This is a genomic window from Pseudomonas shiyinii, from assembly GCF_056725765.1.
In genome coordinates this window covers 4,348,997-4,405,359 of the sequence record NZ_CM161522.1, presented here as the reverse complement: position 1 = coordinate 4,405,359, position 56,363 = coordinate 4,348,997, and the positions used below count along the sequence as shown (strand labels likewise).

The window sequence follows — 56,363 nt, the reverse complement described above, 5'->3', positions numbered from 1 at the left end:
TACTCCGGTACATCGCGGGGAAAGGGCAGGGCAGCGTTGACTAGCAGGTCGCGTGCCAATCGATTCTAACCTGATGAATTGGCCGCCTGTAAAGCGTTTCTGCAAATGAAAAAAGCACCGATCAAGGTGCTTTTCTCTGTGTTGCAGTGTCGACGCTATCGCGGGGCAAGCCCGCTCCTACAAGGAACGGTGATCGCCTGTAGGAGCAGGCTTGCCCCGCGAAAGGGCCTCAACCCTGCTTGACCTCACGCATCGGCTTGCCTTTGACCGGCGCGCCGTTGGCCACGTAGTACTTGGCGGTGCTGCGCGGCAGCGGCTTGCGGCCACGGATCTTGTCCGAGATCTTCTCGGCGATCATGATCGTGGTGGCGTTGAGGTTGCCGGTGATGATGATCGGCATGATCGAGGCATCGACCACACGCAGGCCCTGCATGCCATGCACACGGCCTTCGCCATCGACCACCGCCATATCGTCGGTGCCCATCTTGCACGAGCAGGACGGGTGGAAGGCGGTTTCGGCGTGCTCACGGATGAACTTGTCCAGTTCCTCGTCGGTCTGCACGTGGGCGCCTGGGCTGATCTCGCGACCGCGGTAGGGGTCCAGCGCCGGCTGGGCCATGATTTCGCGGGTCAGGCGGATGCCGTCGCGGAATTCCTGCCAGTCCTGCTCGGTGGCCATGTAGTTGAACAGGATGCTTGGGTGCTGGCGCGGGTCCTTGGACTTGAGCTTGATGCGGCCACGGCTTGGCGAGCGCATGGAACCCATGTGAGCCTGGAAGCCGTGTTCCTTCACGCCGTTGGAGCCGTTGTAGTTGATGGCGACCGGCAGGAAGTGGTACTGGATGTTCGGCCACTCGAACTCAGGGCGGGTGCGGATGAAGCCACCGGCCTCGAACTGGTTGCTGGCGCCGATACCGGTACCGTTGAACAGCCACTCGGCACCGATGGCCGGCTGGTTCCACCACAGCAGCGAGGGATACAGCGAGACCGGCTGGGTGCAGGCGTACTGCATGTACAGCTCCAGGTGGTCCTGCAGGTTCTCGCCGACACCCGGGAGGTCGTGTACGACCGGGATATCCAGGCTTTCCAACAGCTCGCGCGGGCCGACGCCGGAGCGTTGCAGCAGCTGTGGCGAGGCGATGGCACCGGAGCTGACGATCACTTCCTTGCGGGCGCGGGCTTCCATGCGCTCTTCGCTGTCGCCGACCAGGTAAGTCACGCCGATGGCGCGCTTGCCGTCGAACAGGACGCGGTCGGTCAGGGCATGGGTGACGATGGTCAGGTTCGGGCGCTTCTTGGCCTGGTCCAGGTAGCCGCGGGCGGTGCTGGCGCGACGGCCTTTCGGCGTCACGGTGCGGTCCATCGGGCCGAAGCCTTCCTGCTGATAGCCGTTGAGGTCTTCGGTGCGCGGGTAACCGGCCTGCACGCCAGCTTCGACCATGGCGTGGAACAGCGGGTTGTTGCCGGCCTTGGGCGTGGTCACGCTGACCGGGCCGTCGCCGCCGTGGTAGTCGTTCGGGCCGATGTCACGGGTTTCGGCCTTGCGGAAGTACGGCAGGCAGTCCAGGTAGGTCCAGTCTTCCAGGCCTGGCAGTTTCGCCCAGCCGTCGAAGTCCATGGCGTTACCGCGGATGTAGCACATACCGTTGATCAGCGAAGAACCACCCAGGCCCTTGCCACGGCCGCATTCCATGCGACGGCCGCCCATGTGCGGCTCCGGGTCGGTCTCGTAGGCCCAGTTGTAGCGGCGGCCCTGCAGCGGGAAGGCCAGGGCGGCCGGCATCTGGGTGCGGAAGTCGAAGCGGTAGTCCGGGCCGCCGGCTTCGAGCAGCAGGACGGTGACGCCAGCGTCTTCGGTCAGGCGGGTCGCCAGGGTGTTACCGGCGGAACCGGCGCCGACGATGATGTAGTCGAATTCTTGGGACATTGAAGTACCCTCGTGTTAGCGGTGATCAGGGAGCGGAAACGCCCGTGCACGGCGGCACGGGCGTGGCTAGACAGGGTTTAGAAAACCGAGTTGTAGCCGCCCAGCTCGACCTGGACCGACTTGATGCGGGTGTACTGGGCCAGCGAGCTGACGCCGTTTTCACGGCCGACGCCCGACTGCTTGTAGCCACCGACCGGCATTTCGGCCGGGGACTCGCCCCAGGCGTTGATCCAGCAGATACCGGCTTCGAGCTTGTGGATGATGCGGTGGGCACGGCTGATGTCGTTGGTGCACACACCGGCGGCCAGGCCGTACTCGGTGTCGTTGGCGCGGCGGATGGCTTCTTCTTCGGTTTCGTAGGTCAGGATGCTCATGACCGGGCCGAAGATCTCTTCCTTGACGATGGTCATGTCGTCGGTGCAGTCGGTGAAGACGGTCGGCGCAACGAAGGCACCCTTGGCGAAATCACCGTCCATCAGACGCTCGCCACCGCACAGTACGCGTGCACCTTCTTCCTTGCCCTTGGCGATGTAGCCCAGGACGCTTTCCATGTGCGGGAAGCTGACCAGCGGGCCGAAGTTGGTGTTCTCGTCTTCCGGGTTGCCAACGCGGATGCGGGCAACGCGCTCGGCGATCTTGGCTTCGAAGGCGGCCTTCATCGACGCCGGTACGAACACGCGGGTGCCGTTGGTGCAGACCTGGCCGGAGCTGTAGAAGTTGGCCATCATGGCGATGTCGGCGGCCTTGTCCAGGTCGGCATCGTCGCAGATGATCAGCGGCGACTTGCCGCCCAGTTCCATGGTGACTTCCTTGAGCGTGGAGCTCGAAGCGCTGGCCATGACCTTCTTGCCGGTGGTGGTGCCGCCGGTGAAGGAGACTTTCTCGATGCGTGGGTGTTCGGTCAGCCAGGTGCCGACTTCACGGCCGCTGCCGGTCAGGACGTTGAACACGCCGTCAGGCAGGCCGGCTTCGGTGTAGATCTCGGCCAGTTTCAGGGTGGTCAGCGAGGTGACTTCCGAAGGCTTGAAGATCATGGCGTTGCCGGCGGCCAGGGCCGGGGCGGACTTCCACAGGGCAATCTGGATCGGGTAGTTCCAGGCGCCGATACCGGCGGTCACGCCCAGCGGCTCGCGGCGGGTGTAGACGAAGGAGCTTTCGCGCAGCGGGATCTGCTCGCCTTCGATGGCCGGTACCAGGCCTGCGTAGTATTCCAGCACGTCGGCGCCGGTGACGATGTCGACGTAGCGGGTTTCAGAGTACGACTTGCCGGTGTCCAGGGTTTCCAGCATGGCCAGCTCGTCGTTGCGCTCGCGCAGGATATCGACGGCGCGGCGCAGGATGCGCGAACGCTGCATGGCGGTCATGGCAGCCCAGACTTTCTGGCCGCGCTCGGCGCTTTCGACGGCCTTCTCGACGTCCGCCTGGGTGGCGCGCTGCACATGGGCGAGGACTTCGCCGGTGGCCGGGTTGATGGCTTCGAAGGTAGCGTCGGAGCTAGCGTCGACATAACCACCATCAATATAGAGTTTTTGCGTTCCGAAACGGGCCATAGTGTCCTCGCAAGTGCAGTGTGTGGTTGGCTACCGCGTCACGCTCCTGCCTGCTTGGCAAGCGCTGCGCGCGAAGGTTCAGAGGCCTGGTCGGTAATGTCCAGGGTCTGTTGTTTAGCCAGTTGTAGATCCATGTATTCGTAAGCAATCCGTATCGCCTGGTCGGTGTCGAATTCGTCACCCGACAGCGCACCACGCAGCCACAGGCCATCGATCAGGGCCGCCAGGCCGCGGGCAGCCTTGCGCGCATGGTAGAGCGGCAGGACGCGGCGGAACTGGCAGCACAGGTTGGAATACAAGCGGTGGTCGTTGATCCGCTGCAACCTGTGCAGGTCTGGCTGGTGCATGCTGGAGGCCCAGAAGGCCAACCAGGTTTTCATTGCCGGGCCATTCACCTGGCTCGCATCGAAGTTGCCTTCGATGATCACTTTCAGGTGGGCACGCGGGCTGTCGTCCGTCAGGGCCTGGCGACGCGCCGCCACCCCTTCGTTGAGCATGCTCATGACGTAGCCCATCGTCGCTGCGATCAGGCCATTCTTGTCCCGAAAGTAGTGACTGATGATGCCGTTCGACACACCGGCCAAACGGGCAATCAGCGCAATGCTGGCATCTCCCAGGCCGACCTGATCGACAGCCTGTAGCGTGGCTTCGATCAACTGCTGGCGGCGGATGGGTTGCATACCGACCTTGGGCATCTTGCTATCTCCTCAGGCCTGCGATCAGACGACGAGCGGCTGCCTCGGCGAAGGCCAGTCTATTTTGTTTTGATTGAACGTTCAATCAATAAAGAATAAGCTCTGCGACAATTTGTGCCATTGACAGTTTTTCAGGCGGTCGAGAAGGCACGGATTGACACCCCAGGAAATCGCGTAACCCCCGGAATACAAGGCGTTGACGGGCATGAGCGATGCGAATGACAGATTCCGCCGAGCGGTCACAGGCCGAGCGGGAAGCCCTTTGGAGCGGGCTGGAACTGTTTTTTTTGCAACGATTCGATTCGGGATCACGGTTTCCTAGGTGCATTTATAACACCTGACGCAGTGGGGCTATTCCACCATTTGCTTGGGAAACATCTGATTAGCCTTCACCCCGCACTTGCCCGGAGCATTCGTGCAATGAGTTCTGCCTCCCTAACCAAGCCTCCCGCCGAACGCGTGCGGGTCAACCGCGTGGTGTTCTACACCTCCGCCCTGCTGGTCCTCGCCTTGACTGCCTTGCTCATCGCGGTTCCTGAAACAGCTGGCCATGTGCTGGGCATTGCCCAGAAATGGCTGACCCGCACCTTCGGCTGGTACTACATGCTGGTGATCTGCGGTTACCTGCTGTTCGTCGTCTACCTGGCCTTCTCCGACTACGGCAAGCTCAAGCTGGGCGGCAAGGACGACCAGCCTGACTTCAGCTACGGCGCCTGGGCCGGCATGCTGTTCTCCTCCGGTATCGGTATCTCGTTGCTGTACTTTGGCGCATCCGAGCCGCTGGACCACTACTTCAACCCGCCAGAGGGTACCTCGGCCAGCCTCGAGGCCGCGCGCCAGGGCCTGCAGCTGACCTTCCTGCACTGGGGCTTGCACGGCTGGGCGATCTACGCCCTGGTCGGCCTGGCCGTGGGCTACTTCGCCTACCGCCACAACCAGCCGCTGGCCCTGCGCTCGGCGCTGTACCCGCTGGTCGGCGAGCGTTGGGTCAAGGGTGCCGCGGGCAACGCCGTGGACATCTTCGGCATGTTCGTCACCCTGCTGGGCCTGGTCACCAACTTAGGGATAGGCTCGATGCAGGTGGCCTCGGGCCTGGAATACCTGTTCGGCATCGACCACAGCAAGACCAACCTGCTGGCGGTCATCCTGGTCATGGCCGGTGTGGCCACCGTAGCAGCGGTATCGGGCGTGGAGAACGGCATCCGCCGCCTGTCCAACCTGAACATCATCCTGTTCAGCGGCCTGCTGATCTTCGTGCTGCTCGGCGGCCAGACCCTGCACCTGCTCAACGCCTTCGTGCAGAACATCGGCGACTACCTCAACGGCCTGGTGCTCAAGACCTTCGACCTCTATGTCTATGAAGGCGAGGCGGGCAAGTCCGAGCGCTGGCTGGGCCTGTGGACCGTGTTCTACTGGGCCTGGTGGATTTCCTGGGGCCCGTTCGTCGGCATGTTCATCGCCCGTATCTCCAAGGGCCGTACCGTGCGCCAGCTGGTGACCGGCGTGCTGCTGATTCCGCTGGGCTTCACCCTGGCCTGGCTGTCGATCTTCGGCAACACCGCGCTGGACCTGGTGATCAACCAGGGCGCCGTGGAGCTGGGCAAGACGGCGCTCGAGCAGCCTTCGATGTCGATCTACCAGCTGCTGGAATACTTCCCGGCCGCCAAGATCGTCATCGGTGTAGCGGTATTCGTCGGCTTCGTGCTGTTCCTCACGCCGGCCGACTCGGGCGCGGTGATGATGGCCAACCTGTCGTGCAAAGGCGGCAAGGTGGACGAAGATGCGCCGCACTGGATGGTGGTGTTCTGGTCGGTGATCATCACCCTGGTCACCATCGGGCTGCTGTTCGCCGGTAACTTCGAGGCCATGCAGACCATGGTGGTGCTGGCTGGCCTGCCGTTCTCGGTGGTGCTGGTGCTGTTCATGTTCGGCCTGTACAAGGCCATGAAGCAGGACGTGGCCGTCGAGCAGGAGCGTGCCGAGCTGGCTGCCCGTGGCCGCCGAGGCTTCAGCGAGCGCTTGAGCCAGATGGACCTGCAGCCGACCCAGGCCGTGGTCCAGCGTTTCATGGACAAGTATGTAAGCCCGGCGCTCAAGGACGCCGCTGCGCAGATGCGCCTGCAAGGCTTCGAGGTCGAGGCCCGTGCCGGTCACTCGCGTAACCTGATGGGTCTGCGGGTGATGATGGAAGAGGGTAACCCGTTCGTTTATGAAGTCAGCCTGGACGGCTACCAGGCCGCGCCGAGCGAGGCGCAGGTCGAAGGGGCGCCGGAAGTGCCCCAGCGCTTCTACCGTGCTGAGGTGTACCTGCACGATGGCAGCCAGGAATACGACCTGATGGGCTTCACACCTGAGCAGATCGTGCGCGATGTGCTGGATCAGTTCGAGAGCCATCGCCAGCTGCTGGGGCGTGTGTATAGCTGATACGGCTTGATGCAATGAAGAAGAGCCCGGTTCGTGAGAATCGGGCTCTTTTCATTTGTGGATGAGGGCTCAGCTTGAATGTTGTGGTGGGGCGGAAAACGCAAACCCTGCTCCGCCTATTGGTTTCTCAGCGGTTGCTGTAGCGCCCGTTATGGCCATGGCCCGGCATCGCCTGGTTGCCGCGCTGGGCGATCATCTGGTGGATGTCGATCAGCTCGATGCCCTGGCCTCTGAGCCGAGGTATCTCCCGTGCCAGGACGTCCAGGGTTTGCGGATAGGGATGCCCGATGAGCACCGCCGAACCTTGCTTGCGGGCCAGGGCGATGCCTTGTTGCAACTGGGCCGTGATGGCTTCGGTGGTGCGCACGTCGTCCAGGAACACATCCCGCGAAACATGCGCCAGACCCTGCTCCTGGGCCTTGGCTGCGGCCACGGTGGCGGCGCTGGTGCGGCTGTCGACGAAGAACAGGTGGCGCCGTTGCAGTTCGCCCATCAGCCAGGCCATGGGCCCAGGCTGGGCGGTCATGCGGCTGCCCATGTGGTTGTTGATGCCGGCGGCGAAAGGCACCTTGGCCAAGGCGGCGTCCAGGCGGTGGGCCAGCTCCTCGACCGGCGTGCCCGGTGTCCAGGCATAGGGGCCAGTAGCCGGATCCATGGGCATGTGCAGGATCACCGTGCGCCCGGCCTTGTGGGCCTGGCGGGCGAAATCGGTGGCGTGGGGTGTGTCGGGCATGATCGCCAAGGTGACCGGGCCTGGCAGGGCGAGGGTGCGACTGTCGCGCTCGCTGTTCTGGCCCAGGTCATCGATGATGATGCTCATGTAGGCCTTGGCCGGCGCCGCGTGGGCGGTGCCGGCCAGCAGGCAGAGCAGCGAGAACAGCAGGTAGCGCATGGGCAGGGTCAGTCACCCTTGGTGATGTTCAGGCCCTTGAGCAGGCTCAGGGCCTGGCTGAGCTGGAAGTCGCCATCCTGCGGGCGGTCCTTGCGCTTGGCGCTGCCGGTCGGGCGATCGGCACCACCATTACCGTTGCCCAGGTGGCCTTGCAGGTCGGCTTCCTTGAAGTTGTCGGTGTCCGCTTCGGCGGTGAGCTTGGCCGGGCGTACTTCGATATCCGGGACGATGCCCTGGGCCTGGATCGAGCGGCCGTTGGGGGTGAAGTACAGGGCAGTGGTCAGCTTCAGGGCGCGGTCGTTGTTCAGCGGCAGCACGGTCTGTACCGAGCCCTTGCCGAAGCTGTCGGTGCCCATCAGCACGGCGCGTTTCTGGTCTTGCAGGGCGCCGGCGACGATCTCCGAGGCCGAGGCGCTGCCGCCGTTGATCAGTACCACCAGCGGCACGCCTTCGCTGGCATCGGCCGGGTCGGCCGAGAAGCGCAGCTCGGAGTTGGCGATGCGGCCCTTGGTGTAGACGATCAGCCCTTTGGTCAGGAAGTGGTCGGCCACTTCCACCGCCGACTGCAAGACGCCGCCGGGGTTGTTGCGCAGGTCCAGGACCACGCCGCGCAGCTTCTTGCCGTTGTCCTTGCGCAGCTTGGCCAGGGCCTTGCCCACTTCATCGCCGGTCTTGACCTGGAACTGGGTGATGCGGATATAGCCGTAGTCGTTTTCCAGCAGCTGGCTCTTCACGCTCTTGACCTGGATCACCGCACGGGCGAGGGTCACGTCGAACGGCGTGCCGCCGTCGCGCACCAGGGTCAGGGTGATCTTCTCGCCGACCTTGCCGCGCATCTTGTCGACGGCCTCGGTCATGGTCTGGCCACGGGTGGGGGCGCCGTTGATCTTGACGATCAGGTCGCCCGCCTCGATGCCGGCGCGCGAGGCCGGGGTGTCGTCAATCGGCGATACCACCTTGACGAAGCCGTCCTCCATGCCCACTTCGATGCCCAGGCCGCCGAATTCGCCGCTGGTGCTTTCCTGCAGCTCCTGGAAGTCTTCGGGGCCCAGGTAGGCCGAGTGCGGGTCGAGGTTGCTGAGCATGCCCTTGATGGCGTTTTCCAGCAGGGTCTTGTCGTCCACCGGCTCGACATAGGCCGCCTTGATGCGGTCCATGACTTCGGCGAAGGTGCGCAGCTCATCCAGCGGCAGCGGTGCGTTGGCCGTCGCCTCGGTGGCCGGGGCCGCCGCGCGGCTGGCCGGCGTTGCCGGTGCCGGCTCGGCGGCGCAGGCCAAGGGCGCGCCGACCACCAATGCGATGGTCAGGGCCAGCTGGGTGAGGCGAGGCGAGTGCAGCATGTCGAACGAACTCCTGATCCTGTTGGCGCTCCCGCGGGAGCATCGGTGCAGCGGTGTGTGGCGCTGCGCCGTAGACGTTTGAGGGGCTAGCCCCGGCACCATTGCGCCGGGTCGGTCGGCCGGCCCTGCTGGCGGATGGCGAAGTACAGACCCGAACTGTCCTGCCCACCGCTGTCGCCGACGGTGGAGATGGCTTCGCCGGCCTTGACGATATCGCCGGCGCTCTTGAGCAGGCTCTGGTTGTGGCCGTACAGGCTCAGGTAACCATTACCATGGTCGAGAATGACCAGAAGTCCAGCGCCGCGCAACCAGTCGGCGAACACCACGCGCCCGCCGTGCACGGCGCGCACCTGGGTGCCGGGGCTGGCGCCGATCATCACGCCGTCCCACTTGGCCCGGGCATCGCCACCGCGTGCATCGCCGAAGCGTGCCAGCAATCGACCATTGACCGGCCATGGAAGTTTTCCGCGCGCGGCAGAAAATGCGCCGCCATAGTTCGCGCCGTCGCTGGAAACCAGCGGGCCCAGCGTGGTTCGGGCCTTTTTCGTGGGCGTTTCGGTGGCCGAGCGGGCGGCGAGGGCTTCCTGCTGGCGGCGTTTTTCCGCCTCGCGTTGGGCCAGCAGCGCCTTCTGGCGAGCTTCCTCGGCTTCGCGGGCCTGGCGGGCCAGGGTTTCCTCGATGGTCTTGAGCACCTTGGTGAGGTCGGCCTGGTCCTGCTGGCGAGCCTGCAGCTTCTGGTCGCGGGCCTTCATGTCGCCGTTGAGCTTGGCCAGCACCTGCCGTCGCTCGTTGCGGACGGCCTCGAGGGCCTGCCGGCGGCTGTCGAGGTTGCCGCGCTGGGCCAGCAACTGCGCCTGCTGGCGGCTGATGTCCTGCTCGACGTTGGCCAGCTGGCGCAGGGTTTCGTTGAAGGCGCGCAATTGCTCCAGGCGCGCCTTGCTCAGGTAGTCGTAGTAAGTAAGAGTGCGGGCGAATTTCTCGGGGTTCTGCTGGTTGAGCAGCAGCTTGAGGTATTCCTCGCGGCCGCTCTGGTAGGCGGAGCGGGCCTGGATGGCGATCAGTCGCTGTTGTTCAACGCGGGCGCTCTGGAGTTTTTTTTTCTCGGTATCAAGGCGCTCCAGCTCGCCCTCGGTCTTTTTTAGTTCTTCTTGCAGCGCCTCCACCTGTTTTTCGAGATCGCCGATTTCGGTCTCGGTGGTCTTGAGGTCTTTCTGCACACCGGACTTCTCCTCCTGGAGCTTGCCCAGCATTTTTTTCAGCTCGGCGATGTCCTGGCGGGTGGCTTCCAGTTGTTGCTGGGTCTGCGCACGCTCGTCGGCGAAGGCCGGGCTGAGCAGGCAGGACAGGGCGATGAGGATCAGGGCGCGGAGCATGGGGTTGGGCGTACCAGGGATGGAGACTGGCCTAGTATGCCCGCCCGTGCCCGCAAAAAAAACGCCTCGCGGTATTTGTGGCGAGGCGTTTGTCTGGAAACCGTGCAGCGGGGCTGCCTTGCAGCCCAATCGCCGGCAAGCCGGCTCCCACCTGTCCTGCGCTCCTGTGGGAGCCCGGCTTGCCGGCGATTGGGCCGCAAAGCGGGCCCCAGGCAATGGCTCAGGCGTCGACCAGGATCGAGGTGCCGGTCATTTCCGCGGGTTTTTCCAGCCCCAGCAGCATGAGCATGGTCGGCGCCACATCGGCCAGCACGCCGCCTTCGCGAACCTTGAGGTCGCGCTTGCCGACATAGATGAACGGCACAGGCTCTGTGGTGTGGGCGGTGTGCGCCTGGCCGGTGCACGCGTCTTCCATCTGCTCGACGTTACCGTGGTCGGCAGTGATCAACGCTTCGCCGCCGACCTTGTCCAGCGCCTCGACGATGCGGCCGACGCAGCCATCCAGGGCCTCTACGGCCTTGACCGCCGCCTCGAACACGCCGGTGTGGCCGACCATGTCGCCGTTGGCGTAGTTGACCACGATCACGTCATAGCGCTGCTGCTCGATGGCCTCGACGATGCGGTCGGTGACCTCCGGTGCGCTCATCTCAGGCTGCAGGTCGTAGGTGGCCACCTTCGGCGACGGGATCAGGATGCGCTCTTCGCCTTCGAACGGCTCTTCGCGCCCGCCGGAGAAGAAGAAGGTGACGTGGGCGTATTTCTCGGTCTCGGCGATGCGCAGCTGGGTCTTGCCGTGCTTGGCCAGGTATTCGCCGAGCACATTGTCCAGGCTGGCCGGGGCGAATGCGGCCGGGGCCGGGATCTTGGCCGAATACTGGGTCAGGCCGATGTAGGCGGCCAGTTTCGGCAGGCGGGCGCGGGGGAATTCGTTGAAGTCGGGCTCGACGAACACGCGGGACAGTTCGCGGGCGCGGTCGGCGCGGAAGTTCATGAAGACCACGGCATCGCCGTCCTCGACCTTCACCGCTTCGCCGATGCGCGTGGCTTTCACGAACTCGTCGCTTTCATCACGGGCGTAGGCGGCTTCCAGGCCTGCCACGGCCGAGTCGGCGGTGTAGTCGGCGACGCTGTCGACGATCAGGTTGTAGGCGGCGGCGACGCGGTCCCAGCGGTTGTCCCGGTCCATCGCGTAGTAGCGGCCGATGAGGCTGGCGATACGGCCTTTGCCCAGCTTGGCGAAGGTGGCATCGAGCAGCTCGATGGATGACTGCGCGCTGCGTGGCGGGGTGTCACGACCGTCGAGGAAGGCGTGCAGGTAGATTTTTTCGGCGCCACGTTGTGCGGCCAGCTCGGCCATGGCGATGAGGTGGTCCTGGTGGCTGTGCACGCCGCCGTCGGAGAGCAGGCCGAGGATATGCACGGCCTTGCCGGCACCTACGGCCTTGTCCACCGCGCCGGTCAGGACCGGGTTGTGGAAGAACTCGCCATCACGGATGGCCTTGGTCACCCGGGTGAAGTCCTGATACACCACACGCCCTGCGCCGAGGTTCATGTGGCCGACTTCGGAGTTGCCCATCTGGCCGTCGGGCAGCCCGACATCCATGCCGGAACCGGAGATCAGGCCATGGGGCTGGCTGGCCCGCAGGCGATCGTAGACCGGGGTATTGGCGGCGAAGATGGCGTTGTACTCGGGGCTTTCGCTGTGCCCGAAACCATCCAGGATAATCAGGACCAAGGGTTTTGGCGTGCTTGTCATCAATCCTACTCACGGTTGCAAGATGATAAAGACACGCATTCTAGGGCAATTCGGCCAAGCGCGGCCAATTTCCTCCGGATGGCCGGCCATCGCTCCGACAGGCTGCCGATGTAGGTGTTTTCCCAGCGGGCCCGGCGGGCTTTGGCCGGCTTTGGGGGCTGTGTATACTGGCCGGCATTTTCAATCGCGTGGAACACCCTCAGATGGTTGCTAACCTGATCCAATTTGCGACAAACCACTACATCCTGGTCGCGATCTTCGTTGTACTCCTGGTCTTGCTGCTCATCAACGAGATCCGCCGTGGCGGCCAGAGCCTGAGCAATGGCCAGCTGACCGCCCTGGTCAACGCCGACAAGGGCGTGGTGATCGACATCCGTCCGGCCAAGGAATACGGGGCGGGCCACATCGTAGGCGCCTTGAACATCCCGCAGGACAAACTGGTCAACCGTATGGCCGAGCTGGATAAGCACAAGGGCAAGACCCTGATCGTGGTGGACAGCATGGGCCAGCAGTCCGGCACCATCTGCCGCGAGCTGCTCAAGGCTGGTTACACTGCCGCCAAGCTCAGCGGTGGCGTTTCCAGCTGGAAAGCCGATAACCTGCCCCTGGTGAAGTGATCATGAAGCCTGTCATCGTCTACTCCAGCGACTATTGCCCCTATTGCATGCGCGCCAAGTACCTGCTCGAGAGCAAGGGGGTGGCCTTCGAGGAAATCAAGGTCGACGGCAAGCCTCAGGTGCGCGCCGAGATGAGCCAGAAGGCCGGCCGCACCTCGGTGCCGCAGATCTGGATCGGCACCACCCACGTTGGCGGTTGCGATGACCTCTACGCCCTGGAGCGCGCAGGCAAGCTCGACGCCCTGCTCGAGGCCTGAGCACTTCCCCTTACATAACCATTAGGAAAAGGATCTGCCATGACAGACCAGCAGAACAACGGCGCCGCCGAAGACAACTCCCCGCAATTCTCCCTGCAGCGTATCTACGTGCGCGACCTGTCGTTCGAAGCGCCGAAGAGCCCACAGATCTTCCGCCAGCAGTGGGAGCCGAGCGTCTCGCTGGACCTGAACACCCGCCAGAAGGCCCTGGAAAGCGATTTCCACGAAGTGGTGCTGACCCTGTCGGTGACCGTCAAGAACGGTGAGGAAGTGGCGTTCATCGCCGAAGTGCAGCAGGCTGGTATCTTCCTGATCAAGAACCTCGACGCTGCTTCCATGAGCCACACCCTCGGCGCGTTCTGCCCGAACATCCTGTTCCCGTACGCCCGCGAGACCCTCGACAGCCTGGTGACCCGTGGTTCGTTCCCGGCCCTGATGCTGTCGCCGGTCAACTTCGACGCCCTGTACGCGCAAGAGATGCAGCGTATGCAGGAAGCTGGCGAAGCGCCGACCGTTCAGTGACCCTGCCGGTATGAAGAAAGCGCCCCTCGGGGTAATGCCTGTCAGTTAAGGCCCCATCGCCGGCAAGCCGGCTCCCACCTGTCCTGCGCTGCTGTTGTAGACACCGCGGAACTTGTGGGAGCCGGCTTGCCGGCGATGGACTGCGAAGCAGTCCAAATGCAGCCGATAAGGCTTAACTGATTGGCATTACCCCTCGGGGCGCTTTTTTATGGGGGCGTTTCGAGGATGTGTCAGGGCTGCCAGGTGTTCGTCGTGAAAGATTCAGCGCCTGTCAGGCAAACCCCTGCTGGCGCCATGCCTCGTACACCGTCACCGCCACGGTATTGGACAGGTTCAGGCTACGGCACCCTGGTCGCATCGGCAGGCGCAGGCGCTGCTGCGCGGGCAGGCTGTCCAGCACCTCGGCGGGCAGCCCGCGACTCTCAGGGCCGAACAGGAAGGCATCGCCCGGTTGGTACGCCACTTCATGGAAGGGGTGCGAGCCCTTGGTGGTGAAGGCGAACAGCCGCGGCTGGCCGAGGCTTTCCAGGCAGTCGGCCAGGCTCTGGTGGCGCTTGAGCGTGGCATACTCGTGGTAATCCAACCCTGCCCGGCGTAGGCGCTTGTCGTCCAGCTCGAAGCCCAGCGGCTCGATCAGGTGCAGGTCGCAGCCGCTGTTGGCGCACAGGCGGATGATGTTGCCGGTATTCGGCGGAATCTCTGGTTGAAAGAGGATGACGTGAAACATGCACGGCTCCAGGCGTAATGATGACGAGCATTCTACCCTCGAACCCGACCTGCGTTCGAAGGCCTGGCCACGTGTGCTGTTGTCACTGGCCATCGTCGGCTTGATGGTGGGCCTGATGATTGGTCGCTTGACCGCGCCTGAGGAGCGGGTGCTGGAACAGGTGGAGGTGGTGCCGGACGGCTTGGCGCTGTGGTTCGATGACGAGCCCAGGCTACATGGTGAAAACGTAGAGGGCACGGTGGCGCTGGTCTTCCAGGCCCAGGGGCGGGAACAGCGCGGCCAGATGCAGGTCCAGGGCAAGCCTGCCGCCTGGCGGTTGCGCCAGAGCGAAGAGGGGCTGCTATTGACCGTGGTTGCCGCGCGCCCTCTGCAGGGCGAATGGGCCGGTGCAGAGGACGCTGGGCGCTGGCGGGTGCAGGTGAAGCTGCACGAATAAAAGAGGGGATATCCCGGCCTGCCTGTACCGAGGTCCCCAAAACTGGAGGTACCCGGTGTATTGCAGGTGCCGTGCCAGTTCTGCAAAAGCCCGTGAATGCTGGGTTTAGAACGGTTCTGGCGGGACTTTCGGTAGTTTTTGTGCCTTTGCGCAGTGCGGTGGGCACCGGATCGGTGCAAGAGGCGGCTTGAGGTGTTGCCCTTGCAGACGCAATCGCGGGACAAGCCCGCTCCTACAGGGGGGGCACGGTGCTGAGGGCAGCGGCCTCCTGTGGGAGCGGGCTTGCCCCGCGATTGCGTCAGTGGTCGTCGCCGTCCTCTTCATCCCCGCCATCGACCCGCATGCCCAGTTCCTTGATCTTGCGCGTCAGGGTATTGCGCCCCCACCCTAGCAGTACCGCCGCATCGCGCCGGCGCCCGGCGGTGTGCTTGAGGGCGGTCTCGATCATGATGCGTTCGAAGCTGGGCACGGCGCTGTCGAGCAGGTTCGACTGGCCACGTGTCAGGGCCTGGTCAGCCCATTGGCGCAGGGCTTGTTCCCAGTTGGTCACCGGCGCCGCATCGTGCGGTAGGTTGAGCAGCTCCGGTGGCAGGTCGCCGATCAACACCTCGCGGCTGGAGGCCATGACGGTGATCCAGCGGCAGGTGTTCTCCAACTGGCGCACGTTGCCCGGCCAGGGCAGGTTGCGCATGAATTCCTCGGTTTCCGGCTTGAGCAGCTTGGGTTCCACTGCCAGCTCCTTGGCCGCACGGCCGAGGAAGTGACGCGCCAGGGCGGGAATGTCCTCGCGCCGGTCTGCCAGGCGCGGGATATGGATGCGGATCACGTTCAGGCGGTGGAACAGGTCTTCGCGGAACTTGCCGGCCTGCACCAGCGATTCGAGATTCTGATGCGTGGCGGCGATGATGCGCACGTCCACCTTGACCGGCACATGCCCGCCAACCCGGTAGAACTCGCCATCGGCCAGCACTCGCAGCAGGCGGGTCTGGGTGTCGGCAGGCATGTCGCCGATCTCGTCGAGGAACAGCGTGCCGCCATCGGCCTGTTCGAAGCGGCCGCGGCGCAGATTGGCCGCGCCGGTGAAGGCGCCTTTCTCGTGGCCGAACAGTTCGGATTCCATCAGGTCCTTGGGGATCGCCGCCATGTTCAGCGCAATGAAAGGCGATGCCGCGCGCGGGCTGTGACGGTGCAGCGCATGGGCCACCAGCTCCTTGCCGGTGCCGGACTCACCGTTGATCAGCACGGTGATATTGGAGTGGCTGAGCCGACCGATGGCACGGAACACCTCCTGCATCGCCGGGGCCTCGCCGATGATCTCCGGCGTGCGGGCCAGGCTTGTCGGCACGTCGAGCGCCTGTTGCTCCTGGGCATGCTGGTTGGCGCGCTTGACCAGCGCGACGGCTTCGTCCACATCGAACGGCTTGGGCAGGTATTCGAAGGCGCCGCCCTGGTAGGACGCCACGGCGCTGTCCAGGTCGGAATGGGCAGTCATGATGATGACCGGCAGGCGCGGGTGCTGTTCGCGGATCTGTGCGAGCAGGTCCAGGCCGCTGGTGCCGGGCATACGTATATCGGAAATGATCACGTCCGGTTGCTGCCGGGCCAGGCGGCCCATGACTCCGTCGGCGCTGTCGAAGCTCTGGGTGGTCATGCCTTCCTGTTGCAGGGCTTTTTCCAGGACCCAGCGGATGGAGCGGTCATCGTCGACGATCCAGACGGTTTCACTTCGGCTCATGAGGCGGTGGCTCCTTGTTCCAGGGGCAGGAAAATCGAGAAAGTGGTATGGCCAGGGTGGCTGTCACATTCGATCAGGCCCTGGTGCTGGCTGATGATGTTCTGGGTGATGGCCAGGCCCAGCCCGGTGCCGTCCGGGCGCCCGCTGACCATCGGGTAGAAAAGGGTGTCCTGCAGTTCGGCGGGAATACCCGGGCCGTTGTCGATGATTTCGATCCGTGCGACCAGGCGATGACGAATGTGGCCGATGGTGAACTGGCGCACGGCGCGGCTGCGCAAGGTAATGCGGCCCAGGCGCAGTTCGTTCTGCCCGGCGATCGCCTGCATCGCGTTGCGCACGATATTGAGCACGGCCTGGATCATCTGTTCGCGGTCGATCAGCACGTCCGGCAGGCTCGGGTCGTAGTCGCGCACCAATGTGATGCCGCCTTGGCTCTCGGCCTCCACCAGGCTGCAGACCCGCTCCAACACCTCATGGACGTTGGTCATGGCCAGCGACGGCAGCTTGTTCGAGCCGAGCATGCGGTCGACCAGGTTTCGCAGGCGGTCGGCCTCCTCGATGATCACGTTGGTGTAGTCGCGCAGGTCGTCATGGGGCAGCTCGCGTGACAGCAATTGCGCTGCGCCACGGATCCCCCCCAGAGGGTTCTTGATTTCATGGGCCAGGCCGCGTACCAACAGCTTGGTGGTCTCCTGCTTGCTCAGCTGGGCTTCTTCCTTGGTGATGCGCAGCAGTCGGTCGCGGGGGTGGACCTCCAGCAGCAGCAAGGTCTGGCCCTGGTGCAGGATGGGGGTGACGGCATAGTCGACGGTGATGGCCTGCCCGGTCAGGGAGGTGAGCTGGGCTTCGCGCTTGGTGAACGGGTGCGCCTGTTCCACGGCCTGGCGCAGGGAGTTGAGCGCCTCGGTCGATTCGGTGAACAGCTCGCTGATGAATTGCCCATGGCTGCGCTGCCCGCTGACCGCCAGCAGCATTTCCGCCGCCGGATTCATGTACTCCAAGCGCAACTCGGCATTGAGCAGAAGCGTGGCCGTGGTCAGGTTGTCCAGGAGCAGCCGGTGCTGTGCATCGCTGATGGTCATGGCGTCTTGGACCTCGTTTGGGCGCGTGGTTGGCTCGTGGGTGGGCCCCGGCTGGGCTAGGGCGCGCGCGGGTGATCCTCTCGGTGCAAAGGAAAATGCAAGAAACAAACCAAGGCTCCGAAAAGAAGCGGATTTTCCGGATAAAGGCCTGGAACTGTGCGAAATCAGGACAAAAAGCCCTGGCTTATCGTTTCTTGTGACCTCTATTGGGATGCATCGCGGGGCGCAGGGCATCGCGATGCACCAATATAGAGCATAGGGCGTTCAGCTGCGCGGTGGCGCGGACCAAGGCGAGGTGGCGGGGTCTGTTCGTCGGGCGCTGGGCCAGGGCATCGACCAGTTGCTCGGCGCACAAGGGCGGGTGCTGTCGATCGAAGCGCGCCAGGTCCTGGAGGAGCTGGTTCTGCAGATTGTCGAGCTGTGGGCGAATTTCACTTGCGGAGCCTGTACCGGCTGGCGTTGGTCCCACTTGTGGAGGGCAACGGCTTCGGCCAGTTCCAGGCGCTGTTCCATGCTGTCCAAGAGGCGAACCAGCGCGATGTTGCGGTTGTCAGACGTGGCGCAGCCAAGCAGGCTCGTGGCGAGCACCAGGAAGGTGAGCATGCGTATGGGCATCGGTTCCTCCTCCAGGGTTGGCGCGAAGAAAACGCTCAAATCTGCTCAGGGCAGAGCGGCGCAGGCGTGGCATCGGGAACCCCTGGAGCGCTTGCATAGAACACGAGCAACTGCGCCGGTTGTTCCTCGGTGAAGCCGCGGTGGATGCCTCCGACGATTTCGGCCAGTGCATCCCCGGCTTTGAGCGTTCTTTGCTTGCCGCTCTGGGTTTCGACCACTAGCTCGCCTGCCATCACAAAGCCCACGTTGGGGGCCGTATGGCAGTGCCAGTCGAGAGCGGTGTTGGCTGGGATGCTTATTCTGAGCAATGCCAGCTCCGGTTGCCCCTTGGGATAGGCTTCATAGGGTGTGCCGTCCCAGGCGCTGGTGGTACGAAGCAGGACTTCAGTCTCGGCGCCGTTGGGCCCGATGGAGGGGCTGGTGCAGCCTGTCAACAGTATCGAGGCGGCGAGGGCAAGGCGGGCAGTGCGTGGCATGAAGAGGCTCCATCTGGAAGACGAAGCTCTGAGCCTGCGGTGGCTGGACGAAGAATGCTGTAGGCATTGTCTGAAATGAAAAGGCCTCCAGAGGAGGCCTTTCGTTACGCCGGGTCGTACAGGTCTGGAATCAGACGCTGTAGTACAGGTCGTATTCCAGCGGGTGGACGAAGGTGCGGACTTTGATCTCTTCTTCGGACTTCAGCTCGATGTAGGCATCGATGAAGTCGTCGGAGAACACGCCGCCCTTGGTCAGGAACGCACGGCCCTTGTCCAGCTCTTCCAGGGCTTCCTTCAGGCTGCCGCAGACCTGCGGGATTTCCTTGGCCTCTTCAGGCGGCAGGTCGTACAGGTTCTTGTCGGCGGCATCGCCTGGGTGGATCTTGTTCTGGATACCGTCCAGGCCGGCCATCAGCAGGGCGGCGAAGCACAGGTACGGGTTGGCAGCCGGGTCCGGGAAGCGCGCTTCGATACGGCGGGCTTTCGGGCTGGAAACGTACGGGATACGGATCGAGGCCGAACGGTTACGGGCCGAGTAGGCCAGCATGACCGGGGCTTCGAAGCCAGGCACCAGACGCTTGTAGGAGTTGGTGGCCGGGTTGGTGAAGCCGTTCAGGGCCTTGCCGTGCTTGATGATGCCGCCGATGAAGTACAGGGCGGTATCGGACAGGCCGGCATAGCCTTCGCCGGAGAAGGTGTTCTTGCCGTCCTTGGAGATCGACATGTGGACGTGCATGCCCGAGCCGTTGTCGCCGTACAGCGGCTTGGGCATGAAGGTGGCGGTCTTGCCGTAGGCGTCAGCCACGTTGTGCACGCAGTATTTCAGGGTCTGGACTTCGTCAGCCTTGGTGACCAGGGTGTTGAACTTCACACCGATTTCGTTCTGGCCGGCGGTGGCCACTTCGTGGTGGTGAACTTCGATGACCAGGCCCATTTCTTCCATGGCGTTGCACATGGCAGTACGGATTTCGTGGTCGTGGTCGCACGGCGGAACCGGGAAGTAGCCGCCTTTGACGGCAGGGCGGTGGCCCTTGTTGCCGCCTTCGACGTCCTGGTCGGTCATCCAGGAGCCCTGTTCGGAGTAGATCTTGAACATGGAGCCCGAGATGTCGGACTTGAACTTGACCTGGTCGAAGATGAAGAACTCAGGCTCCGGGCCGACGAACACGGTGTCGCCGATGCCGGTGGTCTTGAGGTATTCCTCGGCGCGCTTGGCGATGGCGCGTGGGTCACGGTCGTAGCCTTGCATGGTGGACGGCTCGACCACGTCGCAGACCAGGATCAGGGTCGGTTCTTCGGTGAACGGGTCCAGGACGGCGGACGCGTCGTCCGGCATCAGGATCATGTCGGAGGCTTCGATACCTTTCCAGCCTTCGATCGACGAGCCGTCGAACATCTTGCCGGCTTCGAAGAAGTCGTCTTCCAGCGCATCGCGAGCGGGCATGGTGACGTGGTGCTGTTTGCCTTTGGTGTCCGTGAAACGCAGATCAATCCACTTGACGTCATGATCTTTGATGAGTTGAACCGACTTCGACATGTTGTCCTCCGGATGGTCTAGGGCGCGGTGGGCCGCTGCCCTGGAAAAAGGGTGTCGCCGGGCGCGGATAGTCGGCCAAGCTTACCTGCCTCACAAGAGAGCAATTTGCATGCCAGTGCTCGAAAATGGCGAGGATGGGATAAAAGGGGGCGTTGACGGGCATTTTGCCTAAAGGGCACCTTGGAAAATGCACCCATAAGATGCGTTTTTTTGAAGTGGTGCACCATTGTGGTGCGATGGTGATCCTGTGCGCCCTATCGCGGGACAAGCCCGCTCCTACAGGGAATTGCGCACAACGGGCTCTCGGTGGGAGCGGGCTTGTCCCGCGATGAGGCCCGCACAGGCAACATAAATCCATGTCCTGATCAAAAGTTGCTCAAACCTTGAGCTATTTCCGCTATAATTCGCGCCCCTCATTTTCGGCAGGCCCTGCGCGCGCTGTTAAACCAATGAAACTTATCGTCAAAGTCTTCCCAGAGATCACCATCAAGAGCCGGCCGGTGCGCAAGCGTTTCATCCGCCAGCTCGGCAAGAACATCCGCGTCGTGCTCAAGGACCTGGATCCGGAGCTCGTGGTCGATGGTGTCTGGGACAATCTCGAGGTGGTCACCCGCGTCGAGGACGAGAAGATCCAGCGCGAAATGATCGAGCGCCTGACCTGCACCCCGGGTATCACCCACTTCCTGCAGGTCGAGGAGTACCCGCTGGGTGACTTCGACGATATCGTCGAGAAGTGCAAGCACCATTTTGGCCACCTGCTGGCCGGCAAGCGCTTCGCCGTGCGTTGCAAGCGGGGCGGGCACCATGACTTCACCTCGATGGATGTCGATCGCTATGTCGGCAGCCAGTTGCGCCAGCAGTGCGGCGCCACCGGCATCGACCTCAAGGCCCCGGAAGTCCTGGTGCGCATCGAGATCCGCGACCAGCGCCTGTACGTGATCCACAACCAGCACCAGGGCATCGGTGGTTACCCGCTGGGCGCCCTGGAGCAGACCCTGGTGCTGATGTCCGGCGGCTTCGATTCTACCGTCGCTGCCTACCAGATGATGCGCCGCGGCCTGATGACCCACTTCTGCTTCTTCAACCTCGGTGGCCGTGCCCACGAACTGGGCGTGATGGAAGTGGCCCATTACCTGTGGAAGAAGTTCGGCAGCAGCCAGCGCGTGCTGTTCATCAGCGTGCCTTTCGAGGAAGTGGTGGGTGAGATCCTCAACAAGGTCGACAACAGCTACATGGGCGTGACCCTCAAGCGCATGATGCTGCGCGCCGCCGCGCGCATGGCCGATCGCCTGGAGATCGAGGCCCTGGTCACCGGCGAGGCGATTTCCCAGGTGTCCAGCCAGACCCTGCCGAACCTGTCGATCATCGACTCGGCCACCGACAAGCTGGTGCTGCGCCCGCTGCTGGCCAGCCACAAGCAGGACATCATCGACACCGCCTACCAGATCGGCACCGCCGAGTTCGCCAAGCACATGCCTGAATACTGCGGCGTGATTTCGGTGAACCCGACCACCCATGCCAAGCGCCACCGCATGGAGCACGAAGAGAAGCAGTTCGACATGGCGGTGCTCGAGCGCGCCATGGAGCGCGCCAAGTTCATCTCCATCGACCACGTGATCGACGAGCTGGGCAAGGATGTCGAGATCGAGGAAGTGGCCGAGGCGTTGCCGGGCCAGATCGTCCTCGACATCCGTCACCCCGATGCCCAGGAAGACGAACCCCTGGTGATCGAAGGCGTCGAAGTCCAGGCCATGCCGTTCTATGCCATCAACAGCAAGTTCAAGCACCTGGATGCCAACCGCCAGTACCTGCTGTATTGCGACAAGGGTGTGATGAGCCGCCTGCACGCACACCACCTGCTCAGTGAGGGACATGCCAATGTGCGTGTTTATCGTCCGACATAAGACCCCAGGGCTGTATGGCGGCAGCATCCGCCATCGCCCTCCCGACCACCGGGCCCGCTGAGCCGCAAACCTTACATATTCGCCGCCTACACTGGCGGCAACCGAATCCTCTGATCGAGATACAGTTGTGATCGAAAATCTGCGTAACATCGCCATCATCGCCCACGTTGACCATGGCAAAACCACCCTGGTCGACAAACTCCTGCGCCAGTCCGGCACCCTGGAGCGTAACGAGCTCAACGACGAGCGCGTGATGGACTCCAACGACCAGGAAAAGGAGCGTGGCATTACCATCCTGGCGAAGAACACCGCCATCCGCTGGAACGACTACCGCATCAACATCGTCGACACCCCCGGCCACGCTGACTTCGGTGGTGAAGTAGAGCGCGTGATGTCCATGGTCGACTCCGTGCTGCTGCTGGTCGACGCCCAGGACGGCCCGATGCCGCAAACCCGCTTCGTGACCAAGAAGGCCTTCGAAGCCGGCCTCAAGCCGATCGTCGTGATCAACAAGGTCGACCGTCCGGGCGCACGTCCTGACTGGGTTCTGGACCAGATCTTCGACCTGTTCGACAACCTCGGCGCCACCGACGACCAACTGGACTTCCAGGTCGTCTACGCCTCGGCCCTGAACGGCATCGCCGGCCTGGACCACACCAACATGGCCGAAGACATGACCCCGCTGTACCAGGCCATCGTCGACCACGTGCCCGCTCCGACCGTTGACGTCGACGGCCCGTTCCAGATGCAGATCTCTGCGCTGGACTACAACAGCTTCCTGGGCGTCATCGGTGTTGGCCGTATCGCCCGTGGTCGCGTCAAGCCGAACACTCCGGTCGTCGCCATCGACACCGAAGGCAAGAAGCGCAACGGCCGTATTCTCAAGCTGATGGGCCACCACGGCCTGCACCGCGTCGACGTCGAAGAAGCCACCGCGGGCGACATCGTCTGCATCAGCGGCTTCGACGAGCTGTTCATTTCCGACACCCTGTGCGACATGAACCACGTCGAAGCGATGAAGCCGCTGACCGTCGACGAGCCGACCGTTTCGATGACCTTCCAGGTCAACGACTCGCCGTTCTGCGGCAAGGAAGGCAAATTCGTCACCAGCCGCAACATCAAGGAGCGTCTGGACAAAGAGCTGCTGTACAACGTTGCCCTGCGCGTCGAAGAAGGCGACTCGGCCGACAAGTTCAAGGTGTCCGGCCGTGGTGAGCTGCACCTGTCGGTGCTGATCGAAACCATGCGTCGCGAAGGCTTCGAAATGGCCGTAGGCCGTCCTGAAGTGATCATCCGCGAAGTCAACGGCGTCAAGCAGGAGCCGTTCGAGAACGTCACCATCGACATCCCTGAAGAATCCCAGGGCAAGGTCATGGAAGAAATGGGTCTGCGTAAAGGCGACCTGACCAACATGGCGCCGGATGGCAAGGGCCGTGTGCGTCTGGAGTACAACGTTCCGGCTCGTGGCCTGATCGGTTTCCGTAACCAGTTCCTGACCCTGACCAACGGTGCGGGCATCCTGACCTCGATCTTCGATCGCTACGACACCATGAAGCCAGGCACCATGTCGGGCCGTCTGAACGGTGTGCTGGTGTCGATCGAGACCGGCAAGGCCCTGACCTACTCGCTGGAAACCCTGCAGGCTCGCGGCAAGCTGTTCATCGAGCATGGCCAGGACATCTACAACGGTCAGATCATCGGCCTGAACAGCCGTGACAACGACCTGGGCGTGAACCCGACCAAAGGCAAGAAGCTCGACAACATGCGTGCTTCGGGCAAGGACGAAGTCATCGCCCTGGTTCCGCCGGTTCGCCACACCCTCGAACAGGCCCTGGAATTCATCCAGGACGACGAGCTGTGCGAAGTCACGCCGAAGTCGATCCGTCTGCGCAAGAAGATCCTCGACGAAGGCGAGCGTACCCGCGCTGCCAAGAAAGCCAAGGCTTGATTCATTTAGCCTGAGCTGAAACGAAAACGCCCCCGGTCGAAAGGCCGGGGGCGTTTTCGTTTGTCTTCAAGAAAGTTGGGGGGCCGCTTTGCGGCCCTTTCGCGGCGCAAGGCCGCTCCTACACGGGGGCGTGATCTCCTGTAGGAGCGGCCTTGTGCCGCGAAAGGGGCGCGAAGCGGCCCCGAATTCTCGACTGAAACAGACTCAGCGCCCGACCACCTTGGGCTTGTACGCACAATACCCCGGTCGCGGCCCGACCTTGGGGTGGTTGCGGCAGGTGTCGGGCCGCTTGTCATAGATGGTGCACAAGCGGCTCTTGCGATCCAGATACAGGCAGTCGTCGTTGCTCATGCGCGTCAGGGTGAAGATCCCCGACTTCTGGTTGAAGCGCTCGATGATGCCGTCTTTCTGCAGGCGCTTGGCGATGTTCTTCGGTGGCTCGTCTTTTTCGAACTCGTCCACCACGCCAATGCGGATCAGGTCCTTGATCTTCACTTCCACCGGCAGTGTGCAACAGGTCGAGTGGCAGCCTCCGCACATGTGGCTGGCATAGCGTTGCCAGGTTTCCAGGCGGTCGACTTCGGCGGCGGCGATCAGGGTCGGTTTCATTTTCTTGGGGTATATCACGGTTTGCGGGGCGCGCGATGATACCGGAGTTGTTCAATTTGTGAACAACCTTTTGCCCGAATCGCCGAGCGGGCATGAAAACCTCGAACCCTCGCTGACGCTCTGTGTCGAAGCGTCTAGGCTGAACAACCTGTGCTTTCGTCAACTTGCCCGAGGATGCCGCATGTCCCAGGAACCCAAAGCTCGTGACGCAGAGGTGGCTGAGTTCCGCGCCGCTGTACTGGCCAAGCTGACCTACGCGGTCGGCAAGGATCCGGAGCATGCCTTCGACCACGACTGGTTCGAAGCCATCGCCCTGGCTGCCCGCGATCACATGGTCGACCATTGGATGGACCACACCCGTCAGGCCTACCGGCGCAGCCAGAAGCGGGTCTACTACCTCTCCCTCGAATTTCTCATCGGCCGCCTGCTCTACGACAGCCTCAGCAATCTGGGCCTGCTGGAGATCGCCCGCGAAGCCTTGGTGGGGCTGGACGTGGACCTGGAACGCATCCGCCTGCTGGAGCCGGACGCCGCGCTGGGCAACGGCGGCCTCGGTCGCCTGGCGGCGTGCTTCATGGAGAGCATGTCGACCCTGGGCATCGCCGCCCATGGCTATGGGATCCGCTACGAACACGGCCTGTTCCGCCAGGCCATGGTCGATGGCTGGCAACAGGAGCAGACCGAGAACTGGCTGGACTTCGGTAACCCGTGGGAGTTCGAACGCGCCGAGGTGATCTACCCGATCAGCTTTGGCGGCAGCGTCGAGACCGTGTACGACACCCATGGCCAGCCGCGCCAGGTCTGGTGGCCGGGCGAGACGGTGCGGGCGGTGGCCTATGACACCCCGGTGGTCGGCTGGCGCGGAGCGAGCGTCAACACCTTGCGCCTGTGGCGTGCCCGGGCCATGGAAGAGCTGCACCTGGAGCGCTTCAACGCCGGCGATCACCTCGGCGCGGTCGCCGAGGTGGCACGGGCCGAGAGCATTTCGCGGGTACTCTACCCGGCCGACAGCACCGAGGCCGGCCAGGAGCTGCGCCTGCGCCAGGAGTACTTCTTCGTCTCGGCATCGTTGCAGGACCTGCTGCGCCGGCACCTGAACATGCACGACAACCTGCTCAACCTGCCGGATGCGGCAGCCATCCAGCTCAACGACACCCACCCCTCGATCGCCGTGGCCGAATTGATGAGGCTGTTGGTCGACCAACATGAAATCCCCTGGGACACCGCCTGGGAGCTGACGGTCGGGACCTTGGCCTACACCAACCACACCCTGCTGCCCGAGGCCCTGGAAACCTGGCCGGTGGCGCTGATGGAGCGCATGCTGCCGCGTCACATGCAGATCATCTACCTGATCAACGCCCACCACATCGATGCGTTGCGGGCCAAAGGCCTGCATGACTTCGACGTGCTGCGCGCGGTGTCGCTGATCGAGGAGGACAACGGCCGGCGGGTACGCATGGGCAACCTGGCGTTCCTCGGTTCGCACAGCGTCAACGGGGTGTCGGCCCTGCACAGCAAGCTGATGCGCAGCACGGTATTCGCCGAGCTGCACAAGCTCTACCCGCAACGGATCAACAACAAGACCAACGGCATCACCTTCCGCCGCTGGCTGTACCAGGCCAACCCGCAGCTCACCGCCATGCTGGTGGAGGCATTGGGCGAGCAGGTGCTGGACGACCCCGAAGGGCAACTGAAAGCGCTGGTACCATTCGCCGACAAGACCACCTTCCGCAAGCAATTCGCCGCACAGCGTCTGCACAGCAAGCGCGCCCTGGCCAGCATCATCCAGGACCGGGTCGGGGTGACGGTCAACCCCGAGGCGCTGTTCGACGTGCAGGTCAAGCGGATCCACGAATACAAGCGTCAACTGCTCAACCTGTTGCACACCGTGGCCCTGTACCAGGCCATGCGCGCCGAGCCGGATATCGACTGGGTACCACGGGTGAAGATCTTCGCCGGCAAGGCCGCGGCCAGCTATCACCAGGCCAAGCTGATCATCAAGCTGGCCAACGACATCGCCCGGGTGGTCAACAACGACCCGACCGTGCGCGGCCTGCTCAAGGTGGTGTTCCTGCCCAACTACAACGTCAGCCTGGCCGAGAGCATCATCCCGGCGGCGGACCTGTCCGAGCAGATCTCCACCGCCGGCTACGAAGCCTCTGGCACCAGCAACATGAAGTTCGGTCTCAACGGCGCACTGACCATCGGCACCCTCGATGGCGCCAATGTCGAGATGAGCGAGCAGGTCGGTACCGAGAACATGTTCATCTTCGGCCTCACGGCCCAGCAAGTGGAGGCACGCAAACGTGCCGGGGACTTCGGTGCCGGCGCTGCGATCGCAGCGTCGAGCCGCCTGGGCGATGTGCTCGAGGCGATCCGCAGCGGCGTCTTCTCACCCGACGACCCGGCACGCTACACGGGCCTTGTGGATGCGCTGGTGGCCCATGACCGTTTCCTGGTGTGTGCCGATTTCGATGCCTACTGGGAGGCCCAGCGCCGGGTCGAGGCGCTGTGGCACCAGCCGCAGAGCTGGTGGCGGATGGCGGTGCTCAATACTGCGCGGATGGGGTGGTTCTCGTCGGACCGGACCATTCGCGAGTATGCCAGCGAGATCTGGAAGGCGCTGGACTGAGGTGAAGCCATTCGCGGGTCAACCCGCTCCCACAGGCCCGCCCAGGTCCCGAAACCTGCGACAAACCTGTGGGAGCGGGTTTACCCGCGAATGGCCGCGTGCTCCGACCGCCGGCCTGGCGGGCGCTGAACTACCGACCTATTGTGCCGTCTGAACGACCAGTCGAGTCTCATCGCTCGCTAGCCTGCAACTCTCCCTGTAAACTGCGGGGGTTTTTCTCCCCCTTTCCATTTCGGAGCCATACATGTCCCGCGTTACCCTGAGTCGCTATCTGATTGAGCAGACCCGCAGCAACAATACCCCTGCCGATCTGCGCTTCCTGATCGAAGTGGTGGCGCGTGCGTGCAAGGAAATCAGCCACCACGTGTCCAAAGGGGCCCTGGGCGGCGTACTGGGCAGCATGGGCACCGAAAACGTGCAGGGCGAAGTGCAGAAGAAGCTCGATGTGATTTCCAACGACATCCTGCTCGAGGCCAATGAGTGGGGTGGCCACCTGGCCGGCATGGCGTCCGAGGAAATGGACAACGCCTACCAGATCCCGGGCAAGTACCCCAAGGGCGCCTACCTGCTGGTCTTCGACCCGCTGGACGGTTCGTCGAACATCGACGTCAACGTCTCGGTCGGTACCATCTTCTCGGTATTGCGCTGCCCCAACGAATACCTGAGCCAGAACGAAACCCTGAACGAGAAGGCGTTCCTCCAGCCGGGCACTCAGCAGGTCGCCGCCGGCTACGCCATCTACGGCCCGCAGACCATGCTGATCCTGACCCTGGGCAACGGCGTCAAGGGCTTCACCCTGGACCGCGAGCTGGGTAGCTTCGTCCTGACCCACGAGAACATCCGCGTGCCGGAAAGCACCGCCGAGTTCGCCATCAACATGTCCAACCAGCGCCACTGGGAAGCCCCGGTACAGCGCTACGTGGGCGAACTGCTGGCTGGCGAGACCGGCCCGCTGAAGAAGAACTACAACATGCGCTGGATCGCCTCGATGGTGGCCGATGTGCACCGCATTCTCACCCGTGGCGGCCTATTCATGTACCCACGCGATGCCCGCGAGCCCAGCAAGCCGGGCAAGCTGCGCCTGATGTACGAAGCCAACCCGATGTCGTTCATCATCGAGCAGGCCGGCGGCGCGTCCACCAACGGTTACGATCGCATCCTCGACATCCAGCCCGAAAGCCTGCACCAGCGTGTGTCGGTGATCCTGGGCTCGAAGGAAGAGGTCGAGCGCGTCACCGCCTATCACAAGGAGTAAGTCATGCTCGCACCTTGGCAGCCTTTACTGGAATGGTGGTTCGGTTGGGGCACCAGCCCCCAGGCCGTGGCTGACGAGAAGAGCACGCTGTGGTTCGGCAAGCACCATGACGATGAAGCTCGCGAGTACTTTGGCGAGCTGGTCGAGCATGCCCTGGCCGGCGGCCTGGACGAATGGCAGCAGAGCCCCCAGGGTTGGCTTGGCCTGCTCCTGTTGCTCGATCAGCTGCCGCGCATGATCTACCGGGACACGCCGCGCGCCTTCGAGGGCGACCGGCGTGCCCAGGTGGTGGCCATGCAGGGTTTGCAGAAGGGCTGGGACTACCAGCTGTTGCCGATCCAGCGGGTGTTCGTGTTGCTGGTGCTGGAGCACGCCGAAGTGCTCGACTGGCAGAACCTGTGCGTGGAGCGCTATCAGGCCCTGCTGGAGGAACAGCCCGAGGCCAACCGCCGCCTGTTCGAAGGGTTCCTCGATTACGCCGAGCAGCACCAACGGGTGATCGCCCGCTTCGGCCGCTTCCCGCACCGCAACCTGGTGCTGGGCCGGCCGAGCACCGATGAAGAAATGGACTTCCTGCTCGAGCCAGGCTCGCGTTTCTAGGCCAGCAGGCCTTTGCGGGGCAAAGCCGCTCTCATGCGTGATGCGTGGGGGCGGGTTTGCCCCGCAATCGTTTTGGCGATGTGAACAGGTTCGCAAGGTTCACGCCAGCCGACCAACGGTGTAGGCACAAACCCAGGGGAGTAGGGAACCGAGGCGGCTTTTTGCCTTCTAAGCTGTCTGCAGGCCACCATGCCTGTGCCTTCATCTCCAGGAGTGTCCCTTCATGTCGTTGCGTTCCCTCGCCCTGTTGTCCTTGTGCGTCGTCCTGACTGCCTGCAGCAAGATCAACCAGGAAAACTATTCCAAGCTCAAGGCCGGCATGAGCAAGGCCGAGGTCGAGCAACTGCTCGGCACCCCGGCAGAATGTTCGGGGGCGCTGGGCATGAGCAGCTGCACGTGGGGCGACGAGAAGAGCTTCATTAGCGTTCAGTACGCTGCCGACAAAGTCTTGATGTATTCCGGGCAGGGTCTCAAATGAAGCGTATCCACCTGCTGCTGGCGGTTTGTGCAGCGTTGCTGCTGGGCGGTTGCGCCACGTCCCCGAGCGACCCGCTGGCGCCGAAGACCGCAGGCGGTCTCGACCTGAAGCGCTATGAGGGCAAATGGTTCGAGCTGGCGCGGTTGCCGATGCCCTACCAGCGCGATTGCGCCCAGTCCGAGGCCCACTACAACCTCAAGCCCGATGGCTCGATGGGTGTGCTGAACCGCTGCCGCATGATCGACGGCGAGTGGTTGCGCGCCGAGGGTTCGGCCTGGCCGCAGGAGCAGGGGCACAACGACCGGCTATGGGTGGAGTTCAACAACTGGTTCACACACCTGGTGCCGGGTGTGGCCAAGGGTGAGTACTGGGTGCTGTACGTGGACGAGCGCTACCGCACTGCGATCGTCGGCAGCCCGGACCGCAAGTACCTGTGGATCCTGTCGCGGACCCAGAGCCTGCCGGCGGTGGAGCGCGAGAGCCTGCTGGCCAAGGCCCGTCAGCAGGGGTATGACACCACCCGGCTGATCTGGCGTGCGTCGGACAAGCAGATCGTCGCTTCGCACTGAGTTCTGCTGGTAGACCGCAATCGCGGGACAAGCCCGCTCCCACAAGGGGACCGTGATCGTTGTGGGAGCGGGCTTGCCCGCGATCAAGGGCTTGCCCTTACCATGGCTCCTACAGGGTGCCGGTGATCGTTGTGGGAGCGGGCTTGCCCCGCGATCAAGGGCGAAGCCCTTGCCGTCGTCAGTCGAGCAGCTGGCGCAGTACCTCGACGAACGCCTGCGCACTCGCCTCTTCCTGTTCGTGCCGCCCCCGGCGCACCACCCATTGCCCGTTGACCATCACGTCGCGCACCTGGCGATCGCCGCCGGCGAACAGCCAGCGGTTGAGAATGGCATCCCCGCTCGCGGTCGCCAGGTACGGGTCTTGTCCATCGAGCACCAGCCAGTCGGCACGCTTGCCTACGGCCAGCTCGCCGATGGGTTGTCCCATCGCCTGGGTGCCGCCGACCAAGGCTGCGTCGTACAAGGTCCGGCCAACCATCGGCTGGTCGCCGCGGTACAGCCGGTTGCGTCGCTGGTCGCGCAGGCGTTGGCCATATTCCAGCCAGCGCAGCTCTTCCACCACGCTCAGTGACACGTGGCTGTCCGAGCCGATGCCCATGCGACCGCCCTGGGCCATGAAGTCCACGGCCGGGAAAATACCGTCGCCCAGGTTGGCCTCGGTGGTCAGGCACAGGCCGGCCACGGCGTGGCTGCGGGCCATGGCGCTGACCTCATCGGGTTCGGCGTGGGTGGCGTGCACCAGGCACCAGCGTTCGTCTACCTCGACGTTTTCATAGAGCCATTGCAGGGGGCGCAGGCCGCTCCAGGCCAGGCAGTCGTCGACTTCCTTCTGCTGCTCGGCGATATGAATGTGCACCGGGCAATGCGGGTCGCTGGCAGCCAGCACCTCGGCGATCTGCCCAGGGGTGACCGCGCGCAGGGAGTGGAAGCACAGGCCCAGGCGCTGGGCAGGTTGCGCCGCCAGGTGCGGGGCGAGCTGCTGTTGCAGGCGCAGGTACTGCTCGCTGGAGTTGATGAAACGGCGCTGGCCTTCGCTCGGCGCCTGGCCGCCGAAGCCTGCGTGGCTGTAGAGCACCGGCAGCAGGGTCAGGCCGATGCCGGTGTCGGCGGCGGCGGCACTGATGCGCAGCGACAGCTCGGCGGCGTCGGCATAGGCGTGGCCATTGTGGTCGTGATGCACGTAGTGGAACTCGGCCACCGAGGTATAGCCGGCCTTGAGCATCTCGATGTACAGCTGGCGGGCGATGACCTGCAGTTGCTGTGGCGTGATCCGGCCAACCAGGCGGTACATCAGGTCGCGCCAGGTCCAGAAGCTGTCGTTGGGGTTGCCGGCCACTTCCGCAAGGCCTGCCATGGCGCGCTGGAAGGCATGGGAATGCAGGTTGGGCATGCCGGGCAGCAGCGGGCCGGCCAGGCGCTCGGCGCCCTCGGCCGAGGCATTGGCCTCGACATGACTCAGACGACCGTCTTCGGCGACTTCCAGGCGGACATTGCTGGCCCAACCGGTGGGCAGCAGGGCGCGTTCGGCGAAAAAGGCAGGCATTGGGTAAAATCCTGTTATTGTTTAACTTGTATATACATATACAGGCGTTTGCGCGCCGGGTAAACTGCGGCAAGCTACCGTTCAACCAATTGCACAAGGATTCAACGCCGTGCCGACACCTCCTGTCTCCGCGCTGGTTGCCCAGATGGGCGAAGGTCCGGCGCCGCTGTATGCCCGGGTCAAGCAGATGATCGTCCAGCAGATCGAAAACGGCAGCTGGCCGCCGCACCACCGGGTCCCCTCGGAAAGCGAGCTGGTCAGCCAGTTGGGCTTCAGCCGCATGACCATCAACCGTGCGCTACGCGAACTCACTGCCGAAGGGCTGCTGGTGCGTATGCAGGGCGTCGGCACCTTCGTGGCCGAACCCAAGACCCGTTCGGCGCTGTTCGAGGTCAACAATATCGCCGACGAGATCGCCGGCCGTGGTCACCAGCATAGCTGCCAGGTGATCCGCCTCGCCGAGGAAGCGGCTGGCTCCGAGCGTGCCCTGGCCCTGGACATGCGCGAAGGGCAGCGGGTGTTCCATTCGCTCATCGTGCACTACGAAAACGGCGTGCCGGTGCAGATCGAGGACCGCTACGTCAACGCGCAGATCGCCCCGGACTACCTCAAGCAGGATTTCACCCGGCAGACGCCCTACGCCTACCTTTCGCAGGTCGCCCCGTTGACCGAGGGCGAGCACGTGGTCGAGGCGATCCTGGCCGAGCCCGAGGAGTGCCGCTTGCTGCAGATCGAGCGTGGCGAGCCGTGCCTGCTGATACGCCGGCGCACCTGGTCCGGCCGCCAGCCGGTGACCGCCGCACGCCTGATCCACCCTGGTTCCCGTCATCGCCTGGAAGGACGATTCAGCAAATGAGTCAATTGCAGCTGTTGCGCGCCCAAGACTACCCGCGCATGCCCTGGAAGAACGGTGGAGGCTTCACCGAAGAGATCACCCGCGACGCCGGCGAGGGCCTGGAGGGGTTCGGTTGGCGCCTGTCGATCGCCGATATCGAAGAGTCCGGCGGGTTTTCCACCTTTGCCGGCTACCAGCGGATCATCACCGTGCTTCAGGGCGACGGCATGCGCCTGCTGGTCGACGGCCAGGCCAGCCGGCCATTGCTGCCGTTCGATGCCTTTGCCTTCAAGGGCGAAAGCCAGGTCAGCTGCAAGCTGCTGGGCGGGCCGATCCGCGACTTCAACCTGATCTACGCGCCGCAGCGCTACCGGGCGCGGTTGCAGTGGCTCGATGGTACGCACCGGTTGTACAGCTCGGCCTCGACCGTGCTGCTGTTCGCGGCCAGCGGGCATGTCGAGGCGAGCGTGTCGGGGCATGGGGTGCAGCGGCTGGGCTTGTATGACTGCCTGCGCCTGGAGGGCAACGAAGAGCTGCTGGGGCTGGATGTGCAAGGGCGGTTCTGTCTGATCGAATTGATGCCGCGTTAAGCCTGGCATCGTGAAAGGGGGCTGCTGCGCAGCCCCAATCGCGGGGCAAGCCCGCTCCCACAGGTACTGCGCCGCCTCAAGGGCAACGCGAGCCTGTGGGAGCTTGTCCCGCGATTGGGTCGCGCAGCGGCCCCTTTTTTTTCGGTTTCCCGAGGAGCGGTAAGAAAATTTAGTTGTCCATGCTTGTATGTACAAGTAAAGGTGTGTTTGTATATCGCCATCGACACACCGCCGTCGACCGACCGCAGAGGACATCTCCCGTGACTGACAACAACAAATACCGTGACGTAGAAATCCGCGCCCCGCGTGGCAACAAGCTGACCGCCAAGAGCTGGCTGACCGAAGCGCCGCTGCGCATGCTGATGAACAACCTCGATCCACAGGTTGCCGAGAACCCGAAGGAACTGGTGGTCTACGGCGGTATCGGCCGTGCCGCGCGTAACTGGGAGTGCTACGACAAGATCGTCGAGACCCTGACTCGCCTGGAAGACGACGAGACCCTGCTGGTGCAGTCCGGCAAGCCGGTCGGTGTCTTCAAGACCCACGCCAACGCCCCGCGCGTACTGATCGCCAACTCCAACCTGGTGCCGCACTGGGCCAATTGGGAGCACTTCAACGAACTGGACGCCAAAGGCCTGGCCATGTACGGCCAGATGACCGCCGGCAGCTGGATCTACATCGGCAGCCAGGGCATCGTCCAGGGCACCTACGAAACCTTCGTCGAGGCCGGCCGCCAGCACTACAACGGCAACCTGACCGGCAAGTGGGTCCTGACCGCAGGCCTCGGGGGAATGGGCGGCGCCCAGCCACTGGCCGCTACCCTGGCCGGTGCCTGCTCGCTGAACATCGAATGCCAGCAGAGCCGCATTGACTTCCGCCTGCAGACCCGCTACGTCGACGAGCAGGCCAAGGACCTGGACGACGCCCTGGCGCGCATCGCCAAGTACACAGCCGAAGGCAAGGCCATCTCCATCGCCCTGCACGGCAACGCTGCCGAAATCCTGCCTGAGCTGGTCAAGCGTGGCGTGCGCCCGGACATGGTCACCGACCAGACCAGCGCCCACGACCCGCTCAACGGCTACCTGCCGGCCGGCTGGACCTGGGAAGAGTACCGCGACCGCGCCCAGACCGACGCTGCTGCCGTGGTCAAGGCGGCCAAGCAATCGATGGCTGTGCACGTGCAGGCCATGCTCGACTTCCAGAAAATGGGCGTACCGACCTTCGACTACGGCAACAACATCCGCCAGATGGCCAAGGAAGAGGGCGTGGCCAACGCCTTCGACTTCCCAGGCTTCGTACCGGCCTATATCCGCCCGCTGTTCTGCCGCGGTGTTGGCCCGTTCCGCTGGGCTGCGCTGTCGGGCGATGCCGAGGACATCTACAAGACCGACGCCAAGGTCAAGGAACTGATCCCGGACGACGCTCACCTGCACCGTTGGCTGGACATGGCCCGCGAGCGCATCAGCTTCCAGGGCCTGCCGGCACGTATCTGCTGGGTTGGCCTGGGCCTGCGCGCCAAGCTGGGCCTGGCGTTCAACGAAATGGTCCGCAGCGGCGAGCTGTCCGCGCCGATCGTCATCGGCCGCGACCACCTGGACTCCGGCTCGGTGTCCAGCCCGAACCGCGAGACCGAAGCCATGCGTGACGGCTCCGATGCTGTCTCCGACTGGCCGCTGCTCAACGCCCTGCTCAACACCGCAGGCGGCGCCACCTGGGTTTCGCTGCACCATGGCGGCGGCGTAGGCATGGGCTTCTCCCAGCACTCGGGCATGGTCATCGTCTGCGACGGTACCGACGAAGCCGCTGCACGTATCGCCCGTGTACTGACCAACGACCCAGGGACCGGCGTCATGCGCCACGCCGATGCCGGCTACCAGATCGCCATCGACTGCGCCAAGGAGCAGGGCCTGGACCTGCCGATGATCACGGGCTGATCGACGTTCCTTTGGCTGTCGCCGAACAACGTTGATACTGAACAACAAGAAGGGGCCTGCGGGCCCCATGCGAATTGGAGTAGCGAAGTGACCGACCTGACTCTCAAGCCCGGCACCTTGACCCTGGCCCAACTGCGTGCTGTCCACGCAGCGCCTGTACGCCTGCAGCTGGACGCCAGCGCAATCCCGGCGATCGACGCCAGCGTCGCCTGCGTCGAGCAGATCATCGCCGAAGACCGCACCGCCTACGGCATCAACACCGGTTTCGGCCTGCTGGCCTCGACCCGCATCGCCAGCCATGACCTGGAAAACCTGCAGCGCTCGCTGGTGCTGTCCCACGCCGCCGGTATCGGCGCGCCGCTGGACGACGCCCTGGTGCGCCTGATCATGGTGCTGAAGATCAACAGCCTCAGCCGTGGCTTCTCCGGCATCCGCCGCAAGGTCATCGACGCGTTGATCGCCCTGGTCAACGCCGAAGTCTACCCGCACATCCCGCTCAAGGGCTCGGTAGGCGCCTCGGGCGACCTGGCACCGCTGGCCCACATGTCGCTGGTGCTGCTGGGTGAAGGCAAGGCCCGCCACAAGGGCCAGTGGCTGCCTGCCACCGAAGCCCTGGCGGTCGCCGGCCTGGAGCCGCTGACCCTGGCCGCGAAAGAGGGCCTGGCCCTGCTCAACGGCACCCAGGCATCCACGGCCTACGCCCTGCGCGGGCTGTTCGCCGCCGAAGACCTGTACGCCGCGGCCATCGCCTGTGGCGGCCTGAGCGTGGAAGCCGCGCTGGGTTCGCGCTCGCCGTTCGATGCGCGCATTCATGAAGTGCGTGGCCAGCGTGGCCAGATCGACACCGCCGCCTGCTTCCGCGACCTGCTGGGCGACTCCAGCGAAGTTTCGCTGTCGCACAAGAACTGCGACAAGGTCCAGGACCCGTACTCCCTGCGTTGCCAGCCGCAAGTCATGGGCGCCTGCCTGACCCAGATCCGCCAGGCTGCCGAAGTGCTGGGCATCGAAGCCAACGCCGTGTCGGACAACCCATTGGTATTCGCTGCCGAAGGCGACGTGATCTCCGGTGGTAACTTCCACGCCGAGCCTGTGGCCATGGCCGCCGACAACATCGCCCTGGCCATCGCCGAGATGGGATCGCTGAGCGAGCGCCGTATCTCGCTGATGATGGACAAGCACATGTCCCAGCTGCCGCCGTTCCTGGTGGAGAACGGTGGGGTGAACTCCGGCTTCATGATCGCACAGGTCACCGCTGCCGCCCTGGCCAGCGAGAACAAGGCCTTGTCGCATCCGCACAGCGTCGACAGCCTGCCGACCTCCGCCAACCAGGAAGACCACGTGTCGATGGCCCCTGCCGCCGGCAAGCGCCTGTGGGAAATGGCCGAGAACACCCGTGGTGTGCTGGCCATCGAATGGCTGGGCGCCTGCCAGGGCCTGGACCTGCGCAAGGGCCTGAAGACCTCCGCCAAACTGGAACAGGCGCGCCAGGCATTGCGCCGCGAAGTGCCGCACTACGACCGTGACCGCTTCTTCGCGCCGGACATCGAAATCGCCGCCGAGCTGCTGGCCAAAGGGACCTTGACCAGCCTGCTGCCGGCCGGCGTCCTGCCAAGCCTGTGACATCGCCATCGCGGGACAAGCCCGCTCCCACAGGGACCTCGCCGTACCTGTAGGAGCGGGCTTGCCCCGCGATTGGGCTATGTGGCAGCCCCTTCTACTTCACGACCACAAGAACAATTCAAGAAGGACGTGACATGCAACAAACCCAAGGTCTCAAGCGCGGGCTATCGGCCCGGCACATTCGTTTCATGGCGCTCGGTTCCGCGATCGGAACCGGGCTGTTCTACGGTTCGGCCTCAGCCATCCAGATGGCCGGCCCGGCTGTCCTGCTGGCCTACCTGATCGGCGGCGCGGCGGTGTTCATGGTCATGCGCGCCCTCGGTGAGATGGCCGTGCACAACCCGGTGGCCGGCTCCTTCGGTCACTACGCCAGTACCTACCTCGGCCCCATGGCGGGCTTCATCCTCGGCTGGACCTACGCTTTCGAGATGGTCATCGTCGCCATCGCCGACGTCACCGCATTCGGGATCTACATGGGCTTCTGGTTCCCGGAGGTGGCCCGCTGGATCTGGGTGCTGGGCATCGTCTTCATCATCGGCGGCCTGAACCTGTGCAACGTCAAGGTCTTCGGCGAAATGGAGTTCTGGCTGTCGCTGCTCAAGGTCGGGGCGATCGTCGCCATGATCCTGGCCGGCTTCGGCATCATGATCTTCGGCCTGGGCCACGCCACCCCCGAAACCACCGTCGGTGTGAGCAACCTGGTCAGCAATGGCGGCTTCATGCCCAACGGTATCGGCGGCCTGATCGCCTGCTTCGCCGTGGTGATGTTCGCCTTCGGTGGCATCGAGATCATCGGTGTCACCGCCGGTGAAGCCAAGGACCCGCAACGCGTCATCCCCAAGGCGATCAACGCCGTACCGCTGCGCATCCTGCTGTTCTACGTGCTCACCCTGTTCGTGCTGATGTGCCTGTACCCATGGCCGCAGATCGGCAGCCAGGGCAGCCCGTTCGTGCAGATCTTCAGCAACCTGGGCATCGGTTCGGCCGCTGCCGTGCTGAACGTGGTGGTGATCTCGGCCGCGGTGTCGGCCATCAACAGCGACATCTTCGGCGCTGGCCGCATGATGTATGGCCTGGCCCAGCAAGGCCATGCGCCGCGCAGCTTCGGCAAGCTATCCCGCCACGGCGTACCATGGATGACCGTGCTGGTGATGGGCGCTGCGCTGCTGGTCGGCGTGCTGCTGAACTACCTGATCCCGGAGAACGTGTTCCTGCTGATCGCCTCGATCGCCACCTTCGCTACCGTGTGGGTGTGGACGATGATCCTGGTCAGCCAGGTGGCCATGCGTCGCCGCCTGAGCGCCGAGCAGGTCGCCGAGCTGAAGTTCCCCGTGCCGTTCTGGCCCTACGGGCCGGCCATGGCCATCGCTTTCATGTTGTTCATCTTTGGTGTACTTGGTTACTTCCCGGATACCCAGGCTGCGTTGATCGTCGGCGTCATCTGGGTGGTGTTCCTGGTGGCCTCCTACCTGCTGTGGTGCAAGCCGCGGGCAGGGCAGGGCCAGCCAGTCCGGGAGCCGGCCGAACTGCACCGCTAGAAACGGAGACCGCTTATGAGAACCCTCTGGCAGCACTGTCACGTGGCGACCATGGCCCAAGGCCGCTACTCGATCATCGAGAATGCGGCGATCGTCACCAACGCGGGGCGGATCGAATGGATCGGCCCACGTGGCGAACAGCCGGCGGTCGACACCGAGCGTACGGTGGACCTGGGCGGCGCCTGGGTCACCCCGGGGCTGATCGATTGCCACTCCCATGCGGTGTTCGGTGGTAACCGCAGCGGCGAGTTCGAGCAGCGCCTGCAGGGCGTCAGCTACGCCGAGATCGCCGCCCAGGGCGGCGGTATCGCCAGCACCGTGCGGGCGACCCGCGCGGCCAGCGAAGACGAGCTGTTCGCCAGTGCACGCCAGCGGGTCCAGGCATTGATGCGCGATGGTATGACCACGCTGGAGATCAAGTCCGGCTACGGCCTGGACCTGGCCAACGAGCGCAAGATGCTGCGGGTCGCCCGGCGCCTGGGCGAGGAGCTGCCGCTGACCGTGCGTAGCACTTGCCTTGCCGCCCACGCCTTGCCGCCGGAATACGCCGGCCGGGCGGACGACTACATTGCGCATATCTGCGACCAGATGCTGCCCGCCCTGGCCGAGGAAGGCCTGGTGGACGCGGTGGATGCCTTCTGCGAACACTTGGCATTCTCGCCAGCCCAGGTCGAGAAGGTGTTCATCAAGGCGCGCGAACTGGGCCTGCCGGTCAAGCTCCACGCCGAGCAGCTGTCATCGCTGCACGGCTCGAGCCTGGCGGCGCGCTACCACGCACTGTCGGCCGACCACCTGGAGTTCATGACCGAGGAAGACGCCATCGCCATGGCCGAGGCCGGCACCGTTGCCGTGCTGCTGCCGGGGGCGTTCTACTTCCTGCGCGAAACCCAGCTGCCGCCGATGGAGGCCCTGCGCCGCCACGGCGTGAAGATCGCCCTGGCCAGCGACTTGAACCCAGGCACGTCGCCTGCGTTGTCGCTGCGCCTGATGCTGAACATGGGCTGTACCCTGTTCCGCATGACCCCGGAGGAGGCGCTTGCCGGCGTCACCCTGCACGCTGCCACGGCGTTGGGCCTGGGCGAAAGCCATGGCTCGCTGGAGGTGGGCAAGGTGGCGGACTTCGTCGCCTGGCAGATCGAACGCCCGGCGGATCTGAGCTACTGGCTCGGCGGCGACCTGCCCAAGCGGGTGGTACGCCTGGGCCATGAGATATCCAACTGAGCGAGGGCACATGGACAAGGTATTGAGTTTTCACCAGGGCCAGCTGCCGCTGCTGATCAGCATGCCTCATGCAGGCCTTGGCCTGACCGAGACCGTGCGTGACGGCTTGGTCAAGCAAGCGCGCAGCCTGCCGGACACCGACTGGCATATCCCACGGCTGTACGATTTCGCCCGGGGCCTGGGTGCCAGCGTGGTGGCCGCGGAGTATTCGCGGTTCGTCATCGACCTGAACCGCCCGGATGACGACAAACCGTTGTATGCCGGCGCCACTACGGGCCTGTACCCGGCGACGCTGTTCGAGGGCGAGCCGTTGTTCAAGGCGGGACAGGAACCCTCTGCGGACGAGCGCAAGGGCTATCTGGAGCAGATCTGGCGGCCATACCACGATACGATCCGACAGGAACTCGCGCGCCTGCGCGAGCTTCACGGCTATGCCCTGTTGTGGGATGCCCACTCGATCCGCTCGGTCATCCCGCACCTGTTCGACGGCAAGCTGCCGGACTTCAACCTGGGCACCTTCAACGGCGCCAGCTGCGACCCGGTCCTGGCCGAGCGCCTGCTGGGTGTCTGCGCCCAGGCCCAGGGCTACACCTCTGTGCTCAATGGGCGCTTCAAGGGCGGGCACATCACCCGTCATTACGGCGACCCGGCGAACGACATCCACGCTGTGCAACTGGAGCTGGCGCAGAGCACCTACATGGAAGAGGTCGAGCCGTTCGCCTACCGCGAGGAGCTGGCCCAGCCGACCCAGGTGGTGTTGAAGCAGTTGCTGGAAACCCTCTTGGCCTGGGGCAAGGCGCGCTACGGGCGTTGATACTTGGGCTGCCTTGCAGCCCTTTCGCGGCACAAGGCCGCTCCTACAGGGGGGCGCGAGGTTCTTGTAGGAGCGGCCTTGTGCCGCGAAAGGGCCGCAAAGCGGCCTCAGTATCCCAATCGACATCCACCTGTTTCACCGCGACACATGCTCAAAGCGCAATTCAGGTTTATGATGCCAGGCGGCAGACTAAATCCTCACACGGAGTGCGCAATGCAGACCCTGTACCCGCAGATCAAACCCTACGCCCGGCACGATCTGGCCGTGGAAGCGCCGCATGTGCTGTATGTCGACGAAAGCGGTTCGCCGGAAGGTCTGCCGGTGGTGTTCATCCACGGTGGTCCGGGCGCCGGTTGCGACGCCCAGAGCCGCTGCTACTTCGACCCCACCCTGTACCGCATCATCACCTTCGACCAGCGCGGTTGCGGCCGTTCCACGCCCCACGCCAGCCTGGAGAACAACACCACCTGGCATTTGGTCGAGGACCTGGAGCGCATCCGCGAGCACCTGGGGATCGACAAATGGGTGCTGTTCGGCGGCTCCTGGGGTTCCACCCTGGCCCTGGCCTATGCCCAGACCCACCCCGAGCGCGTCCATGGCCTGATCCTGCGGGGCATCTTCCTGTGCCGGCCCCAGGAGATCCAATGGTTCTACCAGGAAGGGGCCAGCCGTCTGTTCCCGGACTACTGGCAGGACTACATCGCACCCATTCCGCCGGAAGAGCGCGGTGACCTGGTCAAGGCCTTCCACAAGCGCCTGACCGGCAACGACCAGATCGCCCAGATGCACGCCGCCAAGGCCTGGTCCACGTGGGAGGGCCGCACCGCGACGCTGCGCCCCAACCCGCTGGTGGTCGACCGCTTCTCCGAGCCGCAGCGCGCCCTGTCGATCGCCCGTATCGAATGCCACTACTTCATGAACAATGCCTTCCTTGAGCCTGACCAGCTGATCCGCGACCTGCCGAAGATCGCCCACCTGCCCGCGGTGATCGTGCACGGCCGCTACGACGTGATCTGCCCGCTGGAAAACGCCTGGGCGCTGCACCAGGCCTGGCCGAACAGCGAGCTGAAGGTGATCCGCGACGCCGGCCATGCTGCCTCCGAGCCGGGTATCACCGATGCCCTGGTGCGCGCCGCCGACCAGATGGCCCGCCGCCTGCTCGACCTGCCCCTGGAAGAAGCATGAAGGGCCTGCTGCAGCGCGTGCGGGGCGCGCGGGTAGAGGTGGAGGGGGACATCGTCGGCGCTATCGACCAGGGCCTGTTGGTGCTGGTGGCGGTGGAGCCGGGGGACACCCGCGAGCACGCCGACAAGCTTTTGCACAAGCTGCTCAACTACCGTGTGTTCAGCGATCCCCAGGGCAAGATGAACCTGTCGCTCAAGGACATCGGCGGCGGCTTGCTGCTGGTGTCCCAATTCACCCTGGCGGCCGACACCCGCAACGGCATGCGCCCGAGCTTCTCCACCGCGGCGCCGCCGGCCCTCGGCGCCGAGTTGTTCGACTACCTGCTCGAGCGAGCCCGAGCCGCGCACGACGATGTCGCCAGCGGCCGTTTCGGTGCCGATATGCAGGTGCATTTGGTCAATGATGGCCCAGTGACATTTATGTTACAAATTTGAGCTTAAAAACCCTATGTTTGCGTGAAAAACAAGAGGGTTTGTACGATAAATAGTTGTTCCAGCCTGATGCGTTGTAACGCGCTCTGCTGGATAATCGCGCGCTGCGTGAGCCTGCGTCCGTGGGCTCGTTTCACTCTGACTCGAGCATTGTCTGGAACCGTTTGGGGAATCATTGGGCCCGCACGGGGTCCGAACAGTGCTCGCCAACCCGGCATTGGTCGCTGGCCGTTGGTTTCATGATCTGTTTTCGGCGAGGGTTGCTCGTGATTGTAAGTCCCTGTATTGCACAAAGAATCCCCGGAAATCGTCTGCGCAAGGCCCTGGCGGCAGGCGTTGCACTGATCGGCCTGATGAGCGCTGGCCAGCTGTGGGCATTCAATCTTGACGATGTTGCAGCCAAGGCAAAGGATCTCGCCGGCCAGAAGTACGAAGCACCCAAGAGCAATCTGCCGGCGGTGTTCCGTGACATGAAATTCGCGGACTACCAGAAGATTCGCTTCATCCAGGAAAAGGCCGAGTGGGCCAAGGACAAGACGCCGTTCAAGCTGTCCTTCTACCATCAGGGCATGCACTTCGACACACCGGTGAAGATCAACCAGGTCACCGCCACCAGCGTCGAGGAAATCAAGTACGACCCGAGCCGTTTCGAGTTCGGCGACGTGCCCCATGACCCCAAGACCGTCGAGAACCTGGGCTACGCCGGTTTCCGCGTGCTCTATCCGATCAACAAGGCCGGCAAGCAGGACGAGATCATGACCCTGCTGGGCGCCAGCTACTTCCGCGTGGTCGGCAAGGGCCACGTGTACGGCCTGTCGGCCCGCGGCCTGGCCATCGACACCGCGTTGCCGTCGGGCGAGGAGTTCCCGCGCTTCCGTGAGTTCTGGGTCGAGAAGCCCAAGCCCAACGACAAGCACCTGGTGATCTACGCCCTGCTGGACTCGCCGCGCTCCACCGGTGCCTACAAGCTGATCCTGCGTCCTGGCAGCGACACCCTGGTGGACGTGAAATCCAAGGTATTCCTGCGTGACCACGTCAGCCGCCTGGGCGTTGCCCCGCTGACCAGCATGTACCTGTTCGGCAGCAACCAGCCGTCCAAGGTCCTCAACTACCGCCCGGCCCTGCACGACTCCGAAGGCCTGTCGATCCACGCCGGCAATGGCGAGTGGCTGTGGCGCCCGCTGAACAACCCCAAGCACCTCGCCGTGAGCAGCTTCAGCGTGGAGAACCCGCGTGGCTTCGGCCTGCTGCAGCGCCAGCGTGAGTTCAGCCACTACGAAGACCTCGACGACAACTACCAGAAGCGCCCGAGCGCCTGGATCGAACCCCGTGGCGACTGGGGCAAGGGTACCGTCGACCTGGTCGAGATCCCCACCGCCGACGAGACCAACGACAACATCGTTGCCTTCTGGAGCCCGGAGAAACTGCCCGAGCCGGGCAAGCCAATGGAATTCGAATACCGCCTGCGCTGGACCATCGACGAGTCCCAGCTGCACGCGCCGGAGTTGGGCTGGGTCAAGCAGACCATGCGTTCGACCGGTGACGTGAAGCAGTCCAACCTGATCCGTGAAGCCGACGGCAGCGTGGCCTTCCTGGTCGACTTCGAAGGCCCGGCGCTGGCCGCCCTGCCTGAGGACACCGCCCTGCGCAGCCAGGTCAGCGTGGGCGACAACGCCGAGGTGGTCGAGAACAACCTGCGCTACAACCCTGAAATCAAGGGCTGGCGCCTGACCCTGCGGTTGAAGGTCAAGGACCCGAGCAAGTCCACCGAGATGCGTGCCGCGCTGGTACGCGACGTTCCGGTGGAACCGGCCAAGCCGGCCAAGGAAGGCAAGCAGGAAAAGGCCGCCGGCAAGCACGCCAAGGCCGAGAAAGCCGTCAAGGCTGAACAACCTGCCGCCGATGCGGCGCCCACCAACGGGGCCCCGGCCACCACCGAGAAGGTGATGACCGAGACCTGGAGCTATCAGTTGCCTGCCGATGAGTAACTCAAGCGCCCGGCCAGAATCGCTTGCCGAATACCTGGCCCACCTACCACTGAGCGACGAGCAGCGGGCAGAACTTGCCAGCTGCACCTCGTTCAGTGAGCTGCACCAACGCCTGGCGGCTCATCCGGCCGCCAATGCCACCGAGGCCGTGCAGGCCTCGGTGGGCCCGCGCCTGACCGTGGGCAGCGCCGCCGAGCTGGAAGAGGCCGAGATGCTCGGCGTCGACGCTGGCGGGCGTCTCTGCCTGAAGATCGCGCCGCCGATCAAGCGTACCCGTGTGGTGCCCGAGCCCTGGCGCACCAACGTGCTGGTGCGCATGTGGCGACGCCTCACCGGGCGTACGAACGCCCCGCAGCCGCCCAAGCGCGAGCTGCCACCGGCCCGCTGGCGCCGGGTCGGCTCCTTGCGTCGCTACATCCTGCTGCTGCTGATGATCGGCCAGACCCTCGTGGCCGGCTGGTACATGAAGGGCATCCTGCCTTACCAGGGCTGGTCGTTCGTCTCGCTCGACGAGATCATGGCCCAGACCTTCTGGGAAACCGTGGTGCAGGTCTGGCCGTACGCCTTGCAGACCTCCATCCTGGTCCTGTTCGGCATCCTGTTCTGCTGGGTGTCGGCAGGTTTCTGGACCGCGCTGATGGGCTTCCTCGAGCTGCTCACCGGGCGTGACAAGTACCGTATCTCCGGCAGCAGCGCCGGCAGCGAGCCGATCGCGCCCCAAGCGCGTACCGCATTGGTGATGCCGATCTGCAACGAGGACGTGCCGCGGGTCTTCGCGGGCCTGCGCGCGACCTTCGAGTCGGTGGCCGCCACGGGCGACCTGGACCGCTTCGACTTCTTCGTGCTCAGCGACACCAACGACACCGACATCGCCGTCGCCGAGCAGCAGGCCTGGCTCGAGGTATGCCGCGAAGCCAAAGGCTTCGGGCGCATCTTCTATCGCCGCCGTCGCCGCCGCGTGAAGCGCAAGAGCGGCAACCTGGACGACTTCTGCCGTCGCTGGGGTGGTGAGTACAAGTACATGGTCGTGCTCGACGCCGACAGCGTCATGAGCGGCGAGTGCCTGACCAGCCTGGTGCGCCTGATGGAGGCCAACCCGGACGCGGGCATCATCCAGACCGCGCCGAAGGCGTCGGGCATGGACACCCTCTATGCACGCATCCAGCAGTTCGCCACCCGTGTCTACGGCCCGCTGTTCACCGCCGGCCTGCACTTCTGGCAGCTGGGCGAATCGCACTATTGGGGCCACAACGCGATCATTCGCATGAAGCCCTTCATCGAGCACTGCGCCCTGGCGCCGCTGCCGGGCAAGGGGGCCTTCGCTGGTGCGATCCTCTCCCACGACTTCGTCGAAGCCGCGCTGATGCGCCGTGCCGGTTGGGGCGTGTGGATCGCCTACGACCTGCCGGGCAGCTACGAGGAACTGCCGCCGAACCTGCTCGACGAGCTCAAGCGCGACCGGCGCTGGTGCCACGGCAACCTGATGAACTTCCGCCTGTTCCTGGTAAAAGGCATGCACCCGGTGCACCGTGCGGTGTTCCTCACCGGTGTGATGTCGTACCTGTCGGCGCCGCTGTGGTTCTTCTTCCTGGTGCTTTCGACCGCATTGCTGGCCACCAACACCCTGATGGAGCCGCAGTACTTCATCGAGCCGTTCCAGCTCTACCCACTGTGGCCGCAATGGCACCCGGAGAAGGCCATCGCGCTGTTCTCCACCACCATCGTGCTGCTGTTCCTGCCCAAGCTGCTGAGCATCGTGCTGATCTGGGCCAAGGGCGCTACCGAGTTCGGCGGGCGCATCAAGGTCACCTTGTCGATGCTGATCGAGATGCTGTTCTCCATGTTGCTGGCGCCGGTGCGGATGATCTTCCACACCCGCTTCGTCCTGGCTGCGTTCCTCGGCTGGGCGGCGACCTGGAACTCGCCGCAGCGTGACGATGACTCCACCCCGTGGAGCGAAGCCGTGCGTCGCCACGGCCCGCAGACCCTGCTGGGCATCGCCTGGGCGGCACTGGTGGCCTGGCTGAACCCGAGCTTCCTGTGGTGGCTGGCGCCGATCGTGGGCTCGTTGGTGCTTTCGATCCCGGTGTCGGTGATCTCCAGCCGCGTGCGCCTGGGCCTGAGTGCCAAGGATGAAAAGCTGTTCCTGATCCCTGAGGAATATGCGACCCCGCACGAGTTGCTGGCCACCGACCAGTACATCCACGAAAACCGTTGGCATGCCATGCATGACGGGTTCGTTCGGGCGGTGGTCGACCCGCGCCAGAACGCTCTGGCTTGTGCCATGGCCACTGCACGGCACGGTCAGGCTGCACCGATCGAAGCACTGCGTGCCGAGCGTGTCGCCAAGGCGCTGGAAGTCGGGCCCAAGGGGCTGGACGGCAACACCCGCCTGGCGCTGCTGAGCGACCCGGTGGCGCTGTCGCGCCTGCATGAGCAGGTCTGGGCCACGCACAACGAGGCGTGGATCGGGGTGTGGCGCAACTCCATCACCAGCGACCCGCACTCGCCCTTGCTGCCGCTGCATCCGGACAATCAGGCCCAACCTTCGCTGGTCGGCGCCTGATCCCTCCCGGGGCCGCTGTGCGGCCCATCGCGGCACAAGGCCGCTCCTTGTATCTCGACTTTCGCCTTCCAAGAGGCGAAAGTTCTCGACTGATCATCGAGGGAGGGTCATGAAGCGGAGCCGCTCCAAGGGCATCGAGCCCGTATTGTAGATAACGCTCAGACCCTCCAACCCCACTCGAACAGTTCGAACGGTATCTAGTGCCCGCCCCCGGCGTGAGCACGCATTCACAAGGTTGAACCGAGTGCTGGGTGATCGAACTTTCGTTGTCTGAAGGAGAAGATCATGTCTGTTGTTGTTGGCGTCGATGTAGCCAAGCGATCCTTCGATATTGCGACTCCACTTCCCAATGGGAAGGTTCGCACCAAGGCCAAGCTGTCCAATGATCCGAGTGGTTTTGAGCAGTTCGCAACCTGGCTTGAGAAACATGCCGAACCGCGTGCCTGGGTTGTCATGGAGGCTACTGGCACTTATCACGAGGCGCTTGCCGATTGCCTTCATGCCAAGGGTTACCGGGTGTGCATTCTGAATCCCGCCGTAATTGCCAAGTTTGCCGAGGCCGACCTTCGACGCGTCAAAACCGATAAGGCTGATGCCAAAGTTATTGCTGCTTATGGCCAGCAAAAACAGGATGAGCTCCGTCAGTGGGAGCCTGAGCCGCCAGCTCAGCGGCGTTTGCGGGCCTTAGTACGGCGTCTGGACGACCTGAAAGAAATGCAGCAGATGGAGCAGAACCGTCTGGATGTGGCGCAGACAGCTGTGCAGGAGTCAATCAGAGCTGTAATTGGGCATATCACCGAAGAAATAGAGAAAACCCGCAAGGCGATTGAGCAGACGATCGATGACGATCCGGATCTGCGCCAACGGCGAAAACTGATTACATCGATTGATGGTCTGGGTGATACCACAGCCGCACTGATCCTCGCAGAACTGGGTGATCCGCTGAAATACGAAAGCCCGTCAGCCATTGTTGCGTTTGCAGGTCTGAACCCGATGATCCATCAATCGGGGGAGAAGATTGGCCAATCGACCATTTCTCGCACAGGAGCGCCGAGGCTGCGCGCCGGCTTGTGGATGTCAGGCACGGTCTCGATCAGACACAACCCGGTCGTGAAGGCACTGGCAGAGCGTTTGAACAGCCGGCGTAAAGCCTATAAGCAGATAGTTTGCGCTGCTATGCGCAAGCTTTTGCACCTGGTGTATGGCGTGGTGAAGTCCGGTAAACCGTTTGACCCTCAAATCGCCCTTGCGGGGTGAGGGTCAAGACGGTATCTACATTGCACGCCCCCTGTAGGAGCGGCCTTGTGCCGCGATCGAGGGCGCAGCCCTCGTCATCTCTTCGATTTTGGCCAACAAAGTCCCCCCTGGCTCTAGGTCCCAGCCTGCGCATGCGTTAGCATCCACCTCGATATGTATCGGTCTGACGACCTCTCCAACAATAAAATTCGCACTACTTTGCTAGGGGACCTGGTGATGATGAAAAAATACCTGTCGCGACTCCTGGTCGGTGTCACCGCGCTGGTCGCGGTAACCGCCGCCCAGGCGGGAGCCATCGAAGACGCGGTCAAGCGCGGCACGCTGCGGGTCGGCATGGACCCTACCTACATGCCCTTCGAGATGACCAACAAACGCGGCGAGATCATCGGCTTCGAGGTCGACATCCTCAAGGCCATGGCCAAGTCCATGGGCGTCAAGCTGGAGACCGTCTCCACCGCCTACGACGGCATCATCCCGGCCCTGCTGACCGACAAGTTCGACATGATCGGCAGCGGCATGACCCTCACCCAGGAACGCAACCTGCGCCTGAACTTCAGCGAACCCTTCATCGTGGTTGGCCAGACCCTGCTGATCCGCAAGGAGCTGGCGGGCGAGATCAAGTCGTACAAGGACCTGAACAACGAGAAGTACCGCATCACCTCCAAGCTCGGTACCACCGGTGAGATGGTCGCCAAGAAGCTGATCAGCAAGGCCAAGTACCACGGCTACGACAACGAGCAGGAAGGCGTGATGGATGTGGTCAACGGCAAGGCCGATGCCTTCGTCTACGACGCGCCGTACAACGTGGTGGCGGTGGACAAGGCCGGTGCCGGCAAGCTGCTGTTCCTCGAAGAACCCTTCACCTACGAGCCGCTGGCCTTCGGCCTGAAGAAAGGCGACTACGACAGCATCAACTTCATCAACAACTTCCTGCACCAGATCAAGAACGACGGGACCTACGATCGTATCCACGACAAGTGGTTCAAGAACAAGGACTGGCTGAAGGAAATGGAATAAGGCCCAGGCCACAAGCCCGGCTTTATCACCCCGACGCGCAGGCAAACCCTGCGCGTTCGCTTTTACGGAAGTACCCGAATTGATCAAGCACAAGAAAGCCCAGTGGCCCTGGCACGGGTTGACCGCGCTGGTACTGGTGGGGCTCGCGTTCAGCCTCTACCTGGCCACCTCGATGATTTCCTATGAGTGGCGCTGGAACCGCGTCCCTCAATATTTCGCCTACAAGGCCGAAGAAACCCAGCGCGCTGCCGACTACGGCACGGTCGAAGCGATCGTGGTCAGCGGCGACACCGCGCGCGTCACCCTCAAGGACGAAAGCGGCGGCCAGCAGGTCGTGGAGGTGGACAAGGACAGCATGCTGCTCAGCCGTGGCGACGATGTCGCCGAAGGCGATGCGATCGGCGTGACCCGCCATTGGGCAGCCGGCCCGCTGGCCTGGGGCTTGTGGACCACCCTGTGGATCTCGGTGGTGTCCGGTGCCCTGGGCCTGGTGATCGGCCTGTTCGCCGGGCTGTGCCGGCTGTCGAACAACCCGACCCTGCGCGACCTGTCCACGGTGTATGTCGAACTGGTGCGCGGCACGCCGCTATTGGTACAGATCTTCATCTTCTACTTCTTCATCGGCACCGTGCTCAACCTGTCCCGGGAGTTCGCCGGGGTGGCGGCGCTGGCACTGTTCACTGGCGCCTACGTGGCGGAGATCGTGCGTGCTGGCGTGCAGTCCATCGCCAAAGGCCAGAACGAGGCGGCGCGCTCGCTGGGCCTGAACGCCAGCCAATCGATGCGCCATGTGATCCTGCCCCAGGCCTTCAAGCGTGTGCTGCCGCCGCTGGCGGGGCAATTCATCAGCCTGGTCAAGGACACCTCGCTGGTCTCGGTGATCGCCATCACCGAACTGACCAAGAGCGGCCGCGAGGCCATCACCACCTCGTTCTCGACCTTCGAGATCTGGTTCTGCGTGGCAGGCCTGTACCTGCTGATCAACCTGCCGCTGTCGCACATCGCCAGCCGGCTCGAGCGGAGGCTTGCGCAAAGTGATTGAAGTCCGTGACCTGGTAAAAGTCTTCGATACCCGCGGCCAGGTGGTGCGCGCGGTGGACAACGTCACCACCGGCGTGGCCAAGGGCGAGGTGGTGGTGGTGCTTGGGCCGTCGGGCTCGGGCAAGTCGACCTTCCTGCGTTGCCTCAATGGCCTCGAGCATTTCGACATGGGGCATGTGTCCATCGACGGCCTGCAGCTGGATGACCCGAAGACCGACATCAACGCCTACCGCCGCGAAGTCGGCATGGTGTTCCAGCATTTCAACCTGTTCCCGCACATGACCGTGCTGGAGAACCTGTGCCTGGCCCAGAAGGTGGTGCGCAAGCGCAGCAAGGCCGAGCGCGAAGCCAAGGCCAAGGCGCTGCTGGAGAAGGTGGGTATCGGCCAGAAGGCCAACGAGTACCCGTCGCGGTTGTCCGGCGGCCAGCAGCAACGGGTGGCCATCGCCCGGGCACTGGCGATGGACCCCAAGGTCATGCTGTTCGACGAACCGACCTCGGCGCTGGACCCGGAGATGGTGGGCGAGGTGCTGGATGTGATGAAGACCCTGGCCCAGGAGGGCATGACCATGGTCTGCGTGACCCACGAGATGGGCTTTGCCCGGGAAGTGGCCGACCGTGTGCTGTTCTTCGACCATGGCAAGTTGCTGGAAGACTCGCCGCCCCAGCAGTTCTTCGCCGCGCCTAAGGACCCACGGGCCCAGGCGTTCCTGCGTCAGGTGCTGTAACCGCCGGGGCCGCCAAGGCGGCCATCGCGGGGCAAGCCCGCTCCTACAGAGGGTTTTGTAGGAGCGGCCTTGTGCCGCGATCAAGGGCGCAGCCCTTGCCAGGCGACGGTGATATCGGGCCGGCCTGATCGCGGGACAAGCCCGCTCCTACAGGGGGCGCTGTGAGAGCGGGCTTTGTGCGATTGGGCTGCGCAGCAGGCCTTAGAGCCTGAACCGCCCAACCAGCCCTTGCAGGTGCGTCCCCAACCGCGCCAGTTCGACGGTCGAGCTCGCCGTCTCTTCGCTCGCCGCCGAGGTCTGGTCGGAAATATCCCGTACGTTCATCACGCTCCGGTTGATCTCCTCGGCCGTGGCACTTTGCTGCTCCGCCGCGGTAGCGATTTGCTGGTTCATCGCCTGGATCGCCGACACGGTGCGGGTGATGGTCGCCAGCGAGCCGCCGGCACGGCGGGTCAGTTCGACACTGCTGTCGGTCAGCGCACGGCTGCCATCCATCACGCCAGCGACTCGCTGGGTGCCGTTCTGCAGGCTGGCGATCAGCTCCTCGATTTCCTCGGTGGACTGCTGGGTACGCTGGGCCAGGCTGCGTACTTCATCGGCCACCACGGCGAAGCCTCGGCCGGCCTCGCCAGCCCGGGCCGCCTCGATGGCAGCATTGAGCGCCAGCAGGTTGGTCTGCTGGGCCACCGACTTGATCACGTCCAGCACGCTGCCGATCTTGTCGCTTTCGGCCTTGAGCTGGTTCATGGCTTCGCTGGAGTTGATCACTTCGTTGGCCAGGCGCTCGATCTGGGCGATGGCTTCACCCACCACACGGTCCCCTTCGCGCGCCTGCTGGTCGGCTGCCACGGCAGCCTCCGAGGCTTGTTCGGCGTTGCGTGCCACCTCGTGCACCGTAGCGGCCATTTCGTTCATCGCCGTGGCCACCTGGTCGGTCTCTATCTTCTGGTTGTTGACGCCGGCACTGGTCTGCTCGGTAACGGCCGACAACTGTTCGGCGGCGCTGGCGATCTGGGTGACGCCATCGCCGATACCACCGATCAGCTCCCGTAGCCCCTGAGTCATGCGTTGCATGCTGGCCTGCAGCTGGCCCAGCTCGTCACGACGCTGCACCGGCGGCTCCTGACGCAGGTCCCCACTGGCCACACGTTCGGCGGCGGCCAGGGTCTGGCGCAGAGGAGTGACGATCTGGCGGGTGATGACCCAGGCGGCCAGCAGGCCGAGCAGCAGCGCCAGGGTCGTAGCCCCGGCCAGGGTCTGCTTGGCCTTGCGGGTGCCGGCATCGCGTACCGCAGTCTGCGAGGTGGTCAAGGCCTGGCTGGTATTCTTGAGCACAGTGCCTTGCGCGGCCATGTGCTCCAGGGCCTGCTGGCTGGCCGCCATGGCGTCGTCGACCAGATTGCCGCGGCGCTGGTCGGCCTGCTTGAGCCTGTCGAACGCCTGGCGATACTGGCGGGTGGCCTCGAGCTGCTGTTGCAGACGCTGCTGGTCGGCGGGCTGTTCGATCTGCCCGAGCATCGTCTGGATCTGCTGTTCCAGGTGATCGAGGGTCTTCTCCAGTTCGCCGATCGCGGCCTGGTCGTGGCTTGTCTGGTAGTTGAGCCGGGCGATGCGCAGGTCCTGGGTAGTCTCGTAGATCATCGAGATATTACCCAGCTTGTCACCCCGGTTGGTGACGTTGTCCAGGCCGATCCAGCCGGTCACGGTGATGGCCAGGGTCAAGAGCAATACCAGGCCGAAACCGAAACCTAGCTTGCGATTGACACTCATATTCCCCAGCGACTGGTTAAACCATCGGTACATGTTCTACTCCCCGGCAACGGTAGCATTTTTGTAATGTTGCCTAGGCCATCGGCCTGTACCGGGGAAACTTGACGGGGTGAGCCTGACCCGTCCGTCAGAAAATACGCGAAAGCAGTGCCGTGACGGCGGTTTCCACGCGCAGGATGCGATCGCCCAACTGCACCGGTGCCAGGCCAGCCTTGCCCAGGAGGTCGACTTCATAGGGGATCCAGCCGCCTTCAGGGCCGATCGCCAGGGTAACCGGCTCCTCGACCGCGCGCGGGCAGGCGGGGTAGGGGCCGGGGTGGCCGACCAGGCCCAGGGTGCCGCTGGCGATCGCTGGTAGACGGTCTTCGACGAACGGCTTGAAGCGTTTTTCGATGATCACCTCGGGCAGCACCGTGTCGCGTGCCTGCTCCAGGCCCAGGATCAGGTTCTCGCGGATGGTCTCGGGGTTCAGGAACGGGGTCTGCCAGAAGCTTTTCTCGACCTTGTAGCTGTTGACCAGGATCAGTCTGGGCACGCCGAGGGTGGCGACCGTCTGGAACAGGCGGCGCAGCATCTTGGGGCGCGGTACGGCAAGGATCAGCGTCAGCGGCAGCTTGGCCGGTGGCGGCTGGTCGAAGGCGACCTGCAGCTCGGCCTCATGCCCCTCCAGGCGCAGCACGTTGGCCTGGCCCATCAGCCCGCCGATGCGGCCGACACGCAAGGTGTCCCCCACGGCCACGCGATGGATCTCCTGCATGTGGGTGAAGCGTCGATCGGCCAGCACCACACGGTCGGCCGCGATGAAATCGGCCTCCTCGAGCAACAACAGGTTCACGATTGGGTCGCTGGCGGTTGGTCGTTGTGGTCGTCCGGCGCGCCTTCCTGGGCGTGGCTGCGCTTGCGGATCAGGCTGCCGCAGAGCACGCCCACCTCGAACAGCATCCACATGGGCACGGCGAGCAGGGTCTGGGAGAAGATGTCCGGTGGCGTCAGGACCATGCCGACCACGAAGCAGCCGATGATCACGTAGGGGCGGATCTTCTTCAGGTACTGCACGTCCACTACGCCGATCCACACCAGCAGCACCACGGCCACCGGAATCTCGAAGGCGACGCCGAAGGCGAAGAACAGCGTCATGACGAAGTCCAGGTAGCTGGAGATATCCGTCATCATCGACACGCCTTCGGGCGTGGCGCTGGCGAAGAAGCCGAAGATCAGCGGAAATACCAGGAAATAGGCGAACGCCATGCCGGCATAGAACAGCAGGATGCTCGACACCAGCAGCGGGATGGCGATGCGTTTTTCATGGCGATACAGCCCTGGCGCGATGAAGCCCCAGATCTGCTGGAGGATGAACGGGATGGCCAGGAACAGCGAGACGATCATGGTCAGCTTGAACGGCGTCAGGAACGGCGAAGCCACGTCGGTGGCGATCATCGTCGCGTTGGCCGGCAAGTGCGCGCGCAAGGGCGCCGAGACCAGGGTGTAGATCTGCTGGGCGAAGGAGAACAGCCCGGCGAAGATCAGGAAGACGGCGGCAACGCAGCGCAGCAGGCGGGTGCGCAGCTCGGTCAGGTGCGAGACCAGCGGCATCGGCTGGTCGGTTTCCGGTCTATCGCTCATGGGGCTCGTGGCGGTTGGGGAGGCTCGGATGGCGTGGCCGGGGCCGCAGGGGGGCTCGCCGTCGGGTTGGCAGGTGCTTCGGTGCTGCTCGGCTGGGCCGGTGGCGTCTGCGGATTGAGGATGCGCCGGGCCTCCTGTTCCATCGACAGGATGTGCTCGTTGTGCAGCTGGCGGCGGATCTCGTCGGCGCCGATCTCACGCTCGACTTCCATCTTGATGCTGTTGAAGCTGCGCTTGAGCCGGCCGATCCACAGGCCTGCGGTGCGGGCGGCACCGGGCAGGCGCTCGGGGCCGAGCACCAGCAAGGCGACCAGGCCGACGAGCAGCAGCTCGCTGAAGCTGATGCCGAACATGGGTCAGTCTTTCCGCTGCGGCTCTTGGACCGGTTGGGCCTGGCCTTCGATGGTGTGGCCCTGGTTCTGCTGCGCGGTGTTCTGCACGGGCTGGGCGGGTTGCGCCGGTGGCGGGGTCTGCTCGGCGGGCTTGGTCTCTTCTTCGTTCATGGCCTTGCGAAAGCCCTTGATCGATTCGCCCAGGTCGCTGCCCAGGTTCTTCAGCTTCTTGGTGCCGAAGACCAGGACCACGACGACCAGCAGGACGATCCAGTGTTTCCAGTCAAAAATACCCATTTCGTACTCCTGAAAATGTGTGTCGGTCTATTGACCCTTGGGGCTGCGTTGCAGCCCATCGCGGCACGAGGCCGCTCCTACAGGGAACTGCGGCGCGGGCTCCTGTAGGAGCGGCCTTGCGCCGCGAAAGGGGCGCAAGGCGCCCCCGGCAATAGTTCAGGCAGACGGCTGGCGCGCGGCCTTCTCGTCATGCCCGGAAAGCCCGAAGCGGCGCTCCAGCTCGTCGAGCACCGCCTGGGGATGCTGGCCCAAGGCGCTGAGCATCACCAGGCTATGAAACCACAGGTCGGCAGTTTCATAGATGACATCGCTGTAATCCTGGCTGACGGCAGCATCCTTGGCGGCGATGATGGTCTCCACGGACTCTTCGCCGAGCTTCTCGAGAATCTTGTTCAGCCCCTTGTGGTACAGGCTGGCCACATAGGAACTGTCGGGCGCCGCCTGCTTGCGTTGCTCCAGCACCTCGGCGAGGCGGTTGAGGGTGTCGCTCATGTCAGTGTCCTGCGCTGTAGATGGCATCCGGGTCCTTCAGGACCGGGTCGACGGTTTTCCACTGGCCGTCTTCGAAGACGCGGTAGAAGCAGCTTTCACGGCCGGTATGGCAAGCGATATGGCCCAGTTGCTCGACCATCAGGATGATCACGTCGGCATCGCAGTCCAGGCGCATCTCGTGCAGCTTTTGTACATGCCCCGACTCTTCGCCCTTGCGCCACAGTTTGCCACGCGAACGCGACCAGTAGATGGCACGTTGTTCAGCGGCGGTCAGGGCCAGGGATTCGCGGTTCATCCAGGCCATCATCAGTACGCGCCCGGTCTTGTGGTCCTGCGCGATCGCCGGCACCAGGCCCTCGCTGTTCCACTTGATCTCGTCCAGCCAGTCTTTCATCGTCGACTCCAAATCCGGGCCCGCGCCAGTGCCGGGCCCTTTGCGCTAGTGTGCCAGCCAGCTGCGCAGCTGGCTATTGGCGCACGACCAGGTAGAGCCCGGCCGCAAGCATCAGCCAGGCCGGCCAGGCGGCCGGGGCGCTGAGGCTGGCGGCGCCGGCGGCCAGCGTGGCGCCGCCTGCGAGCAGGCCGGCGCCCAGCAGACGCAGGGCCCAGCGGTCGCCCTGGCGTCGCCGCTCGGGCATCTGCGGGTCGTGCAGGTGCGGTTGCGACAGGCGTTCGAGCAGGTCGCGGGTCATGTCGGCCAGGTGCGGCAGTTGCTCCACCTGGCTCTGCAGGTTGCCGAACACCGCCTTGGGGCTCATGCGCTCGCGCATCCAACGCTCCAGGTACGGCTTGGCTGTGCTCCACAGGTCCAGGTCGGGGTACAGCTGGCGGCCCAGGCCTTCGATATTGAGCAGGGTCTTCTGCAGCAGCACCAGCTGCGGCTGGACTTCCATGTTGAAGCGCCGGGCGGTCTGGAACAGGCGCATCAGCACCTGGCCGAAGGAGATGTCCTTGAGCGGCTTTTCGAAGATCGGCTCGCACACCGTGCGGATCGCCGCCTCGAACTCATTGACCTTGGTCTGGGCGGGCACCCAGCCAGAGTCGATGTGCAACTGGGCGACACGGCGATAGTCACGCTTGAAGAACGCGATCAGGTTGCGTGCCAGGTAGTCCTGGTCTTCGCCAGTGAGGCTGCCGACGATGCCGCAGTCGATGGCGATGTATTGCGGGCTCCACGGCTTGACCGTGCTGACGAAGATATTGCCCGGGTGCATGTCGGCGTGGAAGAAGCTGTCGCGGAACACTTGGGTGAAGAAGATCTCCACGCCGCGCTCGGCCAGCAGCTTCATGTCGGTGCGCTGGTCGGCCAAAGTGGCCAGGTCGGTGACCGGCACGCCATAGATGCGCTCCATCACCAGCACCTTGGGGCGGCACCAGTCCCAATACACCTGGGGCACGTACATCAGCTCCGAGCCTTCGAAGTTACGACGCAGCTGGCTGGCGTTGGCCGCCTCGCGCAGCAGGTCGAGCTCGTCGTAGATGGTCTTCTCGTAGTCGCTGACCACTTCGACCGGGTGCAGGCGGCGCGCGTCGGCGGACACCCGCTCGGCGCCCTTGGCGATCAGGAACAGCCAGGCCAGGTCCT

50 protein-coding genes (1 of these 50 cut by a window edge) are annotated in these 56,363 nt (G+C 64.0%); 27 read left to right on the top strand and 23 right to left on the bottom strand.

Annotated features, from left to right (window positions below):
- Positions 1-229: 229 nt before the first annotated feature.
- The 3 genes from betA to betI form a co-directional block, all read right to left on the bottom strand.
- Positions 230-1,927 (bottom strand): choline dehydrogenase, encoded by a 1,698-nt coding sequence (gene betA / locus ACXHGZ_RS19885; RefSeq protein WP_224457208.1) that lies wholly within the window; start codon positions 1,925-1,927, stop codon positions 230-232.
- 77 nt (positions 1,928-2,004) lie between these two features.
- The gene (gene betB / locus ACXHGZ_RS19880; RefSeq protein WP_084853913.1) at positions 2,005-3,477 is read right to left on the bottom strand and encodes a betaine-aldehyde dehydrogenase; all 1,473 of its coding nucleotides are present in this window, start codon (positions 3,475-3,477) and stop codon (positions 2,005-2,007) included.
- 38 nt (positions 3,478-3,515) lie between these two features.
- Entirely contained in the window at positions 3,516-4,172 is a 657-nt protein-coding gene (betI, locus tag ACXHGZ_RS19875; RefSeq protein WP_480461133.1) for a transcriptional regulator BetI, read from the bottom strand.
- A 420-nt stretch (positions 4,173-4,592) separates the two neighbouring features.
- On the opposite strand from betI, the gene ACXHGZ_RS19870 reads away from it, so the two are divergent.
- Complete coding sequence (locus tag ACXHGZ_RS19870) at positions 4,593-6,596, top strand: BCCT family transporter (RefSeq protein ID WP_084853917.1); 2,004 nt, start codon at positions 4,593-4,595, stop codon at positions 6,594-6,596.
- A gap of 127 nt (positions 6,597-6,723) precedes the next feature.
- Here the strand turns inward: ACXHGZ_RS19870 and ACXHGZ_RS19865 are convergent, their stop codons facing one another.
- From ACXHGZ_RS19865 to gpmI, 4 genes are all read right to left on the bottom strand, one after another.
- A complete protein-coding gene (locus ACXHGZ_RS19865; protein ID WP_480461132.1) occupies positions 6,724-7,488 on the bottom strand; it encodes a divergent polysaccharide deacetylase family protein in 765 nt (254 codons plus the stop codon).
- A gap of 8 nt (positions 7,489-7,496) precedes the next feature.
- A complete protein-coding gene (locus tag ACXHGZ_RS19860) occupies positions 7,497-8,828 on the bottom strand; it encodes a S41 family peptidase (protein WP_480461130.1) in 1,332 nt (443 codons plus the stop codon).
- Positions 8,829-8,914: 86 nt separating this feature from the next.
- Positions 8,915-10,201, bottom strand: coding sequence for a murein hydrolase activator EnvC family protein (locus tag ACXHGZ_RS19855; RefSeq protein WP_084853922.1), 1,287 nt, complete (start codon positions 10,199-10,201; stop codon positions 8,915-8,917).
- Positions 10,202-10,421: 220 nt separating this feature from the next.
- The gene (gpmI, locus tag ACXHGZ_RS19850) at positions 10,422-11,957 is read right to left on the bottom strand and encodes a 2,3-bisphosphoglycerate-independent phosphoglycerate mutase (RefSeq protein WP_480461129.1); all 1,536 of its coding nucleotides are present in this window, start codon (positions 11,955-11,957) and stop codon (positions 10,422-10,424) included.
- 203 nt (positions 11,958-12,160) lie between these two features.
- Here gpmI and ACXHGZ_RS19845 point away from each other — a divergent pair, with 203 nt between their 5' ends.
- Genes ACXHGZ_RS19845 through secB form a run of 3 tightly spaced genes read left to right on the top strand, consistent with a single transcriptional unit; the run spans position 12,161 to position 13,353 of the window.
- Positions 12,161-12,574: a rhodanese-like domain-containing protein gene (locus ACXHGZ_RS19845; RefSeq protein ID WP_224457204.1), complete on the top strand. Its 414-nt coding sequence runs from the start codon at positions 12,161-12,163 to the stop codon at positions 12,572-12,574.
- A gap of 2 nt (positions 12,575-12,576) precedes the next feature.
- Positions 12,577-12,831 (top strand): glutaredoxin 3, encoded by a 255-nt coding sequence (gene grxC / locus ACXHGZ_RS19840; protein WP_043212544.1) that lies wholly within the window; start codon positions 12,577-12,579, stop codon positions 12,829-12,831.
- Positions 12,832-12,870: 39 nt separating this feature from the next.
- Positions 12,871-13,353, top strand: coding sequence for a protein-export chaperone SecB (gene secB / locus ACXHGZ_RS19835; protein ID WP_084853928.1), 483 nt, complete (start codon positions 12,871-12,873; stop codon positions 13,351-13,353).
- A 271-nt stretch (positions 13,354-13,624) separates the two neighbouring features.
- Here secB and trmL read toward each other — a convergent pair whose 3' ends face one another.
- Entirely contained in the window at positions 13,625-14,080 is a 456-nt protein-coding gene (gene trmL / locus ACXHGZ_RS19830; protein WP_084853930.1) for a tRNA (uridine(34)/cytosine(34)/5-carboxymethylaminomethyluridine(34)-2'-O)-methyltransferase TrmL, read from the bottom strand.
- Here trmL and ACXHGZ_RS19825 point away from each other — a divergent pair.
- Positions 14,079-14,516 carry a hypothetical protein gene (locus ACXHGZ_RS19825; RefSeq protein WP_368828844.1) on the top strand — a complete coding sequence of 146 codons (438 nt, stop codon included), beginning with the start codon at positions 14,079-14,081 and terminating at the stop codon, positions 14,514-14,516. The two genes, trmL and ACXHGZ_RS19825, sit on opposite strands and share 2 nt — an antisense overlap.
- A 298-nt stretch (positions 14,517-14,814) precedes the next feature.
- Here ACXHGZ_RS19825 and ntrC read toward each other — a convergent pair whose 3' ends face one another.
- The 5 genes from ntrC to glnA form a co-directional block, all read right to left on the bottom strand.
- The gene (gene ntrC / locus ACXHGZ_RS19820) at positions 14,815-16,251 is read right to left on the bottom strand and encodes a nitrogen regulation protein NR(I) (protein ID WP_084853934.1); all 1,437 of its coding nucleotides are present in this window, start codon (positions 16,249-16,251) and stop codon (positions 14,815-14,817) included.
- Positions 16,248-17,333, bottom strand: coding sequence for a nitrogen regulation protein NR(II) (glnL, locus tag ACXHGZ_RS19815; protein ID WP_084853935.1), 1,086 nt, complete (start codon positions 17,331-17,333; stop codon positions 16,248-16,250). Before glnL ends, ntrC begins: the two co-directional genes overlap by 4 nt.
- A 264-nt stretch (positions 17,334-17,597) precedes the next feature.
- Positions 17,598-17,948 (bottom strand): chorismate mutase family protein, encoded by a 351-nt coding sequence (locus tag ACXHGZ_RS19810; RefSeq protein WP_480461126.1) that lies wholly within the window; start codon positions 17,946-17,948, stop codon positions 17,598-17,600.
- 35 nt (positions 17,949-17,983) lie between these two features.
- Entirely contained in the window at positions 17,984-18,424 is a 441-nt protein-coding gene (locus ACXHGZ_RS19805) for a cupin domain-containing protein (protein WP_480461125.1), read from the bottom strand.
- A 130-nt stretch (positions 18,425-18,554) separates the two neighbouring features.
- On the bottom strand, positions 18,555-19,961 hold the full coding sequence (gene glnA, locus ACXHGZ_RS19800) for a glutamate--ammonia ligase (RefSeq protein WP_084853940.1): 1,407 nt from the start codon (positions 19,959-19,961) through the stop codon (positions 18,555-18,557).
- 449 nt (positions 19,962-20,410) lie between these two features.
- Between glnA and thiI the strand changes: the two genes are divergently transcribed.
- Together thiI and typA are read left to right on the top strand one after the other, a co-directional pair.
- Entirely contained in the window at positions 20,411-21,865 is a 1,455-nt protein-coding gene (gene thiI / locus ACXHGZ_RS19795; RefSeq protein ID WP_224457199.1) for a tRNA uracil 4-sulfurtransferase ThiI, read from the top strand.
- A gap of 127 nt (positions 21,866-21,992) precedes the next feature.
- Positions 21,993-23,813 carry a translational GTPase TypA gene (typA, locus tag ACXHGZ_RS19790; protein WP_084853944.1) on the top strand — a complete coding sequence of 607 codons (1,821 nt, stop codon included), beginning with the start codon at positions 21,993-21,995 and terminating at the stop codon, positions 23,811-23,813.
- Positions 23,814-24,017: 204 nt separating this feature from the next.
- On the opposite strand, the gene ACXHGZ_RS19785 is transcribed toward typA, so the two are convergent.
- Entirely contained in the window at positions 24,018-24,422 is a 405-nt protein-coding gene (locus tag ACXHGZ_RS19785; RefSeq protein ID WP_023628812.1) for a YkgJ family cysteine cluster protein, read from the bottom strand.
- A gap of 181 nt (positions 24,423-24,603) precedes the next feature.
- On the opposite strand from ACXHGZ_RS19785, the gene ACXHGZ_RS19780 reads away from it, so the two are divergent.
- The 5 genes from ACXHGZ_RS19780 (at position 24,604) to ACXHGZ_RS19760 (ending at position 29,956) form a co-directional block, all read left to right on the top strand.
- On the top strand, positions 24,604-27,054 hold the full coding sequence (locus ACXHGZ_RS19780; RefSeq protein WP_480461123.1) for a glycogen/starch/alpha-glucan phosphorylase: 2,451 nt from the start codon (positions 24,604-24,606) through the stop codon (positions 27,052-27,054).
- A gap of 244 nt (positions 27,055-27,298) precedes the next feature.
- Positions 27,299-28,309 carry a class 1 fructose-bisphosphatase gene (locus ACXHGZ_RS19775; protein ID WP_051099541.1) on the top strand — a complete coding sequence of 337 codons (1,011 nt, stop codon included), beginning with the start codon at positions 27,299-27,301 and terminating at the stop codon, positions 28,307-28,309.
- Positions 28,310-28,312: 3 nt separating this feature from the next.
- Complete coding sequence (locus tag ACXHGZ_RS19770; RefSeq protein WP_368828849.1) at positions 28,313-28,909, top strand: DUF924 family protein; 597 nt, start codon at positions 28,313-28,315, stop codon at positions 28,907-28,909.
- A gap of 223 nt (positions 28,910-29,132) precedes the next feature.
- Positions 29,133-29,387 carry an outer membrane protein assembly factor BamE domain-containing protein gene (bamE, locus tag ACXHGZ_RS19765; protein ID WP_084853950.1) on the top strand — a complete coding sequence of 85 codons (255 nt, stop codon included), beginning with the start codon at positions 29,133-29,135 and terminating at the stop codon, positions 29,385-29,387.
- A complete protein-coding gene (locus ACXHGZ_RS19760) occupies positions 29,384-29,956 on the top strand; it encodes a lipocalin family protein (protein WP_224457195.1) in 573 nt (190 codons plus the stop codon). Before bamE ends, ACXHGZ_RS19760 begins: the two co-directional genes overlap by 4 nt.
- Before the next feature lie 178 nt (positions 29,957-30,134).
- Here ACXHGZ_RS19760 and ACXHGZ_RS19755 read toward each other — a convergent pair whose 3' ends face one another.
- Positions 30,135-31,499 carry a formimidoylglutamate deiminase gene (locus ACXHGZ_RS19755; RefSeq protein WP_480461121.1) on the bottom strand — a complete coding sequence of 455 codons (1,365 nt, stop codon included), beginning with the start codon at positions 31,497-31,499 and terminating at the stop codon, positions 30,135-30,137.
- 145 nt (positions 31,500-31,644) lie between these two features.
- Here ACXHGZ_RS19755 and hutC point away from each other — a divergent pair, with 145 nt between their 5' ends.
- The 15 genes from hutC to ACXHGZ_RS19680 all read left to right on the top strand — a co-directional run bounded on the left by hutC (position 31,645) and on the right by ACXHGZ_RS19680 (position 50,264).
- Positions 31,645-32,355 carry a histidine utilization transcriptional repressor HutC gene (gene hutC, locus ACXHGZ_RS19750; protein ID WP_172402939.1) on the top strand — a complete coding sequence of 237 codons (711 nt, stop codon included), beginning with the start codon at positions 31,645-31,647 and terminating at the stop codon, positions 32,353-32,355.
- Positions 32,352-32,924 carry a HutD/Ves family protein gene (locus ACXHGZ_RS19745; RefSeq protein WP_480461119.1) on the top strand — a complete coding sequence of 191 codons (573 nt, stop codon included), beginning with the start codon at positions 32,352-32,354 and terminating at the stop codon, positions 32,922-32,924. Before hutC ends, ACXHGZ_RS19745 begins: the two co-directional genes overlap by 4 nt.
- Before the next feature lie 260 nt (positions 32,925-33,184).
- Positions 33,185-34,858, top strand: a complete 1,674-nt coding sequence (gene hutU, locus ACXHGZ_RS19740; RefSeq protein ID WP_196144020.1) for a urocanate hydratase — start codon at positions 33,185-33,187, stop codon at positions 34,856-34,858.
- An 87-nt stretch (positions 34,859-34,945) separates the two neighbouring features.
- Entirely contained in the window at positions 34,946-36,478 is a 1,533-nt protein-coding gene (gene hutH, locus ACXHGZ_RS19735) for a histidine ammonia-lyase (RefSeq protein WP_084853960.1), read from the top strand.
- Positions 36,479-36,612: 134 nt separating this feature from the next.
- Entirely contained in the window at positions 36,613-38,016 is a 1,404-nt protein-coding gene (locus ACXHGZ_RS19730; protein ID WP_480461116.1) for an amino acid permease, read from the top strand.
- Between the two features lie 15 nt (positions 38,017-38,031).
- A complete protein-coding gene (gene hutI / locus ACXHGZ_RS19725) occupies positions 38,032-39,237 on the top strand; it encodes an imidazolonepropionase (protein ID WP_480461114.1) in 1,206 nt (401 codons plus the stop codon).
- Positions 39,238-39,247: 10 nt separating this feature from the next.
- Positions 39,248-40,051, top strand: coding sequence for an N-formylglutamate deformylase (gene hutG / locus ACXHGZ_RS19720; RefSeq protein ID WP_480461112.1), 804 nt, complete (start codon positions 39,248-39,250; stop codon positions 40,049-40,051).
- Between the two features lie 213 nt (positions 40,052-40,264).
- The gene (gene pip, locus ACXHGZ_RS19715) at positions 40,265-41,236 is read left to right on the top strand and encodes a prolyl aminopeptidase (RefSeq protein ID WP_070571063.1); all 972 of its coding nucleotides are present in this window, start codon (positions 40,265-40,267) and stop codon (positions 41,234-41,236) included.
- A complete protein-coding gene (dtd, locus tag ACXHGZ_RS19710) occupies positions 41,233-41,670 on the top strand; it encodes a D-aminoacyl-tRNA deacylase (RefSeq protein WP_480461109.1) in 438 nt (145 codons plus the stop codon). Before pip ends, dtd begins: the two co-directional genes overlap by 4 nt.
- A gap of 263 nt (positions 41,671-41,933) precedes the next feature.
- Positions 41,934-43,655 (top strand): glucan biosynthesis protein G, encoded by a 1,722-nt coding sequence (locus ACXHGZ_RS19705; RefSeq protein WP_480461108.1) that lies wholly within the window; start codon positions 41,934-41,936, stop codon positions 43,653-43,655.
- Positions 43,648-46,221, top strand: coding sequence for a glucans biosynthesis glucosyltransferase MdoH (gene mdoH / locus ACXHGZ_RS19700; protein ID WP_480461107.1), 2,574 nt, complete (start codon positions 43,648-43,650; stop codon positions 46,219-46,221). The genes ACXHGZ_RS19705 and mdoH overlap by 8 nt, the downstream gene beginning before the upstream one ends.
- A 285-nt stretch (positions 46,222-46,506) precedes the next feature.
- Positions 46,507-47,478, top strand: coding sequence for an IS110 family RNA-guided transposase (locus ACXHGZ_RS19695; RefSeq protein ID WP_480460242.1), 972 nt, complete (start codon positions 46,507-46,509; stop codon positions 47,476-47,478).
- A 219-nt stretch (positions 47,479-47,697) separates the two neighbouring features.
- Entirely contained in the window at positions 47,698-48,495 is a 798-nt protein-coding gene (locus ACXHGZ_RS19690) for a transporter substrate-binding domain-containing protein (RefSeq protein ID WP_084854293.1), read from the top strand.
- A gap of 79 nt (positions 48,496-48,574) precedes the next feature.
- Positions 48,575-49,537, top strand: a complete 963-nt coding sequence (locus tag ACXHGZ_RS19685) for an amino acid ABC transporter permease (RefSeq protein ID WP_480461105.1) — start codon at positions 48,575-48,577, stop codon at positions 49,535-49,537.
- On the top strand, positions 49,530-50,264 hold the full coding sequence (locus ACXHGZ_RS19680; protein ID WP_324816483.1) for an amino acid ABC transporter ATP-binding protein: 735 nt from the start codon (positions 49,530-49,532) through the stop codon (positions 50,262-50,264). Before ACXHGZ_RS19685 ends, ACXHGZ_RS19680 begins: the two co-directional genes overlap by 8 nt.
- Positions 50,265-50,465: 201 nt before the next feature.
- On the opposite strand, the gene ACXHGZ_RS19675 is transcribed toward ACXHGZ_RS19680, so the two are convergent.
- The 8 genes from ACXHGZ_RS19675 to ubiB form a co-directional block, all read right to left on the bottom strand.
- Positions 50,466-52,067, bottom strand: coding sequence for a methyl-accepting chemotaxis protein (locus ACXHGZ_RS19675; protein ID WP_480461103.1), 1,602 nt, complete (start codon positions 52,065-52,067; stop codon positions 50,466-50,468).
- Between the two features lie 94 nt (positions 52,068-52,161).
- On the bottom strand, positions 52,162-52,869 hold the full coding sequence (locus ACXHGZ_RS19670; RefSeq protein ID WP_480461101.1) for a 16S rRNA (uracil(1498)-N(3))-methyltransferase: 708 nt from the start codon (positions 52,867-52,869) through the stop codon (positions 52,162-52,164).
- Complete coding sequence (tatC, locus tag ACXHGZ_RS19665) at positions 52,866-53,657, bottom strand: twin-arginine translocase subunit TatC (protein WP_224457184.1); 792 nt, start codon at positions 53,655-53,657, stop codon at positions 52,866-52,868. Before tatC ends, ACXHGZ_RS19670 begins: the two co-directional genes overlap by 4 nt.
- Positions 53,654-54,010, bottom strand: coding sequence for a Sec-independent protein translocase protein TatB (tatB, locus tag ACXHGZ_RS19660; protein ID WP_480461099.1), 357 nt, complete (start codon positions 54,008-54,010; stop codon positions 53,654-53,656). Before tatB ends, tatC begins: the two co-directional genes overlap by 4 nt.
- Before the next feature lie 3 nt (positions 54,011-54,013).
- Positions 54,014-54,286, bottom strand: a complete 273-nt coding sequence (locus tag ACXHGZ_RS19655; RefSeq protein WP_324816465.1) for a twin-arginine translocase TatA/TatE family subunit — start codon at positions 54,284-54,286, stop codon at positions 54,014-54,016.
- Positions 54,287-54,442: 156 nt separating this feature from the next.
- Positions 54,443-54,778, bottom strand: coding sequence for a phosphoribosyl-ATP diphosphatase (locus ACXHGZ_RS19650; RefSeq protein ID WP_084853982.1), 336 nt, complete (start codon positions 54,776-54,778; stop codon positions 54,443-54,445).
- A 1-nt stretch (position 54,779) separates the two neighbouring features.
- Positions 54,780-55,172: a phosphoribosyl-AMP cyclohydrolase gene (gene hisI / locus ACXHGZ_RS19645; protein ID WP_013974544.1), complete on the bottom strand. Its 393-nt coding sequence runs from the start codon at positions 55,170-55,172 to the stop codon at positions 54,780-54,782.
- 73 nt (positions 55,173-55,245) lie between these two features.
- A protein-coding gene (gene ubiB, locus ACXHGZ_RS19640) for a ubiquinone biosynthesis regulatory protein kinase UbiB (RefSeq protein WP_368828855.1) crosses the window boundary here: on the bottom strand, positions 55,246-56,363 show its 3' portion. 493 nt of this gene lie beyond the right edge of the window; 1,118 of the gene's 1,611 nt are visible here — the last part of the coding sequence; the start codon falls outside the window, past its right edge — the gene reads right to left on this strand; its stop codon occupies positions 55,246-55,248.

What these genes read in the sequence shown, in the direction of transcription:
- tatB (WP_480461099.1), bottom strand. Translation starts at nt 54,010, where the DNA reads ATGTTCGGCATCAGCTTCAGCGAGCTGCTGCTCGTCGGCCTGGTCGCC.
- ACXHGZ_RS19825 (WP_368828844.1), top strand. Translation starts at nt 14,079, where the DNA reads ATGCACGGCTCCAGGCGTAATGATGACGAGCATTCTACCCTCGAACCC.
- trmL (WP_084853930.1), bottom strand. Translation starts at nt 14,080, where the DNA reads ATGTTTCACGTCATCCTCTTTCAACCAGAGATTCCGCCGAATACCGGC.
- betI (WP_480461133.1), bottom strand. Translation starts at nt 4,172, where the DNA reads ATGCCCAAGGTCGGTATGCAACCCATCCGCCGCCAGCAGTTGATCGAA.
- tatC (WP_224457184.1), bottom strand. Translation starts at nt 53,657, where the DNA reads ATGAGCGATAGACCGGAAACCGACCAGCCGATGCCGCTGGTCTCGCAC.
- ACXHGZ_RS19745 (WP_480461119.1), top strand. Translation starts at nt 32,352, where the DNA reads ATGAGTCAATTGCAGCTGTTGCGCGCCCAAGACTACCCGCGCATGCCC.
- ACXHGZ_RS19755 (WP_480461121.1), bottom strand. Translation starts at nt 31,499, where the DNA reads ATGCCTGCCTTTTTCGCCGAACGCGCCCTGCTGCCCACCGGTTGGGCC.
- ACXHGZ_RS19810 (WP_480461126.1), bottom strand. Translation starts at nt 17,948, where the DNA reads ATGCCCATACGCATGCTCACCTTCCTGGTGCTCGCCACGAGCCTGCTT.
- ACXHGZ_RS19870 (WP_084853917.1), top strand. Translation starts at nt 4,593, where the DNA reads ATGAGTTCTGCCTCCCTAACCAAGCCTCCCGCCGAACGCGTGCGGGTC.
- ACXHGZ_RS19690 (WP_084854293.1), top strand. Translation starts at nt 47,698, where the DNA reads ATGAAAAAATACCTGTCGCGACTCCTGGTCGGTGTCACCGCGCTGGTC.
- ACXHGZ_RS19760 (WP_224457195.1), top strand. Translation starts at nt 29,384, where the DNA reads ATGAAGCGTATCCACCTGCTGCTGGCGGTTTGTGCAGCGTTGCTGCTG.
- ACXHGZ_RS19695 (WP_480460242.1), top strand. Translation starts at nt 46,507, where the DNA reads ATGTCTGTTGTTGTTGGCGTCGATGTAGCCAAGCGATCCTTCGATATT.
- hutC (WP_172402939.1), top strand. Translation starts at nt 31,645, where the DNA reads ATGGGCGAAGGTCCGGCGCCGCTGTATGCCCGGGTCAAGCAGATGATC.
- dtd (WP_480461109.1), top strand. Translation starts at nt 41,233, where the DNA reads ATGAAGGGCCTGCTGCAGCGCGTGCGGGGCGCGCGGGTAGAGGTGGAG.
- hutI (WP_480461114.1), top strand. Translation starts at nt 38,032, where the DNA reads ATGAGAACCCTCTGGCAGCACTGTCACGTGGCGACCATGGCCCAAGGC.
- grxC (WP_043212544.1), top strand. Translation starts at nt 12,577, where the DNA reads ATGAAGCCTGTCATCGTCTACTCCAGCGACTATTGCCCCTATTGCATG.
- ACXHGZ_RS19775 (WP_051099541.1), top strand. Translation starts at nt 27,299, where the DNA reads ATGTCCCGCGTTACCCTGAGTCGCTATCTGATTGAGCAGACCCGCAGC.
- hutG (WP_480461112.1), top strand. Translation starts at nt 39,248, where the DNA reads ATGGACAAGGTATTGAGTTTTCACCAGGGCCAGCTGCCGCTGCTGATC.
- thiI (WP_224457199.1), top strand. Translation starts at nt 20,411, where the DNA reads ATGAAACTTATCGTCAAAGTCTTCCCAGAGATCACCATCAAGAGCCGG.
- ACXHGZ_RS19675 (WP_480461103.1), bottom strand. Translation starts at nt 52,067, where the DNA reads ATGTACCGATGGTTTAACCAGTCGCTGGGGAATATGAGTGTCAATCGC.
- betA (WP_224457208.1), bottom strand. Translation starts at nt 1,927, where the DNA reads ATGTCCCAAGAATTCGACTACATCATCGTCGGCGCCGGTTCCGCCGGT.
- glnL (WP_084853935.1), bottom strand. Translation starts at nt 17,333, where the DNA reads ATGACCATCAGCGATGCACAGCACCGGCTGCTCCTGGACAACCTGACC.
- ACXHGZ_RS19845 (WP_224457204.1), top strand. Translation starts at nt 12,161, where the DNA reads ATGGTTGCTAACCTGATCCAATTTGCGACAAACCACTACATCCTGGTC.
- ACXHGZ_RS19860 (WP_480461130.1), bottom strand. Translation starts at nt 8,828, where the DNA reads ATGCTGCACTCGCCTCGCCTCACCCAGCTGGCCCTGACCATCGCATTG.
- ACXHGZ_RS19770 (WP_368828849.1), top strand. Translation starts at nt 28,313, where the DNA reads ATGCTCGCACCTTGGCAGCCTTTACTGGAATGGTGGTTCGGTTGGGGC.
- ACXHGZ_RS19855 (WP_084853922.1), bottom strand. Translation starts at nt 10,201, where the DNA reads ATGCTCCGCGCCCTGATCCTCATCGCCCTGTCCTGCCTGCTCAGCCCG.
- ACXHGZ_RS19730 (WP_480461116.1), top strand. Translation starts at nt 36,613, where the DNA reads ATGCAACAAACCCAAGGTCTCAAGCGCGGGCTATCGGCCCGGCACATT.
- mdoH (WP_480461107.1), top strand. Translation starts at nt 43,648, where the DNA reads ATGAGTAACTCAAGCGCCCGGCCAGAATCGCTTGCCGAATACCTGGCC.
- ACXHGZ_RS19865 (WP_480461132.1), bottom strand. Translation starts at nt 7,488, where the DNA reads ATGCGCTACCTGCTGTTCTCGCTGCTCTGCCTGCTGGCCGGCACCGCC.
- ACXHGZ_RS19785 (WP_023628812.1), bottom strand. Translation starts at nt 24,422, where the DNA reads ATGAAACCGACCCTGATCGCCGCCGCCGAAGTCGACCGCCTGGAAACC.
- ntrC (WP_084853934.1), bottom strand. Translation starts at nt 16,251, where the DNA reads ATGAGCCGAAGTGAAACCGTCTGGATCGTCGACGATGACCGCTCCATC.
- ACXHGZ_RS19780 (WP_480461123.1), top strand. Translation starts at nt 24,604, where the DNA reads ATGTCCCAGGAACCCAAAGCTCGTGACGCAGAGGTGGCTGAGTTCCGC.
- ACXHGZ_RS19655 (WP_324816465.1), bottom strand. Translation starts at nt 54,286, where the DNA reads ATGGGTATTTTTGACTGGAAACACTGGATCGTCCTGCTGGTCGTCGTG.
- ACXHGZ_RS19805 (WP_480461125.1), bottom strand. Translation starts at nt 18,424, where the DNA reads ATGCCACGCACTGCCCGCCTTGCCCTCGCCGCCTCGATACTGTTGACA.
- secB (WP_084853928.1), top strand. Translation starts at nt 12,871, where the DNA reads ATGACAGACCAGCAGAACAACGGCGCCGCCGAAGACAACTCCCCGCAA.
- ACXHGZ_RS19650 (WP_084853982.1), bottom strand. Translation starts at nt 54,778, where the DNA reads ATGAGCGACACCCTCAACCGCCTCGCCGAGGTGCTGGAGCAACGCAAG.
- betB (WP_084853913.1), bottom strand. Translation starts at nt 3,477, where the DNA reads ATGGCCCGTTTCGGAACGCAAAAACTCTATATTGATGGTGGTTATGTC.
- hisI (WP_013974544.1), bottom strand. Translation starts at nt 55,172, where the DNA reads ATGAAAGACTGGCTGGACGAGATCAAGTGGAACAGCGAGGGCCTGGTG.
- glnA (WP_084853940.1), bottom strand. Translation starts at nt 19,961, where the DNA reads ATGTCGAAGTCGGTTCAACTCATCAAAGATCATGACGTCAAGTGGATT.
- gpmI (WP_480461129.1), bottom strand. Translation starts at nt 11,957, where the DNA reads ATGACAAGCACGCCAAAACCCTTGGTCCTGATTATCCTGGATGGTTTC.
- bamE (WP_084853950.1), top strand. Translation starts at nt 29,133, where the DNA reads ATGTCGTTGCGTTCCCTCGCCCTGTTGTCCTTGTGCGTCGTCCTGACT.
- pip (WP_070571063.1), top strand. Translation starts at nt 40,265, where the DNA reads ATGCAGACCCTGTACCCGCAGATCAAACCCTACGCCCGGCACGATCTG.